Origin of the sequence: Synechococcus sp. CS-205 (assembly GCF_025128255.1) — a bacterium.
Classification (GTDB): Bacteria; Cyanobacteriota; Cyanobacteriia; order PCC-6307; family Cyanobiaceae; genus Regnicoccus_A.
On the sequence record NZ_JAHLZB010000033.1, the window covers coordinates 1 to 54,859 of the forward strand.

The following is a 54,859-nucleotide window of genomic DNA, read 5'->3' on the forward strand; positions in this document are numbered from 1 at the left end:
GAACTGACGCAGCATGAAGCCGATCAGGGCGAAGGCGCCGTGCAGGGCCACGAAGGGCCAGAGGCCACCGAGCTGGATCCAGCGCACGAAGTCGCCCTGGGCCTCGGGGCCCCAGAGCAGCAGCAGGCTGTGACCCATGGCATCAGCGGGTGTGCTGACGGCGGCGGTGAGGAAGTTGCAACCCTCCAGATAGGAGCTGGCAATGCCGTGGGTGTACCAGGAGGTGGCGAAGGTGGTGCCGGTCAGCCAGCCGCCCAGCGCCAGATAGGCGGTGGGGAACAGCAGCAGACCGGACCACCCGACAAAAACAAAGCGATCACGCTTCAGCCAGTCATCGAGGACGTCGAACCATCCCCGTGCGGCAGGCGCGCGCCCTAAAGCGATCGTCATGCAGGTACTTCATGAACCTTTACAACCAACATCCTACAAAAACCGGCAGCCCCCGGGAGCCCTCTCCCACGAGCACACCCCGAAATGAGTAAAAGCACTCAGCCAGCCCTGTCGGTGGCCGGCGGCGGTGCGGCAGACCGTTCGCCAGAGTGGGCCTTGGCCTTCAAACGCAGAACGTGTACGTCGTCGAGCTCGCCCTCAAGCTCAGTCCCATGCCCATCTCGGTGCAGCGTAAGGAGCTCAGTGACGCCCAGTCGCTCCACAGCGAGATCAGGGCAGCCATGGAAAGCGGCCAACCCCGGGTGCTCGAGCTCCACTGTGAGAAAGCCGAGGAGAAGCGCGTCAGCCTGCTCAGCGGCGAACTCCTGGCCGTTCAGCTCTATGAGAAGTCGGCGGTCGGCGGCGGCAGCAAGCGGCCCGGATTCAGCGTCGACGGTTGATGGCCTTGGGCAGCCCCTCAGGCGGTGCCTCGCCGCCGGGGTCGTCCCCCGCCCTGGTGGCGGAAGGTCTCTGTCTGACCTGGGCCAACGGCAGCCAGGCCCTGAATCACTGTGACCTGCGCCTGCCAGGATCCGGCCTCTGGATGCTGGTGGGCGGCAACGGCAGTGGCAAGAGCACTCTGCTGCGCCTGCTCGCGGGCCTGCTTGAGCCCAGCAGTGGCCGCGTCAGGTTGACCCTCAAGCCTGCCCTGGTCTTCCAGAACCCCGACCACCAGTTGCTGCTGCCCAGCTGCGGAACGGATCTGCAGCTCGGTCTGGCGCAGGACCTGGCCCCGGAACAGCGCCAGGGTCGCCTGGCCGCGGCCCTGGCCCAGGTGGGGCTTGGGGGATTTGAGGGGCGACCGATTCATACCCTCAGCGGCGGACAGAAACAGCGGCTGGCGATCGCCGGCGCCCTCGCCGGTGACGCGAGCCTTCTCCTGCTCGATGAGCCCACTGCCCTGCTCGACCCCGAAAGCCAGGGGGAGGTGCTGCAGCTGATCGATCGGCTCTGCCATCGCCCTGATCGGCCTCTCACCGCGTTGTGGATCACCCATCGCCTCGAAGAGCTCGACCACTGCGACGCGGCCGCCGAAATGGAGCGGGGCCTGATCGGCCCCTGGCAGCAGGGGCCAGCCCTGCGGCGGACCATCGAGAACCGGCTTCCCCCCTTGCCTGCCGGCAGGGCCGGCGGGTAAGTTCTCGTGATCCCATTCCTCGGTAGCTCAGCGGTAGAGCGGTCGGCTGTTAACCGATTGGTCGCAGGTTCGAATCCTGCCCGGGGAGTTTTTCACGATTCACCACGGCCTGACCAGGTCGACTGTTCTGGCACCTGCTCCGGCGAGCCCAGCCCGGGGCAAGCCTGATGGCACTCGTCACAACGGGACGCCGACGACAAGAGCGAAGACGGAAGAAAATCTGAAGATTCAATTCAGATGCTTCTCCGCTTGACTGTGGAGGAACCCAGGCCACGCCTGCTCTCTGGTTGTCAGGCCAGCCGAGGGAGCGATCAGGCAGTTCGCATCAATGCCAGAGATCAGGAGAAAATAAGGCTCACATTCTTGTGGTATCGGCCATCTGCGCCTTGCCGTCACGTGTCCTCCAGCCTCTGCCATGAAGCCCTGCATCTTGCTGATCGAGGACGACGGGGACATGCGCGAGCTGGTGGCCGGGCACCTCGAGCACGGTGGCTTCACCGTGGAGACGGCTGATGACGGAATCAAGGGGCAGGCCATGGCCCTGCAGGCCAATCCCGACCTGATCCTGCTCGACTTGATGCTGCCGAAGGTGGATGGCCTCACCCTCTGCCAGCGGCTGCGGCGCGATGAGCGCACCGCCGGCATCCCCATCCTGATGATCACGGCCCTTGGCGGCACCAAGGACAAGGTGAGCGGCTTCAACTCCGGCGCCGACGACTACCTCACCAAGCCTTTCGATCTCGAGGAGCTGATGGTGCGTGTCAAGGCCTTGCTGCGCCGCAGCGACCGGGCACCGCTCTCCACCAAGCACAGCGAAATCCTCAGCTATGGGCCACTCACACTGGTGCCCGAGCGGTTCGAGGCGATCTGGTTCGACGAACCGGTGCGCCTCACCCACCTGGAATTCGAATTGCTCCACTGCCTGCTGCAGCGCCATGGCCAGACCGTGGCGCCTTCCTTGATCCTCAAGGAGGTCTGGGGCTACGAACCCGACGACGACATCGAGACCATCCGGGTGCATGTGCGTCACCTGCGCACCAAGCTCGAACCAGATCCTCGCAAACCCCGTTTCATCAAGACCGTCTATGGAGCCGGCTACTGCCTGGAACTGCCGACCGGCGTCAAGCTGACCCAGCAGGAAGCCCTGATCCACAGCCTGCGGGAGGAGCAACTGGCCGCAGCCTCCCAGGCCCTGGAGAGTGCCTGAGCTCAGCTGGACTTGCGGGGTGCCGGCTCAGCTGATCACCCCGCTCAGCTCCAGCAGGGCCACTTCCCAGGCCAGGCGCGGCTGCACGAATCCACGCAGCTGTCCCCGCAGCCGCTCCAGCCGTTGCTGAGCTGCCAGCTGAGGGTTCTGGCGCCAGAGGCGCAGCTGCCACCAGTTCAGCAGCCACAACTGCTGATCCAGATCGAGCGCTTCGCTCAGGTCACGGGCCAGCCCCATGGCCTCCAGAGGGTCGGCCTCCAGAGCAGCCAGGCGTGAAGCCAGGCCGCTGGGCAGGGCCCACCACTGGCGGCGGTGCTCGAGCAGTGCCCCTGGAGACCCGGCCGCCAGCTCGATCAGCTCCGGAGGGTCGTCAGCGGCGGCACCTTCAGACTGCTTAGCCTGCGCTGCCAGCACCAGCGCCATGGCGCTGGGGTCGAGGGGACGGAAGGGGATCTGCTGGCAGCGGGAGCGGATCGTGCTGAGCAGCCGCTCCGGTGCGGCGCTGAGCAACAGCAACAGACCTGATCCTGGCTCCTCCAGGGTCTTGAGCAGACCGTTGGCCGCCCCTTCCGCCATCAGCTCCACCGCCTCGATCACCACCACCGGGCGGGGGCCAGCCACGGCGCGTCTGGCCAGGAAGGGGCCGACGGTGCGGATCTGCTCCAGCCGGATCTGCGGCAGGCCGCGTCTGCTCACCCCCTTCGCTGCCGCTTGGCTCACCGGCACGAGCTGTCCCTGGTGGGAGTAAGTGGGCTCCAGCCAGAGCAGGTCAGGGTGGTTGCCCTGGATCAGGCGTCGGCGCAGGGCGGTCGAACCCGCAGGCCCCGCGAGCACGCCCTCCAGGAAGCGCAGGCCCCCCAGGCGCCTGCCCACCCCTTCCGGCCCGGTGAGCAGATAGGCGGCCGCCAGCCGCTGGCGCTCCAGCGAGGCACGCATCAGCGCCACCGCCGTGGGCTGACCGATCAGGTCGGCGAAGAGATCAGCCATCGCGATGGCCGGGCCCCACGAGAAGGAAGCGCTCCAGCAGTACCGCGTGGATGGCCGCCTCCAGCTCACCTGGAGTTGCTGAGGCCTCCAGGCGCGTCCAGCCCCGCTCGGTGGCCAGACGGGCAAAACCGGCCGAGACCCGCTCCAGAAACGGCAGGCCGGCTGCCTCGATCCGATCGGCACCGCGGTGGCCGCGGCGCTCGGCGGAGAGGGCCAACGGCAGATCGAGCCAGAGGGTGAGATCAGGAGTGAGGCCGCCGGTGGCGATGGCCTCGAGCTGGTCGATCAGCGCCAGGGACAGACCCCGGCCATGGCCCTGGTAGGCGGCCGTTGAGCCGGCAAAGCGATCACTGAGCACCCAGTGTCCGGCCGCCAGGGCCGGCTGGATCAGGCTCTGCACGTGCTGAGCGCGATCGGCGGCGTAGAGCAGAAGCTCGGCGGTGGCCACCGGAGCCGCCTCCTCAGGGGGGTGCAGCAGCAGCTCCCTGAGGCCCTGACCGAGGGGGGTGCCACCGGGCTCCCGGGTGGTCACCAGCTGGGCGCCCGCCGGCATCAGGCCGCTGCTGGGAAGCCAGGCACGCAGTCGTTCCAGCTGACTCGATTTCCCCGAGCCATCGATGCCCTCCAGCACCAGAAAGCGGCCTCGTCGCTCAGGGACGGCCATGGAGCAGCAACGCGTTGACGACAACGGTGATCGAACTGAGGGCCATCAGCAGGGCGGCCAGCGGGGGCGAGAGCAGCACACCGAAGCCCGGCAGCAGCGCCCCCGCGGCGACCGGCAGCACGATCAGGTTGTAACCGAAGGCCCAGAACAGGTTCTGCCTGACCTTGGCCAGGGTGCGGCGAGCCAGGCGCAGGGCCTCCACCAGCGACTCCAGCCGGTCGCCGAGGATCACCAGACCGGCAGTGTCCTGGGCGATCTGGGTGCCGGTGCCCACGGCGATCCCCAGATCAGCGGCCGCCAGGGCCGGGGCGTCGTTGATGCCGTCACCCACCATCGCCACAGGCCCCTGCTGACGCCAGCGCAGGATGTGCTCCAGCTTCTGCTGGGGGTCCAGTTCCCAGGCCAGGCCGGAGCTGGAGAGTCCAAGGCGATCGCCCAGCTGCAAGACGGGCTCGCGGCGATCACCGCTGAGCACCCCAAGTTGCAAGCCCATGCCAGCAAGCTCCGCCAGGGCCTGGGAGGCATCGTTGCGGGGCTGGTCCTGCACCGCCACCAGCCCGAGGATGGCGCCAGGGGAGGCCACCGCCAGCACCGTGGTGCCTGCGGATTCCAGCTGGCTCAGGTGTTGCTCAAGATCAGAGTCCAGGGCGAGACCCTGCTGGCTCAACCAGCCAGGGCGGCCGACCCGCGCCAGTCCCTCCTGGCCGCCGACCCGGCCTTCCACACCGGATCCGACTTCCGTGCGGCTGTGACTCACTGTTTTCAGGGCCAGCCCGCGGCACTGGGCCTCCTGCAGCAGGGCATGAGCCAGGGGGTGACGCGTGTGCTGCTCGAGGCTGGCCGCGAGCTGGATCAGGGCATCCCCGGCCGCCCCGGAAGGGTCGCCGGCTCCTGCCGGGAGCACAGCCACCACCAGGGGGCGCCCGAGGGTGAGGGTTCCGGTCTTGTCGAAGAGCACGCTGTGCAGGCGTGCCGCCATCTCGATTGCGTCGCCACCTCGGAACAACAGGCCGGAGCGGGCCGCCTGGCCCGATCCCACCGTGATCGCCGTGGGCGTGGCCAGCCCGAGGGCACAGGGGCAGGCCACAACCAGCACAGCGATAGCCAGCTGCAGGGCCAGGGAGAAGGGACTGGTGGCCGACGTTCCAAGCACTCCGTGGCCACCATGGGGTGCTTGCTGGGCCACGCCCATCAGCACATGGGGCCAGAGCCTGGTGCCCCATTGCCACCAGAACAGAAATGTGGCCAGGGCCAGCAGCAGCACCGCCACGGTGAAGCGGCCGGCCACCCGATCGGCGAGGCTCTGGATCGGAGCCTTGCGGGCCTGGGCCTGTTCCACAAGGGCGATGATCCGGGCCAGGGTGGATTCAGGGCCCGTGCGCCGCACCTCCAGGGCCAGGGGAGCCTGCAGGTTGAGCATCCCGGCCATCAGCTCACTGCCGGGGCCGGCCTCCAGGGGAAGGGGTTCGCCCGTGAGACTGGACACATCCACCGCCGAGTGTCCCTCCACCACCTCGCCATCGACCGGAACACGATCGCCGGGGAGGAGGCGCACACGATCGCCGGGACGCAGGCCAGCAACGGGCACAGTCCGCGGGGGTCCTTCGCCCAGCAGCAGCAGGGCGGTGTCGGGTTGCAGGCGCACCAGCTGCTCGAGCGCCTGGCCCGTGCGGTTGCGGGCACGCTCCTCGAGGAAGCGCCCCAGCAGCACGAAGCCCAGCAGCATCACGGGCTCGTTGAAGAAGCAGGGCCAGCCTGAAGCGGGTCTCAGGTAGGCCACCAGGCTGGCCAGGTAGGCGCTGCCCATGCCCAGCCCCACCAGCGTGTCCATGCTGGGAGACCGCAGCCAGGCGTCGCGGACACCCCGGATCAGGATGGAGCGCCCCGGCCCCAGCAGGGCGAGGCTGGCCACGAGGGCGTGAAAGCCGAGATCCCCCAGCCGGTGGAAACCGGGCAGGGCCATCAGGGCGGCCGGCAGGTGGCCCCCTTCGGCCAGGTGGCCGAGCACCGACACCAGCATCAGGCAGAGAGCCACGATCAGCTGGCGCCATTCCTGACGCCAGCGGCGCTGCCGGTCCCGCTCGGCCTGGCTGGGGTCGCCGACCACCTGATCGCGCCTTTGGGCCTCAAAGCCCAGGGCCTGCAGGCTGGCGATCAGTGCCGGTGCCGGATCCTCCGTCGCCCCGACCCGGGCGGGATCCAGACCGATCCAGGCCGTGCGGGTCACCAGATTGACGCTCGCCTGATCGACGCCTGGTTGCTCCAGCAGTCGCCGCTCCACCGCGCGCACGCAGCCGCCGCACTTCATGCCCTCCACATCCAGGAGCAGGGGCTCGACGGATGAGCTGGGCGCTGCAGGGGGAGGCGTCAGTGTCACGGCGGATGCTCCGTCCCCAAGGGTAGGGAGTGTGGCGCCGGGTCCCTGGCCTGTCGGAGACCCGTCAGGATGGGAGCACTGATCACGCCAGCCGCGCCGTGCCCCGCAGCCAACGCAACGACAACTTCATCGACAAGAGTTTCACGGTGATGGCCGACCTGATCCTGAAGGTGCTGCCCACCAACCGCCGGGCGAAGGAGGCCTTCGCCTACTACCGCGATGGCATGAGCGCCCAGGGTGATGGGGAATACGCCGAGGCGCTCGAGAACTATGACGAGGCCCTCAAACTCGAGGACGACCCCCTGGATCGCGCGTTCATCCTCTACAACATGGCCCTTGTGTACACCAGCAATGGTGATCACCAGCGCGCGATCGAAACCTACGAGCAGGTGCTGGAGCTCAACAGCAAGATGCCCCAGGCCCTCAACAACATGGCCGTGATCCACCACCATCTGGGTTGCCTGGCTGAGGAGAGGGGCGACACCGACGAATCCGACCGACGCTTCGATCAGGCGGCCGACTACTGGACCAAGGCGATCCGGATGGCCCCCAACAATTACATCGAAGCCCAGAACTGGCTGAAGACCAGCGGCCGTGGTTCTGTCGACGTGTACTTCTGAGCGCGGGACCCGAACCGATCAGGCCCTGAGTCTCAGTCGGCGGCGGGATCCACCCCCAGGGCCGCCACCAGGGCCTCGGCCACACCACCGGCCTCCATCAGCTCGAGGCCCAGGGCCGCGGCCACCGGAGCCAGGCCGCTGCTGCGGGGCACAACGGCCCGGCGGAATCCAAGCCGGGCGGCCTCCTGCAACCGCAACTCCAGCTGGGCCACCGAGCGAATCTGCCCCCCCAGCCCCAGTTCCCCCACCAGCACCGTTCCGGCCGGCAGGATCAGGTCGCGGTAACTGGCCACCACGGCGGCGGCCACCCCCAGATCGGCGGCGGGCTCCTCCACCTCCAGCCCACCGGCCACGGCCAGGTAGCAGTCGAAGCGGGAGAGGGGAAGGCCCATGTGCTTCTCCAGCACGGCCAGGATCTGGTGGAGGCGGTTGATGCCGATCCCGGTGGCGGTTCGCCGGGGGCTGGCATAGCTGGTGGTGCTGACCAGGGCCTGCAGGTCGACCAGAAGAGGGCGGGTGCCCTCGCAGGCCACGATCGTGGCGGTTCCGGCGCAGGGACCTTCCCCCCCCAGGAAAAGCTCACTGGGATTGGTCACCTCCGCCAGGCCCCGATCACGCATCTCGAACACCCCCAGCTCGTGGGTGGCGCCGAAGCGATTCTTGACCGCCCGCAGCAGGCGGTGGCTGGCGAAACGATCGCCCTCGAAGGTGAGCACCGCATCCACCAGGTGTTCGAGCACCTTCGGCCCCGCCAGCATCCCCTCCTTGGTGACGTGGCCCACCAGCAGCAGGGCCATGTCCTGGCGCTTGGCCAGCCGCTGCAGCGCCGCCGCGCACTCCCGGACCTGGGAGACCGAGCCCGGGGCGCTGTTCAGCTCGGCGTCGTGAAGGGCCTGGATGCTGTCGATGATCGCCACGGCCGGGCGGAGGGCTTCCAGCTCCTGCAACACCAGCTCCAGATCGGTCTCAGCCAGAAGCTGCAGGCCTGCTTCGCCTGGTCCTCCCTCCGCCGGCTGCTGCAGGCGGCGCCAGCGCAGCTTCACCTGCTGGGCCGATTCCTCCGCACTCACGTAGAGCACCGAGCAGTCGGCGGCGAGGGCCCGCGCGCTCTGCAGGAGCAGCGTCGACTTTCCGATGCCCGGATCTCCCCCCACAAGCACGAGCGATCCGGGCACGAGTCCGCCGCCCAGAACGCGATCCAGCTCGGGGAAGCCGCTGGAGAGCCGCTGCAACGGGCGCTCGCCAACGGACTGGATCGGCTCGGACCGCCGGGCCCGGGGAACGGCGTGATCCCCAATGGCGGGAACGGGTGCGGCGCGACGACGGCGACCGTCAGCCGCGGGGTTGCTCTGCTCCACCAGGCTGTTCCAGCTGCCACAACCCGGACAGCGGCCGAAAAACTGACGGGACTGGGCTCCACAGCTCTGACAGGCGTAGAAAGGGGTGGAACGTCCCAAGGAGGTTTGTGAAGAATGGTGGCTTTGGGTGAACTGGCGGGTGCTCGCGCCTTTTCAGTAGGCGGAGATTTTGCAACCGTGCCGGCGACGCGATGACGGTTTCCAGCTCAGCGAAGGAGACCATCCTGGTCGTCGACGACGAAGCCAGCATCAGGCGCATCCTCGACACACGCCTGTCGATGATCGGCTACCAGGTGGTCACGGCTGCCGATGGGGTCGAGGCCCTCGAGGCGTTCCATCAGTCCAGTCCTGATCTGGTGGTGCTCGACGTGATGATGCCCAAGCTCGATGGGTATGGGGTCTGCCAGGAGCTGCGCAAGGAATCGGACGTGCCGATCGTGATGCTCACGGCCCTGGGTGATGTGGCTGACCGCATCACAGGTCTTGAACTGGGGGCCGACGACTACGTCGTCAAGCCCTTCAGCCCGAAGGAACTCGAGGCCCGCATCCGCTGCGTGCTTCGGAGGGTGGAGAAGGATCAGGTCGTGGGGATCCCGAACTCCGGGGTCATCCAGGTGGGGGAGCTGCGCATCGACACCAACAAGCGCCAGGTGTACAGGGGTGAGGAGCGCATTCGCCTCACAGGCATGGAATTCAGCCTGCTGGAGCTGCTGGTGAGCCGTTCGGGTGAGCCCTTCAGCCGTGGGGAGATTCTCAAGGAGGTCTGGGGCTATACCCCCGAGCGCCATGTGGACACCCGTGTGGTGGATGTCCACATCTCCCGGTTGCGCTCCAAATTGGAGGATGATCCTGCCAATCCCGAGCTGATCCTCACGGCCCGCGGCACGGGATATCTGTTCCAGCGCATCGTGGAAGCCGTTGCCTCCGAAGGAACCTGAGTTCGAGATTCGCCCCGGCAGGCGTGCCAGGCCCAGCCGGGCCATCCGGCGGCTGGTGATCTGGTACCGCCGCAACGCGGCGGTCACCACAATCGTGGGCACGGCCTCCTCCTCGGCCAGTTCGGCGGCCTCTGCAGCGGGTTCGGTGGCCGGGTCCGTGGCCGGCAGCATGGCCTCCGCCGCCGGATCAGTGGCCGGCAGCATGGCCTCCACGGCCGGGTCGGTCCTCAACCCTCTGGTGATCGATCCGCTGCGCAGGCTGCAGCAGAGCGGCGGGGAGGAGCTGGCCGCCATCAAGCGGGGAGATCGGCTCTGGGTGGCCGTTGACGGAATGGGAGGCGACCACGCCCCGGGGCCGATCCTCGAGGGATGCCTCAAGGCGGTGCAGATCCTGCCGGTGCGCATCCGCTTCGTGGCTGAAACCGCGGCCGTGGAGTCGGTGCTGGCTGAGCTGGGCCTGAGCGACGTGCTGCAGGAGGCCGTCCAGCAGGGCCTGATCGAGCTCGTGCCCAGTGGCCCCTCCGTGGGCATGGACGACGAGGCCACGGTGGTGCGGCGCAAGCGCGATGCCAGCATCAACCTGGCCATGGACCTGGTGAAGCGGGGTGAAGCCACCGCCATCTATTCAGCCGGCAACTCCGGGGCGGTGATGGCCTCCGCCATCTTTCGCCTGGGGCGCCTCAAGGGCATCGACAGGCCAGCGATCGGAGCCCTCTTCCCCACCAAGGATCCGTCCCAGCAGGTGCTGGTGCTGGATGTGGGGGCCAACATGGATTGCAAGCCGGGCTACCTGCACCAGTTCGCCCTCCTGGGGAGCATCTACAGCCGCGATGTGCTCGGCGTGTCCGAGCCGAGCGTCGGCCTGCTGAACATCGGTGAGGAGGAGTGCAAGGGCAATGAACTCACCCTCAGGGCCTTCCCACTGCTGGTGGCTGAACCCAGGATCCGCTTCAAGGGCAACTGCGAAGGCCGTGACGTGCTCTCCGGCACCTTCGACGTGGTCGTCTGCGATGGCTACACCGGCAACGTGCTGCTCAAGTTCCTTGAATCGGTGGGCAGCGTGCTGCTCGACGTGTTGCGGGCGGAGTTGCCCCGAGGTCGTCGTGGCAAGGTCGGCTCGGCCTTCCTGCGCAGCAACCTGGTCCGGATCAAGAAACGGCTCGACCACGCCGAGCACGGCGGCGCCCTGCTGCTGGGAGTGAACGGCGTCTGCGTGATCGGCCACGGCAGCAGCAAGGCGCTCTCGGTGGTCAGCGCCCTGCGCCTGGCCCACCTGGCCGCCAGCCACGGCGTGATGGACGACCTGCACCGGCTCAGCGCGCAGGAGGAGACCGTCACGGCCTGTGGTTGACTGAGCCCAACTGAGGACTGACACGGTGTCGCTCGGCCGGATGGGCGCAGGGATGGCCCTGGTGGGTAGCGGCAGCGCCCTTCCCAAGTTCAGTGTCAGCAATGAACAGCTGAGTCGTCGGGTCGACACCAACGACGCCTGGATCCGCAGCCGGACCGGCATCGAGGCCCGCCGGGTGGCCGGTCCCGGAGAAACCCTCACCAGCCTGGCCACCGCCGCCGCCCAGGCCGCCCTCGAGCATGCCGGCTGGGGCCCCGAAGACCTCGACCTGATTCTGCTGGCCACCTCAAGCCCGGATGATCTGTTCGGCACCGCCCCGAGAGTGCAGGGGGCCATCGGTGCCAGCGCGGCGGCGGCCTTTGATCTCACCGCCGCCTGCAGCGGTTTTCTCTTCGCGCTGATCACCGCCGGTCAGTACATCCGGGGAGGAACGGTGAGGCGGGCCCTGGTGATCGGCGCCGACCAGCTCAGCCGCTGGATCGACTGGGACGACCGCAGCACCTGCGTGCTCTTCGGTGACGGTGCCGCCGCCGTGGCTGTGGAAGCCTGCGAGGAGTCGTGCAATGGCCTGCTGGGCTTCAAGATGCATTCCGATGGTCGCCGGGCCGACTGCCTCTCCCTGCGCCAACGGGACGAGCACATGCCCCTGCTGGAGGGCCACTCGGCCCAGAAGGGCGGTTTCGAGACGATTCACATGAATGGCCAGGAGGTCTACAAGTTCGCCGTGCGGGAGGTGCCGGCGGTGCTGCAGGAGCTGCTGGAGAGCACCGGCACGGCGGCTGATCAACTCGACTGGCTGCTGCTGCACCAGGCCAACCAGCGCATCCTCGATGGGGTGGCTGACCGCTTCGCCATCCCGCATGAACGGGTGCTGAGCAACCTGGCCCACTACGGCAACACCTCCGCCGCCACCATTCCCCTGATGCTCGATGAGGCCGTGCGCGATGGACGGGTGCTCCCGGGGGATCTGATCGCCAGCAGCGGCTTCGGAGCAGGCCTCAGCTGGGGGGCCGCCCTGCTGCGCTGGGGTGGCCCCGACGGCGGCCAGACGCCCTTGAATCCCGGCTGAACGGCACCGCCGTAATCTCCAGCCGGTTGGAGTGCATGTCGCCATGGGAATTGCCTGGGTGTTTCCCGGTCAGGGCTCGCAGAAAGCCGGTATGGCCACAGGTGTGCTCGAGCTCCCAGGTGCCCGCGAGCGATTCGCCGCAGCCTCCGCGCTGCTGGGGCGCGATCTGCTGGCGATCTGTGCCGGCGAAGGGGCCGAGGCCCGGGCGGAGCCTGCTGATCTGGGCGACACCCGCAACACCCAGCCTGCCCTGTTCGTGCTCGAGAGTCTGCTGGTCGACGGCCTCAAGGCCCAGGGCCGCCAGGCCGATCTGGTGGCGGGCCACAGCCTCGGAGAACTGGTGGCCCTCTACGCCTCCGATGTCTTCGACTTCAGCACGGGTCTTGAACTGATGCACCGGCGCAGCGAACTGATGGCCGCGGCGGGTGGCGGGACGATGACCGCGCTGATCGGCTTCGAGCGCGGCGAACTCGACGCCCTGGTGGAAGCCAACGCGGGTGTGGTGATCGCCAACGACAACAGCTCGGCCCAGGTGGTGATCTCGGGGACGCCGGAGGCGGTGGCCGCCGTGGCCGGTCAGCTCCGCTGCAAGCGGGCCATCCCCCTGGCGGTTTCGGGGGCCTTCCACTCCCCGTTCATGGCCGACGCCGCTGCCGCCTTTGCCGCCCTGCTGGAAGACGTACCGTTCGCCGACGCCAGCATCCCGGTGCTGAGCAACACCGATCCGACCCCCACCAGCCGCGGGAGCGAACTCAAGGAGCGGCTGCGCCGCCAGATGGTCAGCGGCGTGCGCTGGCGCGAAACCATGGACCAGCTGACGGCCCAGGGGATCGACACCGTGGTGGAGATTGGTCCGGGCAACGTGCTCAGCGGCCTGATCAAGCGCAGCCTGCCGGGGGTGAGCACCGCCCAGAGCAGCGATGCTGCCGACCTGGGCCTGTGAGTGATACCGGCAAGGATCTCCCCGCCAGCGGACCGATCCCCCCCCGTCGCCGTGGTCTGCGCCGTCGCAGGCGCTCCACCGAGCCCCCGGCCCTGCTCACCCCAAGGCCGAGCCTCACCTACCGCCTGATCAGCTACCTGCTGGTGTTTCCGGTGTTCAGGCTGCTGTTCCGGGGACGCACCACCGGCAATGGCCATGTGCCCATGGAGGGGGCCCTGGTGGTGGTCGCCAACCACGGCTCCCATCTCGATCCGCCCCTGCTGGGGCATGCCCTGGGCCGTCCGGTGGCCTTCATGGCCAAGGCGGAACTGTTCCGTGTGCCCCTGCTGGGGCCCATCATCCGGGCCTGCGGCGCCTATCCCGTCTCCCGTGGTGCCAGCGACCGGGAGGCCATCCGCATCGCCACCGATCGCCTGCTCGAGGGCTGGGCCACCGGAGTGTTCATCGACGGCACCCGGCAGGCGGACGGGCGCGTCAACCAGCCACAGCCCGGGGCGGCGCTGCTGGCGGCGCGGGCGGGAGTTCCCCTCCTGCCCGTGGCCATCATCAACAGCCACCGGGCGCTGGGCACGCGCCAGGGCAAGCCGCGGCTGGTGCCGATCCACATCCGCATCGGCCGGATCATCCCGCCGCCCGCCTCCCGTCGCCGCATCGACCTGCAGGCCACCACGGCCGCCTGCCAGGAGCAGATCAACGGGCTCCTCGATCAGGGCCTGCTGTCCCCGGGGAAGGCCCCATCTGCTCTGCCGCCCACGCGCGCAGATCACGACCGGTGACCACCCAGGCGGCGGCCCTCAGGCCATCGCCCCAGACCTTGCGGCGCCCTTCCGGAAGGCAGCGGTCCCCGCAGGAGACCGGCACCGGCGTGAGCCGGATGCCGCGACTGCCGGCCACGATCCGGCCCACCAGCAGGGCCCGGTCCATGTGATCGCTGCTGGTGACCAGCAGCACATGGCGAATGCCGCGGCGCCTGAGGTCATCGACCACCGTGGTGAAGTTGCCGAGGGTGTCGCGGGCGCGGTAATCCAGACGGAACTGGCGGCGGTCGAGACCCTCCTGGCTGAACAGCCACTGGGCGTATTCCGGATTGCTGCCGCCGCTCACCAGCAGAGGGAGCCCGTCGCGATGGGCGAGCCGACCGGCCAGCTTCTCCCTGTCGATGTCGCCCCCCAGGACAAGGATCAACTGGGGCCGGACAAGACTGGGTGCCAGCAGGCCCCGGGCCACCAGCAGCAGCCCGCCGCCCAGAAGTGCGAGCAGCAACAGCCGTCGCATCAGCGTGGCCCCGCCGCCACCGGACCGGTGGGATAGATGGGCAGGACGGAGGCCCAGGGAGCCGCCGCTCCCGCCGCCGCCGCCAGGCCACTCAGGCGGAGCAGCTGGGCCACGTCGGCCTCTGGATCCACCAGGGCTTCCAACCGATCGCCGCCGGGCGGCAGATCGCCCAGCTGCCCGTACAGGCGTGGGGCCTCCCTCTCGGCCATCCCCCCCAGTGCCCACGCGTCCATGCCATAGCGACCCGCCACCATGCCGCGACGGGGAAGCTCCTGCAACAGCCAGAAGGGTTCCTCCCCCACCTCACCGCGCTGACTCAGACGGTGGGCCATCAGCAGAAAGCTGCTGAATCCATCCAGGGGCAGCGCCAGCTGCTGCGCCAGGGTGCGGGCGAAGACCACGGTCAGGCGGGTGCCGGTGAATCCCCCAGGGCCGGTGGCCACGGCCAGGCGCCCCAACTCCCGCCAGCGGCGGGCCGGCAGCAGTTGCTCAACGCAGCCGAGCAGGTCGTTGGAGAGCCTGCGGCCCAGGGGATGGCTGGTGATGCGGGGGGGCTGCTGGGGCGAGAGGGGATCGGGAGTCGCCAGGGAGGCCAGCCCCAGCCCAAGGACATCGCTGGAACTGTGCAGCGCCAGGAGCAGGGGCGCGGCAACGCTCATGCCGGCACCACCTCCCCCGGGCGCAGGCGACTCCAGCGGCCGGGGTCGGACTGGAAGCTTGCGCAGGCCCGCACGTCCCACTCCACCCCCACCTGATCACCCGCGAGGCTGATCACCTGGACATGAATGCGGGGGGCCTTGGGGGTCAGATCCGGCTCCATGCTGAGATGCTCCACACCGTGCTGCCGCTCCACCGCGTGATAGGCCTGACAGCGCTCCACCCAGTGGCAGTCGACGCAGATGCACATGCCGCCGGAGCCCTCGACTTCCCCCATTCTGGAGTGGGCCTGCTCCAGGCTGGGACGGAAAGCCGCAGCCAGTGGGGTGCTGCACCGGGCCCTGGCTGTTGAAGACTGGCCCTTGCCGCCGAAAGCCTTCCCCAGCGGCACCGCTCTGGTGGGGGGGGCCGTGCGCGATGGTCTGCTGGGGCGGCTCGGTCCAAAGCCGGACCTGGATCTGGTGGTGCCCGAGGACGCGATCGCCCTCTGCCGGGTCCTGGGCCGCCGCCACGGTGGCACTGTCGTGGTCCTGGATGCAGAGCGCTCCATCGCCAGGCTGGTGCTCCACGGCTGGAGCCTTGACCTGGCCCGCCGGGTGGGGGAGAGCCTGGAGTGCGATCTGTGGCGACGGGATTTCAGGCTGAATGCCCTGGCCCTGCCGCTCGAGCCAGGGGCTGAGCTGCTCGATCCCACCGGCGGCCTGGAGGATCTGATACAGGGGGAGCTGGTGGCGGTGCGGGAAGCGAATCTGCTCGACGATCCACTGCGGATGCTGCGGGGGGTGCGCCTGGCCGCCGAGCTCGGCTTTCGGCTGGAACCACGTACCCAAGCCTGGATCGCCTGTCACCACGACCGCATCAGCCAGGTGGCTCCGGAGCGTGTCCTGCAGGAACTGGAACGACTGGCCGACGCCCCCGGCGGGGGAGCGGGTCTGGAGGAGGCCCTGGCCCTTGGCCTGCTCGATCCGTGGCGGCCGATCGTCCCTGGGCCGCTCTGGGGACCAGGGGTGAATCCGGGTGCCGGGGCCCGGAACCTTGACCATCCCCAGGTCCGAGAGCTGGGTCTGAGCCCGACGGAAGCCGCACGGGCCCTGCCCCTGGCGCGGCTGGCCTGGCTGCTCGATGCGCCAGCTCTGGAGCGGCTGCGCAGCAGCCGCCAGTTGCAGCAACGCTGCGGGCGCCTGCGCCAGTGGCTGCTGCGCCTGCTCGGCAGCACTGGGGACATCCCCGTAGGACTGGAGAATCTGAGTGAAGCCCAGCGGTTGACGCTGCACCAGCAACTGGAGACAGATCTACCAGCCCTGCTGCTGTTTTTTCCCGGCAACCTGGCGGCTGAATGGTTAGCGCGATGGCGCAATCCCCAGGATCCGTTGTTCCATCCCCGCGCCCCGATCGATGGCCACACGCTCCAGGTCAGCCTTGGCCTGAGTCCGTCTCCGCAGCTGGGAGAACTGCTGGCCCACCTGACCCTGGAGGCTGCCTGCGGCCGCCTGCGGGGCCGGGATGCAGCCCTCCGTCAGGCACGTCTCTGGCTGACGAGGACCATGGCGTGATTTACTTAAAGATGAAAAGGCATCCATCCACAGCCTGACCCCGCCCGAAAGCATCGGCTGATCGTCAGAGGTTTTGTCCAGGGATTTCCGAGCCACTGGCTCTCCAGACCAACCTGCTCATCGATCAACACACCGCCATCGGTCCAAAACCTTCCTTTCCTCCCCTCGTTTCATGAGCGTTCGTCTTTACGTCGGTAACCTGCCGCAGAGCTTCGATGACAAGGAGCTCACCGCCCTGTTCACCTCCGTGGGCGAAGGCGTGCGCTTCAAGACCGTTCAGGACCGGGAAACCGGCGCCTGCCGTGGCTTCGGCTTCGCCAACGTCGACGACGAGAAGCTCGCTGATCTGGTGATCGAGCAGCTCAACGGGCGTGATTTCGGAGGCAACAGCCTGCGCATCGAGCGCTCCGAGCGTCGCGATTCCCGCGCCGGTGCCTCCACCGACCGCCGCCCCGGTGCCTCCACCGCCACCGTGTCCCGCAAGGCCGTCAACAAGGTGGTCCACAGCGACACCATCAGCGAAGGCGCTCCCGACCCCCGCTGGGCCGGCGAACTGGCCAAGCTCAAGTCTCTGCTGGCCAACCAGACGGCTGCTGTCTGATCGAACCTGCTGACCCGGATCTCACCGTCCGCTCCCCCACTGGTCTGGTGCGTGGCTGAATCCACCGGCAAGGATCCCAGCGGCATCCAGCACTGGTGCTGGCAGGGTCGCTCGATCGGTTTCAGAGCCCAGGGCCCCGAACTGGGCGGCTCGGATTCAGGTTCAGTGGTGCTGCTGATCCATGGCTTCGGTGCCTCCAGCGCGCACTGGCGGCACAACCTGCCGGCCCTCGGGGAGCACTTCTCCACCTTCGCCATTGACCTGCTCGGTTTCGGCTGCAGCGACAAGCCCCGATCCCTGTTGAAGGGGGAAGCCGAATCCGGCGGGGCTGTCGGCTATGGCTTTGATCTCTGGGCGGAGCAGGTGGCCGACTTCGCGGCCTGGGTTCTGGCCAGTGCCAGCGCAGACCCGACGACCCCGGCCCCCAGCCTGCAGTTGGTGGGCAACTCGATCGGTGGTGTGGTGGCCCTGCGGGCCAGTGAATTGCTGTGTGCCCGCGGCCTGGCACCCCGCCAGGTGATCCTGATCGATTGCGCCCAGCGCACCCTCGACGAGAAACGGCTGGCGCTGCTGCCGTGGCCCCAGCGCGTCAGCCGTCCGCTGATCAAGCAGCTGGTGCGCCAGCGCTGGCTGATCGCCCCGTTGTTCCGCACCCTGGCCCGGCCCGGCTTCATCCGACGGGTGCTGGCCATGGCCTACCCCAGTGGCGCCAACGTGGATGACGCCCTGGTTGAGCTGCTCTTCCGGCCCAGCACTGATCCCGGGGCCCCGGAGAGCTTCAGAGGGTTCGTCAACCTGTTCGACGATCACCTGGCACCGGACATCCTCCCCCGCCTTGGCAGCCTGCCGGTGCGCATGATCTGGGGCGAGCTGGACCCCTGGGAGAACCCTGCCGAAGCCCGGCAATGGTCCGACCGGTTCGCCTGCATCCGTGAGCTGCGGGTGCTGCCGGGGCTGGGGCATTGCCCCCACGACGAAGCCCCGGAGCTGGTGAATCCGATTCTGATCGACTGGCTCAGCGCGACTGGGCCATCACATAGGAACAGGGGAGATCAAGCAGTTTGAGAGGGCGGGGGACAAAGGCCCGTTGACTGAACACGTCGTAGTCGAGCTGCTCAATCACATCGAGGATTCCCCGGTAGAGCCTCAGGGAGGCCCAGACCGGCCAGCGGGCATCGGCCGAGAGCCAGCGAACCCCCGCCTCTGAGCGGGCGAACCACTGGCGAGCCCGCCGCAGCTGAAAGGCCATCAGGGCGCGCCAGTTGTCGTTGAGAGTGCCGGCGAGCAGATCGGCCTCGGAGTAACCGAAGCGCCTGAGATCCTCCTGGGGCAGATAGATCCGCCCGCGGCCGCGGTCTTCACCCACATCCCGAAGGATGTTGGTGAGCTGATTGGCGATGCCCAGGGCCACCGCCGCACTGGAGGTGTCCGGAGGCTCGCTCCAGGGGGCTGAGGTGTAGGCCGGATCCAGCCCCATCACCTCCTGGGTCATCAGGCCCACCGTGCCCGCCACCCGATAGCAATAGAGCTGCAGATCCTCGAAGCGGGCGTAGCGGTGCCGCTGCAGGTCCATGCGCTGACCCTCGATCATGTCGAGGTAGGGCTGCAGGGGCTGGGGGTAGCGCCTGAGGGTGTCGGCCATCACCAGATCCAGTGCGTCGCGCACCTCTCCACCGAACAGGGCCCGGGTGCGCCCCTCCCAGCGATCGAGCCGTTCGGCCAGACGATCGACCGGCAGGGCCTGGGCCTGGGGACTGTCCATCAGCTCGTCGGTGCGGCGGCACCAGACGTAGATGGCCCAGATCGCCCGCCGCTTTGCCGGCGGCATCAGCAGGGTGCCGAGATAGAAGGTTTTGGCCCACTGGGCGGTTTCCTGGCGGCAGGCCTCGTAAGCCTCCTCCAGCGTCGGCAGGGAAGGTCGGGGCACCGTGGGGGAGGCGGCCAGCACCGTCACACCGCCAGGGGAGCCTTGGCCCGGCTGTGGCTCACGGCCTCAGCGCAGAGCTTGCCGCTCAGCACAGCCCCCTCCATCGAAGCGAGGTAGCGCTGCATGGTGTAGTCACCGGCCATGAAGAAATTGGCGATCGGCGTGTCCTGCGTCGGTCGCAGTTGCTGGCAGCCTGGCACCGTCTTGTAGACGGAGAGCGGTGTCTTCACAACCCGTGCCTTGCGCAGCTGAGCCTGGTCCTCGCCGCTGAAGTGCTCAGGGAACAACCGCTGGAGTTCCCCCATGGTGGCCTCCACGATCGCCTCGTCGCTGCGCCCGATCCACTCGGCGGCCGGCGCAAAGACCAGCTCCAGCATCGAGCGCTCCGGATCGGCGTACTCCCGGCAGGTGTTGCTCATGTCGGCATAGACGCTGAGCAGATCGGAGCGGCTGAACAGCAGGTGATCGATCGCGGTCAGCTTGCGGTCGAACCAGAGGTGGATGTTGATCACGGGCACCCCCCTCAGCCCATCCAGTTTCTGGAAGAAGGGCAGCTGCTTCCAGGGCTCGGGCAGCAGCAGCTTGAACGGATCCACCGGCAGGGCGCTCACATAGGCGTCGGCCTGCAGAAGGCGGGGCTCCTGGCCCTGGACGCCGGCCAGACGGAAACCGGAGACGGTGCCGTCATCAGCCAGCTCGATCTGGCGCAGGGGACTGTTGAGATGCACCTCACCACCACGCTCCTTGATCCAGGCCACGATCGGCTCGCACAGCCGCTGGGGTGGATTGCCGTCGAGGAACGCCATCTTGGAGCCGTTCTTCTCCTGCAGGAACCTGTTCAAAGCCGTGAGAATCACCGTGCTGGAGATTTCATCAGGATTGATGAAGTTCAAGGCCTTGCTCATGGCAATGAACACTTCATCATTCACACGCTTGGGAATCTGATGAAGCTCAAGCCACTCCGACCACGAATACTTGTCGCAGTCCTCGACGTAGTCTTGGCCCCGCAGCATCGCCGGCACAAGCCCAAGGCCGAAGCGGATCTTCTCCGGCCAGCTCAGCATGTCGTTGTTGCCCAGGATCGCCACCACACCATTGAGTGGGGCGGGAAGGTCGGGGAAATCGAAGCGGCTGTAGTTTCCTGGCGACTCCTTCTGATTGAAGATCATCGCGTGATCTTTCCACTGCAGACGATCTTCGATGCCCAGCTCGGCGAAGAGCTGCAGCATGTTCGGATAAGCCCCGAAGAAGATGTGCAGACCGGTTTCGTACCAGTCACCGTCCTCGTCCTGCCAGGCGGCCACCTTGCCGCCGAGCACGTCGCGCGCCTCCACGACCACGGGCGTGTGCCCCGCATCGCTGAGGTATTTGGCGCAGGAGAGACCTGCCAGGCCTGCTCCGGCGATGGCGACGCGCATGGGGATTTGAGAAGTCAACTGCAACCATAAAAGGGCTGCTGCTGGCAACGAGCCCTCGGGAGCAGCTGAGGGGTCGCCAGGGTTCCTAAAGTCGATCACCGTGAGGCTTCCCGCCTGCCCACGATCCCCAGCCATGGTCGATGCCAGCCTGCTCAAGTCCACCACCCGCCACGTGAGGGTGTTCACGGCCCGCGTGGAGGACGGTCAGTTGATCGCTGATCCCAGCCAGCTGACTCTGGATCTCGATCCCGACAATGAATTCCTCTGGGAGGCACCAGTTCTCGAGAAAGTCCAGCAGCGCTTCCGCGAGCTGGTCGCCGCCAGTGCCGGCCACGACCTGAGCGAGTACAACCTGCGCCGGATCGGGTCCGATCTCGAGGGCTTCATCCGCCAGCTGCTCCAGGCCGGCGAGCTGCGCTACAACCCCGAAGCCCGGGTCCTGAACTACTCCATGGGCCTGCCCCAAACGCCGGAGGCGTCTTGACCCGCTCCCGCTACGACCGTGGAGACTCCCCGCGCGGCCGTGCGGGTTCGAGCGGCAATGGCCGTGGCGGCAACGGCCGTGGCACGCCTGCTCCTGAGGGCCGTGATCCCTACGAGAACTACGAGCGATCCAGCCGGGGACGGAGAACGATGGATCGCGGTGGCCCCGATCCCTACAACGCCGCCGGCAGGCCCAAGGGCGGCGCGAGCAGCCCGGGCGGCGGTTCTGGAGGCAGTCCGATTCAGCTGAATGTGGGCACGATCGCCGTGCTCGCCGGTGTGCTGGTCGTTGGCATCGGCATCGGCACGGCCCTCTCGACGAACACCCCAGGGGACCAGGGCAACATTGCCAGCAGCCAGCAGCTGGATCTGGCGGTGCCCGATCCCGAGTTCTGCAAGCAATGGGGGGCCAGCGCCTTCGTGATGGACGTGGAGCTCTACACCACCATGAATCCCAGCAGCAGCTTCGTGACTCAGCCCACCCTTCAACCCGGCTGCGTGATCCGAAGGGAGAACTGGAGCGTGCTGCAGAAGGAGGGCGCCGTGACTTCCGAGCAGATGCGCCAATGCAAGCAGCGCATGAACACGTTCGCCTACATCGGTTCGATTCGCGACAAACCCATCGTCCGCTGCGTTTACCAGACCGACATCAGCGGCAACAAGTTCCAGACCAGGGGCATCGCCGGTGCCGCCGACGACTCCGTGGGCATCACCCCCGAAGCCAACCAGTTCTGATCGGGTCAGGCCCTCAGGAGGCCGCCGCCTGGGCCACCACCTCCTGGGGAGGAGGAACCGCAGGGCGCGCCAGAGGCTGGCGCAGCGGGCTGTCGGGGCTGGCGAACACCGGCAGGACCTCGCGCCGAAAGGCTTCGGAGGCCCGCGAGCAGTAGCGGGCTGGGTGGGTGATCAGCTTGAGCTGGCGGCGCACCAGCAGATCAGAGACCACCGGGCGGTGCAGGCTGCCGCTGGCCAGTTCGCGCTCGATCGAGACCACCGGCAGGAAGGCGGCCCCAAGCCCCGACTGCACAGCGTTCTTGATCGCCTCGAAGGAATTGAGCTCCATTTCGATCTTGAGACGCTGGACCTCGAGACCGGAGCGGGCCAGCAGCTGATCCACCATCTTGCGCGTGGTCGACTGGGCATCAAGGCAGACGAACCCCAGACGGTAGAGGTCGTCTTTGTGCAGCTCAGGCAGGCGCGCCAGCGGGTGTTTCACCGGCAGGACAAGCGCCAGTTCATCGTTGGCATAGGGCACCACCTGGAGCAGATCGGCCAGCTCGCTGGGCAGCTCGCCGCCGATGATCGCCAGATCGATCTGACCGTTGGCCACACTCCAGCTGGTGCGGCGCGTGCTGTGCACCTGGAGCTGCACCGAGACGTCGGGATACTTCTGGCGGAACAACCCGATCATCCGGGGCATCAGGTAGGTGCCGGTGGTCTGGCTGGCCCCCACGATCAGGGAGCCGCCGCGCAGATTGTGGAGATCGTCGAGGGCACGGCAGGCCTCCTGACACTGGCTCAGGATCCGGTCGCAGTAGCTGAGCAGCAGGTGGCCGGCTTCGGTGAGCTGGGCCTTGCGCCCCCCCCTGTCGAACAGCGAGACATCCAGCTGCTTCTCCAGGTTCTGAATCTGCAGACTCACCGCCGGCTGGGTGACGTAGAGACTGTCGGCAGCCTTCTTGAAGCTGCCCTCGCTGGCGATGGCGCGCAGGATGCGCAGCTGATCAAGGGTGAAGGGCAGGTCAGCCATGGGATGGGCTCTGGGCCTGGCTCCGGCTGGAAGGTTGAACTCTAAAGGGGAAACCCTTGAACACCCGGGCCTGCGGTCCCGGGCCGGGATGGAATGACACCTCCGCCAGAATCGCCTCTTCCGCTGCGGCTTCTTGGCCCCGTCACCGCCCTGCTTCGCCCTCCTCCCCGGCCTTGGCGCCTTCCCGCCGGAGCACCGCTCCAGCCTGGTGATGCTCGCCCTGCTGCTGGGGTTCGCGCTGCTGCACAGTGGAGGTGCGGCGCTGCGCGTCTCGGCTGAGCAGCGCGTCGGAGCCAGGGTGTGGCGGCTGCTGTTCGCCTCAGTGAGCATCCCAGCAGCCGTTGTGGTGGTGGGCTATTTCATCGCTCACCGCTACGAGGGGCTGCGGCTCTGGAACCTGCAGGGCACCCCCGGGCTGATTCCCCTCGTGTGGGTGGGCACAGCCATCAGCTTCTTCTTTCTGTACCCAGCCACCTACAACCTGCTGGAGATCCCGGCGCTGCTGAAACCCCAGGTGCGGCTTTACGCCACCGGCATCATCCGCATCAGCCGCCACCCACAGGCCGTGGGCCAGGTGCTGTGGTGCGCCACCCATCTGCTCTGGATCGGCAGCAGTTTCATGCTGGTCACCTGTGCGGGCCTGATCGGCCACCACCTGTTCGCGGTCTGGCATGGCGACCGGCGGCTACGGGCCCGCTTCGGGGAGGCGTTCGAGGACCTGCGCGCCAGCACGTCTGTGATCCCCTTCCGGGCGGTGCTTGATGGCCGCCAGCACCTGGTCTGGGGGGAATTCCTGCGGCCGGCCCAGCTGGGCATCGCCGTCGCCATCGGTCTGTTCTGGTGGAGCCATCGCTTCCTGGGGCTGGCGGCACGCACGTTTCTGGCCGGCCCCCTGGGCCAGTGGCTGGGCTGAGCGTGCGCCATTCGCTGGACCGGGGCAGCTGATCGCGGTCCAACACACAGCCCGAACCCGGCGGAGGAGGCTGCTTACACTCCGTTGGCCCGCACCCCGAGCTGGATGACGTCGGCTGCCGAACTTGCCTGGTTGATCCCCGTGCTGCCCCTGGCGGGAGCGGCCATCACCGGCCTCGGCCTGATCAGTTTCAATCGAACCGTCAACCGGTTGCGCAAACCGGTGGCGATCCTGCTGCTCAGCTGCGTCGGAGCGGCGGCTGTGCTGAGTTTTGCCATCCTGGCGGAGCAGCTGGCGGGGGCTCCCGCCACCGAAGTGCTGTTCAACTGGGCCAGCGCCGGCACTTTCAACCTGCAGATGGGCTTCCGGGTGGATGCCCTCGGGGCTGTGATGCTCTCGCTGGTCACCACCATCGCCCTGCTGGTGATGGTGTATTCCGATGGCTACATGGCCCATGACAAGGGCTACGTGCGCTTTTTCACCTACCTGGCCCTGTTCAGCAGTTCGATGCTGGGCCTGGTGATCAGCCCGAACCTGCTCGAGATCTACGTGTTCTGGGAGCTGGTGGGGATGTGCTCCTACCTGCTGGTGGGCTTCTGGTACGACCGCGACGGTGCCGCCAACGCGGCCCAGAAGGCCTTTGTGGTCAACCGGGTGGGCGATTTCGGCCTGCTGCTGGGCATTCTCGGCCTGTTCTGGGCCACCGGAAGTTTCGGTTTCGAGGAGATCGGCGCCAGGCTCAGCGAGGCCGTGGCCAGCGGCAGCCTCTCCAACGCAGCAGCGGTGCTGCTCTGCCTGCTGGTCTTCATGGGACCGATGGCCAAATCAGCCCAGTTTCCCCTGCATGTGTGGCTGCCCGACGCCATGGAGGGCCCTACACCCATCTCCGCCCTGATTCATGCCGCGACGATGGTGGCGGCCGGTGTTTTTCTGGTGGCCCGGCTGCAGCCGGTCTATGCCCCTTTCCCTCAGGTGCAGCTGGTGATCGCCGTCGTGGGCACGATCACCTGCTTCCTCGGGGCCTCGATCGCCCTCACCCAGATGGATCTCAAGAAGGGTCTGGCGTACAGCACCGTGAGCCAGCTGGGTTACATGATGCTGGCCATGGGCTGCGGCGCTCCGGTGGCCGGCATGTTCCACTTGGTCACCCACGCCTTCTTCAAGGCGATGCTCTTCCTGGGATCCGGCTCGGTGATCCACGCCATGGAGGACGTGGTGGGCCATGAGCCAGTCCTGGCCCAGGACATGCGCCTGATGGGCGGCCTGCGCAAGTTCATGCCGGTCACCAGCAGCACCTTTCTGGTCGGATGTGTGGCGATCAGCGGCATCCCACCCATGGCGGGCTTCTGGAGCAAAGACGAAATTCTCGGACAGGCCTTCAACACCTACCCGCTGCTCTGGGTGGTGGGCTTTCTCACCGCCGGCATGACCGCGTTCTACATGTTCCGGCTCTACTTCCTCACCTTTGAAGGCGACTTCCGCGGCAACGATGCCGCCCTCCAGTCCCAGCTGCTGCAGGAAGCGGGCAAGCCAGTTCAGGGGGCCGAGGGCCACGACGGAGGGGGCCATGGCCACCACGCCGCCCACCCCCATGAGTCCAGCTGGCAGATGGCTCTGCCCCTGGCCGTTCTGGCGGTGCCGTCGGCCTTGATCGGCCTGCTGGGGACCCCCTGGCACAGCCGTTTCGCCGGCCTGCTCGACCCCCAGGAAGCCGCCGAGATGGCGGAGCACTTCAGCTGGTCTGAATTCCTTCCCCTGGCCGGGGCCTCGGTGGCCGTCTCGATCACGGGAATCGCCATCGCAGGGCTGGCCTACGCGCTCCACAAACTGGATCTGGCCACCGCGGTGGCTGCGCGATTCCCCAGTCTCAACGCCTTCCTGGCCAACAAATGGTACCTCGACGACCTCAACGACAGGATTTTCGTCAAAGGCAGCCGCAAACTGGCCCGTCAGGTGCTCGAGGTGGACGCCAAGGTGGTGGATGGGGTGGTAAACCTCACCGGCCTCCTGACCCTGGGCAGTGGTGAGGGCCTCAAGTATTTCGAAACCGGCCGGGCCCAGTTCTATGCCCTGATCGTGTTCGGCGGGGTGATCGCCCTGGTTGTGCTGTTCAGCAGCTTCTGAGCCAGGCTTCAGCCGGTGCCACTGTGTGTGTCATCCCTTATCTGGGAGCGGTTGGGGCGGCAGGTATTTCTACACTCCGCCCTGAACTGCTCCCTGCCCCGTGCCGCTCGACCCTGCCGTTGCCACGGGCGCCCTCGGTGCCGTGAGCGTGGGATCCGCCACCGTGTTCCCCTGGCTGAGCGTTTCGATCCTGCTGCCGATCGCCGCGGCTCTGCTGATTCCGTTCATCCCGGATCAGGGAGATGGCAAGACGATCCGCTGGTACGCCCTGGGAGTGGCCCTGATCACCTTCCTGGTCACCGCCGGCGCCTACCTCAACGGCTACGACCCCTCAGTGGCCGGTCTGCAGTTGATCGAGCGGGTGGAGTGGGTGCCCGATCTGGGGCTGGCCTGGTCGGTGGGGGCCGATGGGCTCTCGATGCCTCTGATTCTGCTCACCAGCTTCATCACGGCCCTGGCAGTGCTCGCAGCCTGGCCGGTCACCTTCAAACCGCGCCTGTTCTATTTCCTGATCCTGGCGATGGACGGTGGCCAGATCGCCGTCTTCGCCGTGCAGGACATGCTCCTGTTCTTCCTCTCCTGGGAGCTGGAGCTGCTGCCGGTGTATCTGTTGCTGGCGATCTGGGGCGCGAAAAAACGGCAGTACGCCGCCACCAAGTTCATCCTCTACACCGCGGGCGGCTCGGTGTTCATCCTGCTGGCCGCCCTGGCCATGGGTTTTCAAGGCGGGGGCACCCCCAGCTTTGAGTACACCACCCTGGCGGCCAAGGAGTTCGGCACCCGCTTCCAGCTGCTGGCCTACGCCGGCCTGCTGATCGCCTTCGGCGTCAAGCTGCCGATCGTGCCGCTTCACACCTGGCTGCCCGACGCCCACGGCGAAGCCACGGCTCCGGTGCACATGCTGCTCGCCGGCATCCTGCTGAAGATGGGGGGCTACGCCCTGCTGCGCTTCAACGTGCAGCTGCTGCCCGATGCCCACGCCCAGTTCGCGCCGCTGCTGGTGGTGCTGGGGGTGGTGAACATCATCTACGCCGCGCTCACCTCCTTCGCCCAGCGCAACCTCAAGCGCAAGATCGCCTACAGCTCGATCAGCCACATGGGCTTTGTGCTGATCGGCATCGGCAGCTTCAGCGCCCTGGGCACCAGCGGAGCCATGCTGCAGATGGTCAGCCATGGCCTGATCGGCGCCAGCCTCTTCTTCCTGGTCGGCGCCACCTACGACCGCACCCACACGCTCCAGCTCGATGAAATGGGCGGTGTGGGCCAGAAGATGCGCAAGATGTTCGCCCTCTGGACCGTCTGCTCGCTGGCCTCCCTCGCCCTGCCGGGCATGAGTGGCTTCGTGTCGGAGCTGATGGTGTTCGTGGGCTTCGTCACCAGCGAGGCCTATTCACTCAGCTTCCGCATCGTGATGGCGGCCCTGGCGGCGGTGGGGGTGATCCTCACGCCGATCTATCTGCTGTCGATGCTGCGCGAGATCTTCTTCGGCAAGGAGAACACCGAGCTGGTCTCCCACACCAAGCTGGTGGATGCCGAGCCCCGTGAGATCTATGTGATCTCCTGCCTGCTGGTGCCGATCATCGGCATCGGCCTCTACCCCCGCCTGATGACCGACAGCTACCGGGCCTCGATCGAGGCCCTGGTCCAACGCGAGGAGGCCTCGATGGCCCGGATGATTCCAGCCGGGCGCCAGGGCCTGATTCGTCAGAACCCTCCCCTGGCCTGGATCAGCCCCGGACTGGAAGCGCAGCAGCCCCGCCTGGTCGCCCCACTCTTGCCCTGAGCGAAGGGATTACGAAACCCTGCGGTTGCAGCAGTCACCCTCCCCCACCCCAAGGGGATGCCTACGCTCCCAGCCAGTCGGGATTTGGAGGGGACTTCCCTCACGTCCAAGCGTTTCATACAACCGCCTCTCCCACTCGCCTCGCCCCAAGCGCCCTCAACCATGCGTCAGCTGAACTTCCTGCTGATCTTCAGCTTCGGCCTGGCCACCGTGATGTTCACCCTGGAGAACACCACCCCCACCACAGTGCGCTTCCTGCCAGGGGTGAGTGCCACCCTGCCCCTCGCCGCCATGATGCTGGTGGTTGGTGGCATCGGTGCCACCGCCGCCTGGGTGTTCGCCGTCTGGACCGGCGTGGTCAAGAAGGTGGAGCAACTGCAGGAGCAAACTGAGCTGGAAGCCCAGCAGGTGCGGATCCGCGAACTGGAGGAAGACGTTCAGCGTTACCGGGCCACGGTCGATGCCCAGCTGAGCCTGCTGCCCGCAGCAGGTGAGAGTTCAGCCCCCACCCCAGAGCCTCAGCTCGAGCAGACCTGAAGCTCCGTCCGGCTTTCGCTGGCCGTCGCCCTCCAGGCGGGGTACGTTTCCGGTAGTAGTTGAAGCACCGTGGCTGAAGCAGGCGCCAGGCTGGCGATCCGCCTGCTGCAGGATGCCGCCGAGCGTGGCGAGATCGACCCCTGGGACGTCGATGTGATTGCCGTGGTCGATGGCTTCCTCGACCAGCTGCGCCAGCGGATCGGGGCCCCGCGCCTGGTGGGCAGGCCCGGCGACGGCGGCAGTTATGAGAGCGACCTGGCCGCCACCAGCGAGGCATTCCTGGCCGCCTCGGTGCTCGTGAGCCTCAAGGCGGAGATCCTCGAGCAGCAGACCCTGCCCCCCGAACCGGAGCTGGAACCGGATGGCTTCGCCGGCGACGATGACGCGGGGGAAGCCTTCGAGCTGCTCTCCTTTCAGCTGCCGCGCAGGCCCGAGCAGCATCTGCTGCGTCGGGCCGTGGCTCCACCACCCCTGCAGCGTCCCGTCACCCTGGGCGAACTGATCCGCCAGCTGGAGGACATCGCCGAGCGGCTGGAGCAGGGTGAAGGCAGCGGGCGGGCCAAGTCCCGGGGACGGCGCTACAGCGAACGGGCCGCCATCGAACAGGTGGCCGCCCTGGCCCACCGCGAGAAACTGCCGGAGACCACCGCAGCCCTCAGCCACTTCCTGCTGGAGTGGCAAGCCGCCAGCGACTGGGTGAACTTCGAGGTGCTGGTGGACGCCTGGGCCGAGGCCGCCCCACCGGATCTGGACCGGGATCGGGTGGGGGTGTTCTGGGCCCTGCTCTTCCTCTGCTCCCAGGGCAGGGTCGACCTGCAGCAGGACGGCGATCTGTTCGGGCCCCTGCACCTCAGAGGCTGCCAGGAGGGCGTTGGCACTCTGCCGTCAGCATTGCCTCACAGACTGGTGCCAGCTCCCTCTCCGGCTCGGGAAGTCCAGGCCGCCTGAGGGTCTTCATTAAGCTGCCCAGATTCAGATCAGAAGCGGACAGGTGCCCATGAAGGCCATGATTCTCGCGGCCGGCAGGGGGACACGGGTGAGGCCAATCACCCACACGATCCCCAAGCCGATGATCCCGATCCTGCAGAAACCCGTCATGGAGTTTTTGCTGGAGCTGCTCCGTCAGCACGGGTTCACCGAGGTCATGGTGAATGTTTCACACCTGGCCGAAGAGATTGAGAACTACTTCAGAGACGGCCAGCGCTTCGGTGTGGAGATCGCCTACAGCTTCGAAGGACGCATCGAAGATGGTGAACTGATCGGCGCCGCCCTGGGTTCCGCCGGTGGCATCAAGAAGATTCAGACGTTTCAGCCGTTTTTTGACGACACCTTCGTGGTGCTTTGCGGCGACGCGTTGATCGATCTCGATCTCACCGAGGCCGTCCGGCGCCACAAGGAGAAAAAGGCGATGGCCTCCCTGGTCACCAAGCGGGTGCCCAGGGACCAGGTGAGCAGCTACGGGGTGGTGGTCACCGATCAGGACAGCCGGGTGCTGAGCTTCCAGGAGAAGCCTTCCCTGGAAGAGGCCGCCAGCGACATGATCAACACCGGCATCTACATCTTCGAGCCGGAGGTTCTCGATCACATCCCCGAGGGCATCCCCTTCGACATCGGCTCCGACCTCTTCCCGCGGCTTGTGGCAGCAGGAGCCCCCTTCTACGCCCTGCCGATGGACTTCGAATGGGTGGACATCGGCAAGGTGCCTGATTACTGGCAGGCGATCCGCAGCGTGCTGGAAGGCAACGTACGTCAGGTGCAGGTGCCGGGCCGGGAAGTCCGGCCAGGGATCTTCACAGGCCTGAACGTCGCCGCCGACTGGGACAAGATCACCGTTAAGGGTCCCATCTACGTGGGAGGAATGACCCGCATTGATCCTGGCGTGACCATCGTGGGCCCGGCCATGATCGGGCCGAGCTGCCACATCTGTGAAGGCGCCACGATCGACAACTCGATCATCTTCGAATACTCGCGCATCGGTGCGGGCGTGCGCCTGGTCGAGAAGCTGGTGTTCGGCCGCTACTGCGTCGATCGCAACGGTGATCACTTCGACCTGCAGGAAGCCTCTCTGGATTGGCTGATCACCGATGTGCGCCGCCAGGACGTGGTGCAGCCATCGCCCCAGCAGAAGGCCATGGCCGATCTCCTGGGAACGGATCTGGCCCTGAGCGGGGGCGACAGCTGATCATCTGCAGCAGCGATCCGCCGCTTCAGCAGCGGTCCGCCGGGGGCAGAGGCCGACGTTCGGCCTGCCAGTTGCGTGGTGTGGCCGACACACCAGCCTCAGCCAGGATCAAGGGAATGCGCTCCTCGGCCTTCACGGCCATCAGGTGAACCCCCTGGGCAATCCCCCTGTAGGCACGCACCTGTTCAGCGGCGATCGCCACACCCTCAGCCGCTGGGTCTGATGAAGCGGCCAGGCGGTCGATGATCGGCTGGGGGATCGAGGCCCCAGGCACCACGCGGTTGATGAAGGCCGCGTTTCGCGCCGACTTGAGCAGGAACACCCCGGCCAGCACCGGCAGGCCCAGGGGCTCGCTGATCTCGCCACAGAAGCGGCGCAGGGCCTCGCTGTCCATCACCATCTGGGTCTGCAGAAAGCGGGCACCAGCCACGTGCTTGCGCCGGACCCTGGCCCGCAGACCACTCCAGCTGGCCGACTGAGGATCAGCCGCTGCCCCGGGGAACAGGGCTGTGGGACCATCCGGGAGCTGACCCTCCACGGGATCAAGGCCTCCATTGAGCTGGCCCACCAACTGAAGCAGGCGCACCGCCTCCAGCTCGTTGACGGCCCGGGCGCTCGGCTGATCTCCGGCACGCACGGGATCACCGGTCAGGCAGAGCACATTGCGGATGCCCAGGGCATGGGCCCCGAGCAGATCGGCCTGGAGAGCAATTCGATTGCGGTCGCGGCAGGCCAGCTGCAACACCGGCTCAAGCCCTGCCTCCAGCAGCAGCCGGCAGAGGGCCAGGCTGCTCATGCGCATCACAGCCCTGCTGCCATCGGTGACATTGACGGCATGGACCAGCCCACGCAGCTTGGAGGCCACCGCCAGGGTGCGCTGCGGATTCCCTCCCCGCGGTGGGGTCACTTCGGCCGTGATGGCGAACTGACCGGTCTCCAGGGCCTGGCGCAGAAGCAACGGACGGGGGATCGCTCAGGCCCCATCATGCGCCAACGGCCACTGCTTACAGTGGGGTATGGAGGCCTGGGGTATGGATGTCCGATCGAGACGATCATGTCCAGCTGCGCTCCAGTCTTTCGGAACGTGAACTGGAGATCATCGAGCGCGTGGCCACAGGCCTGACCAATCAGGAAATCGCCCTCGAGCTGATGATCAGCAAGCGCACCGTGGACAACCACGTCAGCAACATCTTCACCAAGACCGGCGCTAAGAACAGGGTGGCCCTGCTGAACTGGGCGATGGACAACGGCAAGATCTGCCGTGACGGCTTTAACTGCTGCAATCTGCCCAGCCCAGAGGGCTGACCCCAGGCTGCAATGCCCCCAGGGCCGGATCAGGCAGGCGTGGCAGCTGAAGCCGTCTTCGGGAAACTGGGCCTCTCCACCGTGGTGGTGAGGGATTGGAGGCTGTAGCGGTCTGGACCAAGCCCGAAGAGGTCGGCGTAGTCAAGACAATCATCGGCATCGCGCCCTGCGAAGCGAAGCACGCCTTGGTGGTCGTAGAGACCGATCACGAGCAAAACTGCGGCTGAACGGAATTAAGGAGAAATCCTTAACGAAATCCTAGTCGATGTCGCCGTCGTTACAAAGCCCTCCATCCAGCAAGGCCTGCCGTTCTGCCAGGGGCCTGTGGCTCCAGGCGCAGCGTGCCAAGGCGGCGTTGCTGAGATCTCCCCGTCCCGTGATCTCCTTCAAACACCAGGGCGGCACGGTCAACGGCTGGTCCTCCCGCTCCAGTTCCACCTCCGCCAGAACCAGGGGCGCGTTCTCCCCCTCGAACACGTCGAGGACCCAGTCGCCGCCGGGCAGATCCAGGCCGTAGCGCTGCTTGCTCAGGCTGTCGGTCGTCAGAGCCAGGAGCTGCCTGGCATCGTCAGCGGGAATCGCGTACTCAAACTCCGCACGGGTGATCCTTGTGACGGCGGCCTTGAGCGTCAGCCAGGCCCTGCTCCCCTGCCCGGCCGATGTCTCCATCGGCTCGTCGTCCTCCAGGCGAACCCGCACGGTGACGCCATCGGCTGAGGCCTGCAGATACCCCTGGCGCAGACGCTGCCCCCAGAGGATGTGATCCCTCCAGCCGGATCCCCGCACCAGAAAACGTCTCTCGATCTCCAGAGCCACCGCTGAACCTGCTCACCCGGACTGGTTCATCCTGACCCGTGCGCCAAGAGCACTCAGTTGGCCGATGGTTCAGCCGCCGTGAGATCGCCGGCCCAGTGCAGCTTGTGGCTGAGGGTGCGGTAGTAGGAGGGGCTCTGCTGGAGCACCACCATCAGCGCACAGTGGCCCGAGCGCTGCACAACGCAGCGATCTCCGGGCTCCATGACCGTGGCATGGGCTCCATCCTTCCAGAGCTTCACCCGCCGGCTCGGTTCACCGAGAGGCCAGATCGCCAGCTGGGAGCGGGGCGGCACCACCACCGGGCGGCTGGAGAGACTCATCGGGCAGATCGGGTTGACCACGATCGCGTCGATCCCGGGATGAAGGATCGGACCTCCTGCAGCCATGGCATAGCCGGTGGAGCCCGTGGAGGTGGCGATGATCAGGCCGTCGCCGCGAAACTGGTCCACCACTTCCCCATCGATCTCCAGCTCCAGCACACAGGTGGGGGAGAACTCATCGAGGCATGGACGGAAATAGAAGTCATTGAGGGCCCGATGCAGCGAACCAGGCCCAGAGCCGGCAGGATCCTCCGCCTCCTCCCCTTCGGGAACCCCGTCGCCACGATCGACAAAGGCCTCGAGCATCATCCGACGCTCGAGCGCAAAGCGGTCATCACGCAACCGCTGCCAGAGGTTGTCTTCGGAGGAGGTGGTGCTGAGCACCAGCAACTTGCGCTCATGGGTGAGGAAACCGAGATGCCCACCCACGTTGAAGCTCAGGATCGGCACTTCCAGGGGGCCGAGATGACGGGCCGCCCCCAGCACGGTGCCATCTCCACCCAGGACGACGGTGAGATCGGGAAGACAGGGCTCGGTGGCCAGCAGCCCCGGAAAAGGATTGGAGGTGGCTCCACAGGTGGCCACCGTGACATCGACCCCCTGCGAACGCAGATCTTCAGCGCAGCGCCTTGCCTGGCGCTGGGCAGCCTGACTGCCGCTGCGCACAATCAACCAGACCCGTTGAAGCTCCATCAGATCAGGCGCAACACCCGAACCGCCGAAGCAGCAGGCCCTCTCACCAGCGCAACAGGTTGAAGCGTTCCATGTCGACGGTTTCGCGGTTGCGGTAGAGGGAGAGCAGGATGGCAAGACCAACGGCGGCTTCGGCCGCGGCCACGGTGATCACGAAAATGGCAAAAACCTGGCCACGGATCTGCTGACCATCGATGTAACTGGAGAAGGCCATCAGGTTGATGTTGACGGCATTCAGCATCAGCTCGATGCTCATCAGCACCCTCACGGCGTTGCGGCTGTTGATCAGACCCCAGACCCCGGTGCAGAACAGGATGGCCGCCAACACCAGGTAGGCCTCGAGCGGAATGTCGATGGAGGAGGCGGGCATGGTCAGACTTTCTCCAGCAGAGTGGTGTCGCGAGGGGGGCTCTCCAGCAGAAGGGGTGTGCGTTCCTTCTCGATCAGCCCCTGATCGGCGGCTTCACCGGTGATCACATCGCTGCTGAACACGTCGCGGCGGGCCAGCACAATCGCCCCGATCATGGCCATCAGCAGCAGCACCGAAGCCAGCTCGAAGGGCAGCAGGTAGTCGCTGAAGAGGTGAATGCCGATCAACGTGGTGGCGTCTTCGCCAAGAGGGGTGGGGCCTGGTACTGCCCAGGGGGTGGTGAGGTCGACCCGCAGCAGCAGCAGGAACAAACCCAGGCAGACGGCGCCGGAGAGCACCCGGCGCAGCAGCAGGCCGGGAATCTCAGCCATCGCTTCCTTCTTGTTCACGAGCATGATCGCGAACAGGATCAACACATTCACGGCGCCGACATAGACGAGCACCTGGGCCGCGGCGACGAAGCTGGCATTGAGCAGCAGGTAAAGACCAGCCACAGAGAGAAACACACCAGCCAGCAGGAAGGCTGAATAGACGATGTTGGGCAGAAGCACCACCCCCAGGGCCCCCAGCACCAGGGTGAGGGAGAGGGCGACGAAGCAGATCAGCTGGGTGACGGAGGCGATCGTCATCAGGCGTTCTCCACGGGCTTGGAGGCTTCGGCAGCCAGCTCAGCCTGCAGCTGCTCAGGCAGCTGGCCAGCCCTTGGCCTGGTGGGGTCGACGCCGTGGGGGTCGATCTCGCCCTTGGGCAGGTAGCCCAGCTCACGCAGGGGCACCACGGCAGGATCACTGGTGACACTGGTGGGAAGGCGGCCAAGGGCCACGTTGTCGTAGTTGAGGCTATGGCGATCAAAGGCCGCCAGCTCATACTCTTCGGTCATCGAGAGGCAGTTGGTGGGGCAATACTCCACACAGTTGCCGCAGAAGATGCACACTCCGAAGTCAATGGAGTAATTGCGGAGCTCCTTCTTTTTGGTCTCCTTGTTCATCACCCAATCAACCACGGGCAAATTGATGGGGCAAACCCGGACGCAGACCTCACAGGAGATGCACTTGTCGAATTCGTAGTGAATTCTGCCGCGGTAACGCTCCGACGGAATCAGCTTCTCGTAGGGATACTGAACCGTGATCGGCCGGCGGCGCAGGTGATCGAAGGTGACCGAGAGGCCCTGGGTGATGTAATTGGCCGCACCGACGGCATCCTTGGTGTAGTCACCGACCTTTTGCAGGAATCCGAACATGGTGTGGGGAGTCGGAACGGAACGAAAACAGGAGCTGGAGGAGGGGCCTGGAGCTGTTGGCTGGCCCCATGATGACCGGCTGAATGCTCAACCGCCGAAAAAAGCCGGGAAGGCCAGTTTGAGGCCGGCGGTGACCAGCAGATTGACCAGGGCGATCGGCAGCAGGAACTTCCAACCAAAATCCAGGAGCTGGTCGATCCGCACCCGGGGCAGGGTCCAGCGCAGCAGGATCGCGATGAACACCAGCAGGTAGGCCTTCAGCACGGTCATCACGATGCCGAGGGAGCCGGTGATCACCTGCACCAGGGGTGCATCCACCGACTGACCGAGGGCTCCGGCCAGCCATTCCACCGGCAGGGGGAAACCCCAGCCGCCGAGATAGAGCACCGCCACCAGCAGGGCCGAGAGCACCAGGTTGATGTAGCTGCCCAGGTAGAAGAGGGCGAACTTCATGCCGGCGTACTCGGTCTGGTAACCGGCCACCAGCTCCTCTTCAGCCTCGGGGAGGTCGAAGGGGAGGCGTTCGCATTCGGCCAGGGCACAGATCCAGAAGATCAGGAAGCCCACTGGCTGACGCCAGATGTTCCAGCTGAGAATCCCGGCACCGCTCTGCTGGTTGACGATGTCGACGGTGCTCAGCGAGTTGCTCATCATCACCACCGCCAGCACTGCCAGAGCCAGAGGAATCTCGTAGCTGATCGACTGGGCAGCGGCCCTGAGGCCCCCGAGCAGGGAGTACTTGTTGTTGCTGGCATAGCCGCTCATCAGCAGGCCGATCGGCTGGATGCTGCTCAGGGCGATCCAGAGGAACACGCCGATGCCCACATCACTGATCAGCAGGTTCTGGCCGAAGGGCACCACCAGCCAGGAGAGGATCACCGGCACCAGCACCAGCACCGGGCCGAGGGTGAAGAGCAGGCCATCGGCCCGCTTGGGGATCACGTCTTCCTTGAACAGCAGCTTGAGACCGTCGGCCATCGGCTGCAGCACCCCGAGGGCGCCGGCGTACTCCGGTCCGATCCGCTGCTGGACGGCCGCCGAGATCTTGCGTTCCAGCCAGACATTGACCAGCACACCGACGACGGCCGCCACCAGCACCAGCAGCATGGGCAGGGGCAGCCAGAGCAGATGGGCTGCGGCCTGGCTCAGGCCGAACTCCTCGAGGGTGCTGGTGAAACTGGACTGAAGGTCAAGGCCTGGGCCCACCAGGGCCAGGCCAGGCCAGGCGGTGGTCAGAAGGGCTGGTGCCGGGTCGATCAACACCGTGACAACTCCATCTCGAGCTGAGGTGAGGGCAACCTAAACGCCTGGCAGGGCCTTGCGGGCATCCTGAGGCAACCAACTCCTGCGCCCTTCCCCGGTGTAGATCTGCGTGGGGCGGTAGATGCGGTTCGCCCCCAGCTGCTCCTTCCAGTGGGCCAACCAGCCAGCCACCCGGGCAATCGCGAAGATCGGCGTGAACAGATCCCTCGGGATACCCAGCTTGCGGTACACGAGCCCGGAGTAGAAATCGACGTTGGGGTAGATGCCCTTGGGGCCGAGCCGATCGGCGGCCACCTCCTCCACCCTCCTGGCCACGTCGTACATGGCGTCGTGACCGAAGCGATCGAACAACTGCTCGGCCAGACCCTGGAGAATCACGGCCCGGGGATCCTTGACCTTGTATTCCCGGTGCCCGAAGCCCATGATCTTCTGCTTCTCGGCGATGGCCCGATCCAGCCAGGGCTCCACCCGGTCCTCGGTGCCGATCTGCTCGAGCATGGCCAGCACGTCTTCATTGGCGCCACCGTGCAGGGGGCCGGCGAGGGTGCCCACCGCCGAGGCCACCACGGCATAGGGGTCGGTCAACGTGCTGGCGGTGACCCGGGCGCTGAAGGTGCTGGCGTTGAGGCTGTGCTCGGCGTGCAGGATCAGGCAGGCATCGAAGATCCGTGCCGCCAGGGGATCGGGCTCCCGCTCGGTGAGCATGTACAGGAAGTTGGCGGAGTAGGGCAGGTCGTCGCGGGGCTGGATCGGATCCTGTCCCAGGCGGATCAGCTGGAAGGCGGCCACCATGGTGGGGATCTTGGCGATCAGACGCACCACCGCCGCCTCGATGTAAGCGGGATCATCCAGGGCCCGGCGGGAATAAAACAATCCCAGGGAGGCCGCGCTCGACTGCAGCGCATCCATCGGGTGCCCATCGGCGGGGAAGCACTTCATCATGTCCCGGATGCGGAAGCTCACCCGCCGGTGCATCTGCACGTCGTGCTTGAAGGCCTGCAACCGCTCGACGGTGGGCAACTCACCCCAGATCAGCAGGTGGGTGGTTTCGAGGAACGTGCTGTGGGCCGCCAGTTCCTCGAGGGGATACCCGCGGTAGGTGAGCAGGCCCTGGAGGCCGTCGATGTCGCAGATGGCCGACTGGGTCGCTGGAACACCCTCGAGCCCAGGACGGAAGACGGGCGCTGCCTGGGCGGCAACCCGGTTTGCATCCATCACCATCGGCGTCGTCCGTTCAGCAGCTCAGAAGCTAGGGCCAGGTCCTGGCCCCTGCCGTAGCCCTGCCGACAGCCCCTGGCACACCCCTCCAACCGCTCAGTGGCCCGTGAGCAGAGAACGGGGCGTGAGCAACAGCTGCAGGCTGGCCCCTCCCAGCAGTGGCTGCCCGTCAACTGAGCTGGGGGAGGGCAGCTCGAGCAGGGCCACGCCGGCTTTCTTCAGGCGCAGGGCCCCGGGAGGAGCACCGCAGAGCCTGGCGGCCAGAACGCTGAGGTCGGGTTCATGGCCCACCAGCCCGAGGCGACCACCGCCTGCCAGAGGACCATCCGCCGCCAGCCAGTGCCCCAGCAGGGGCAAGGGGTCGGCGTCAGGGGAGAGTTCTGCCGCGATCGCCAGGGCCCCGCAGAGGCCCTCCTCCCGGGCAATCCGGGCGGTCTGGAACGCCCGCAACAGGGGGCTGCTCAGCAGCTGATCACAGCCCAGATTCAGCCCGAGCAGCCGCCGCACCACCGCGGCCGTGCGGCGGCGGCCCCGCGTCGTCAGCGGGCGCTCCCGATCCGGGCGGCCAGGCGGCTCAGGCTCCTGGCGCTCCTCGGCGAGGCCATGGCGCAGCAACAACAGCGACAGGGGGGCCATGGCTCACTCCAGCTGCAGATGCGCCCGCAGGGCGAGAAGCGAGGACGGACTCAGGGGGGGGGGTGGATCCTCCAGCAGGGGCGACTCGATCGCCAGGCTGAAGGCCAGGCCGTCGATGCCGCCCACCAGGGGACGGCCCACCAGGTTGGAGAGCAGCTGCCAGGGGGGCCAGGGGGCCAGCAGATCCTTGGCGGGTTCGGCGGCCAGAGCCACCTGCAGGGGGGCCTCCCGGGTTCCGAGGGTCTGCAGCTGCTGGATCCGCTCCTTCGGGGCCTGTCGACCCTGGAGCTGATCGTCAAGGGCGGCCAGGCCATCCCCCCACCAGGCCGTCTGGTCTTGATCGAAACGGACACCGGCCACCGTGGCCTGCAGACGGTCGGGATCGCCCTTTCCGGGCCGGGCTTCCAGGCGGCTCCAGACCTGCAGGGTCTGGCCATCACGCTTCAGGGGCGCCGGGCTGTAGCCCTGGGCGTTCAGCGCAGGGCGCAAGCCATCCGTGTCCAGGGCCGTCGCGGCGGTGGCGAGCATCCAACCCTGCTTCCGGCGCAGGCCCAGCAAGGGGCCATGGTCGGCGGCCGCCACCAGCGATGGCAGCGGTCCTCTCAGATCAGCGAGGATGCGACGCAGCTGTGGAGCCAACAGGGAGCTCCAGAGGTCAGCGCTGGCCGGCTCGCCGGAATCCTCCAGCAGGGAGGCGGGATCCTGCAGCAGCGCCAGGCTCGCCACCGGGCCGCGCAGCTCACCGAGCAGGTCGGGGATCGGATCCAGCTGCAGACGAGGGAGGGGCAGAAGGGAGGAGAGCAGCGCCTGGAGCTGGAGGCCCCGTCCATCGGGCACCAGGGCCGCCACCAGGTCTCCAACCCCATCAGCAGACGCGAGAGTGGGAGGCAGGCCGAGCCAGTCGCTGAAGGCCTGAGGGCGTGCCGTGAGCAGCGCCACCCCCCCCTCCAGCCGGCCGACGGCAGCCTGAAGCGAGTCCTGCCCAGCCTGGTTGAGCTCGGCGATCTGCGACACATCAAGCGCCTGCTCGAGCACCCCACGGCCGGAGGCGATCAACACCAGCTGGTCATCGATCAGGGCTGTGGCCAGAGCCTGGCTGGGCTCCCCCACCAGAGCGCCGCGGCCGCTGATCAGCCCCATCCCGCGGTAGCTGCTGATCTGCAGGGCCGTGCCCGCCAGGCTGCGGGACTGCCAGAAGCGCTGCAGGAAGCGGCGGGCGCCCTCCGGTTCGCGACAACGGAGAGCGAGCAACCAGCCGGTGGGCCCTGCGCTCCCCTCAGGAGCGATCACCGCCAGGCTGGTGTCGGGGCCCAGCCAGCCGGCCAGTTCGCTGCTGTACTCCAGGCCAGCGGTGGCGAAGGCGCCATCCCGCAGGTTGGCCACCAGCTCAGCCGCCTCCCGGCGCCGGGGCGGAGGAGCTACAGCCCTGGCATAGGCCACCAGCTGGTCGGGCTCCACCAGCAGGTGAAGACTGAGCAGTGCGTTGCGCGGCACGAAGCGGGCCGCCAGGGGCAGCTCGAGCGTGTGCTGCTGCAGGCGCAGCGGACTCTGACGGAGGGCCAGCCACCAGAACCCTCCCCCCAGGGAGAGCAGGAGCAGGGCTGCCGTCAGCACAGCCGCCAGGAAGGGGCGAGCCTTCATGCGCCGGACGCAGGGGTTGCTGTCATCTTCATCCATGACCACGCCGGATGACAGCCCCACAGCCCCAGGGCGCCGGCACGGCCCCGACTCCTTCAGCATCTGTCTCATGACCCCCCCGACCCCGAAGACCATCCGTGCCGGCGACCTGCAGCAACGTCTGCTCGCCGGCGAACCGCTGCTGCTGGTGGACGTGCGGGAACCGGCCGAACTGGCGATGGCTTCCCTGCAGCACCCGGTGCTGCATCTGCCCCTGAGCAGCTCCAGCGAATGGGTCGGGCGGCTCGATGAGCTGATCGAGCGGGACCGCACCGTGGTGGTGCTCTGCCATGCGGGGATTCGCAGCTGGCAGTTCGCCTGCTGGTTGATGGAGGCCCAGGGCTACGCCGACGTGCTCAACCTGCAGGGGGGCATCGAGGCCTGGAGCGTGGAGGTGGATCCCTCGGTTCCCCGCTACTGAGGCTGAGCTCCAGCAATCCGACTGAACGAGGGGGGTTTTTCCTTACCATCGACTCCACACACTGCACACCCGCATGTGATCGCCCTGCCCCACCGCCAGCAGCAGGTGTTGAAGGCCACGGTGCATCACTACGTCGACACCGTGGAGCCAGTGGGCAGCAGCACCTTGATCCGTCGGTTCGGCTTGCCGGCCAGCCCCGCCACCGTGCGCTCCACCATGGGGGCGCTCGAGCAGCGGGGCCTGTTGCTGCAGCCCCACACCTCGGCCGGACGCATCCCCAGTCAGCAGGGCTACCGCCTCTACGTGGATGCTCTGTTGCCCCCTCCCGGGGCCGGGGCGCTGCAGCTCCAGCGGGAATTGCTGGGTCTGAGCCTGCAGTGGGCGGCTCTGGATGATCTGCTGCTGCATCTGGCCCGTCGGCTGGCCGATCTCACCGGCCTGATGAGCCTGATCAGCCGACCTCAGCGGGCCGAGTCCCGCCTGCAGGCGGTTCGCCTGGTGCCCAACGGTGAGCGGCTGCTGGTGCTGCTGGTGGAGAACGCCCTGGTGGCCAGCAGCCTCAATCTGCGTCTCCCCCCTGGAGCCAGCCTGGAGCTGCCGGCCCTGGAGGGATGGCTGCAGTCGGAACTGGAACGGTCACCAGGTGGGCTGATCCGCTGGGAGTGCCTCCCCTCCCAGCTGCGCACCAGTGGCGGCCTCCTGCGTCAGGCCCTGCGCAGCCATCGCCAGGCCCGCGGCGTGGATGGGGATGGAACCGTGGTGGTGGGCATGGGCGGGCTGCTGGCCCAGCCCGAATTCAGCCGCAGCTCCGATCTGAGGCCGCTGCTGCAGCTGGTGGAGGAGGAGCCGCTCTGCCTGCTCCGCCCCGCGCGGGAGCAGGAGGCGGAAGGGATCTGGATCGGGGCGGAGCATCCCCATCCCGCCCTGCTCCACTGCGCTGTGGTCAGGGCCACCTACCGCGCCGGAGACGGCAGTGAAGGCCAGGTGGCTCTGCTGGGGCCGATGCGCATGGCCTATGCCACGGCGCTCTCAGCGGTGCGCTCGGTGGCCTCTAGCCTGCAGCGTCTTCTCAGCTGAGGCCCCTGGGTCATGACCTATTGCGTCGGGTTCTGGCTGGAGGACGGCCTGGTGATGGCGTCCGACTCCCGGACCAACGCCGGTGTCGACTACATCTCGTCTTACCGGAAGCTGCACATCTTCGAGCCGGCTCCCGACCGGCTGTTCATGCTCCTGGCCGCCGGCAACCTGGCCACGACCCAGGCTGTGATCAACCAGATCCAGCGCGACCTGAACCGGGCCCGTCGACCCACGATGGGACTGGGGAGACCCAGCCCTGACCCGGGCCCCAGGCACCATGACCTGCTCAGCGCCAGCTACCTGTTCGAGGTGGCCGCCTACATCGGCCGGCTGAGCGTGGAGGTGCAGACCGAGAACCACTCGGCCCTGCACCAGGTGGGCGCCAGCGGCGAGGCCAGCTTCATCCTCGGCGGCCAGATCCTCGGCCAGCCCCATGCCCTCTACCTGATCTATCCCCAGGGCAACGCGATCATGGCCACGCCGGAAACACCTTTTCTGCAGATCGGCGAGAGCAAGTACGGCAAGCCACCGCTCGATTCCGTGGGGCACTGCCGGATGTCGCTGGAGGACGCGGCACGGCTCTGCCTGGTGTCGCAGGTGATCACCCGCCGCTCCAACCTCACCGTGGGCCCGCCCTTCGAGGTGGCGCTCTACCCCCGCGACAGCCTGGCGGTGTCGCATCACCAGAGGCTGGAGCGGGGTGCCCGCGAAATCTCTGAGATCAACCGAATCTGGATCGAGAGCCAGCGCCAGGCGATGCAGAGCCTTCCCCGCTTCCCCTGGGAGCAGGCCAGGGAACCCGTGGTCTGATTGCCCCCACGATCAACCGCCGGCCAGCTGATCCCCCAGGCGCTCAGCCACGGTGGTCACATCCTTGTCGCCGCGGCCGGAGAGGTTGATCACCAGCTCGGTGCCCGGCGCCAGGGTGGGACAGAGCTGTTCGAGCCAGGCGAAGGCGTGGGCCGTCTCCAGGGCCGGGATGATCCCTTCGAGCAGGCTGAGCCGTTGCAGGGCCTCGAGGGCCTCCTGGTCAGTGACGGCGGCATACTCGGCCCGGCCCAGCTCCTGCAGGTAACTGTGCTCGGGCCCCACTCCCGGGTAGTCGAGACCGGCGCTGATCGAGTGGGCCTCCTGCACCTGCCCCTGTTCGTCCTGCAGCAGCAGGCTCATGGCGCCGTGCAGCACTCCGAGGCGGCCCTCGGTGATCGTGGCCGCGTGACGGCCCGTGGCCACACCGTCGCCGGCGGCCTCGACACCGATCAGGCGGACGGAAGTGTCGCTGACAAAGGGGTGGAACAACCCCATGGCATTGGAGCCCCCACCCACGCAGGCCAGCAGCACATCGGGAAGGCGATTGAAGGCCGCCTGGCACTGGACCTTGGTTTCCTCGCCGATCACCGCGTGAAAATCCCTCACCAGCATCGGGTAGGGGTGGGGTCCGGCCACTGACCCCAGGATGTAATGGGTGGTCTCCACGTTGGTGACCCAGTCGCGGATCGCCTCGCTGGTGGCGTCCTTGAGGGTGGCGGTGCCGGCGGTGACCGGTTGCACCGTGGCCCCCAGCAGACGCATGCGGAACACGTTCAGGGCCTGACGGCGCATGTCCTCGGCGCCCATGTAGATCACGCACTCCAGACCGAAGCGGGCACAGACGGTGGCGGTGGCCACGCCGTGCTGGCCGGCGCCGGTTTCGGCGATGATCCGCTGCTTACCCATGCGCAGGGCCAGCAGGGCCTGCCCGAGCGCGTTGTTGATCTTGTGGGCACCGGTGTGGTTGAGGTCCTCGCGCTTCAGCCAGATGCGGGGACCCCCTTCGGGGCGGCGGTAGTGGGCGCTCAGCCGCTCCGCCTCGTAAAGCGGGGAGGGGCGACCCACATAGGTTTTGAGCAGGTGATCGAGGCGACTGGTGAAGGCGGGATCCTTCCAGGCCTCAGCAGCAGCCGCCTCCAGTTCCGCCAGGGCCGGCATCAGGGTTTCCGGCACGTACTGACCGCCGTAGCGCCCGAATCGACCGAGCGCATTGGGACGAGCCTCCTTTTCCAGGGCAGCAGCGCCTGGGAGAGCAGCGGAATCCTGCGGGATCGGGGGGAGGGTGCTCGTCACCGGTGGTCGATCGGGGTGCCTCAGCCTAGGAAGCGGGCCGCGGCGGCACCGGCGGTGGCGGCAGGGTCCAGAGGTCCCCTTCAGCGGAGCGGGCCGGCAGCGGCGGCCAACCCTGGGGCTCGTCGATGCGCGGACGCGCTGCAGGATCGCGGCAGGGGGGGGCCTCCACCATCGAGAAACTGAGGGACTGGGCGTCGGGACCCGGCACCGGAATGCAGGCGGGCGCTTCCGGGCGGGGGTTCAGGTCCAGGCGCAGCATCTCGAAGCGGAGGGGCGGCAGATCCATCGGTTCATGGGTGCGCTGTGATGGGAGGCGTAGCGGCAACGGGCGCCATGGGCAAGGGTGGCTGGCAGGAATTCAGCAGCGCGGCGAGCACCGCCCGGCCGCAGGACCCGGCGGCAGCGGCCAGCCCGCGTCCGCAGCAACGGGTGCGGGTGCAGCGCACCAAGGCGGGCAAGGGCGGCAAGACCGTGACGGCCATCACCGGTCTGGAGCTCAGCGAGGCGGAGGGCCGGGCGCTGCTCAAGCGCCTCAAGGCCACCGCGGGCAGCGGCGGCACCCTGAAAAATGGGGTGATCCAGCTCCAGGGCGATCAGGTGGCCCCCTGCCTGGAGACCCTCACGGCGGAGGGCTTCCGGCCGAAGCAGGCCGGCGGTTAAGCCACCGGCCGCTGGAGGGTGAGAACATCCCCTCAGCAACGTCCCTGTGTCCGCTCCGTCGATGACCAGCTCCCCCACCGACAACAAAGCCACCAACGTCGTCTGGCATGAGGCCTCGGTGAACCGAGACTCCCGCGCCCACCAGCGGGGCCACCGCAGCGCCATCCTCTGGTTCACGGGACTCTCCGGCGCGGGGAAGAGCACCCTGGCCAATGCCGTGAACGAGCAGCTGTTCCAGCGCGGTCTCGCCACCTATGTTCTCGACGGCGACAACGTGCGCCATGGCCTCTGCAAGGACCTGGGCTTCTCTGATGCCGACCGGGAGGAGAACATCCGGCGCATCGGTGAAGTGGCCAAGCTCTTCCTTGATGCCGGCGTGATCACCCTCACGGCCTTCGTGTCGCCGTTCCGGGCCGATCGCGAACGGGCCCGGGCCCTGGTGGAGCCTGGCGACTTCATCGAGATCCACTGCGCCGCCGAGCTGGCGGTCTGTGAACAGCGGGATCCCAAGGGGCTCTACGCCAAGGCCCGCGCCGGTGTGATCAAGGAGTTCACCGGCATCTCCAGCCCCTATGAAGCGCCTGAGTCGCCCGAGCTGCGGGTGGATACCGGCGGCAGCCTTGAGGAGAACGTGGCTCAGGTGATCAGCCACCTGGAGGGTCAGGGGCTGATCGCTGCGGGATGAGCGCCGGGGCGCTGGCTCCCAGCAGGGGCGCTGGTTCCGGATCCGGCAGGCCCAGGCGACGGGCCACCTCATCGAGGAAGGCCTTCAGACAGCTGGCCACCGGGACCGCCAGCAGCAGACCCAGCAGATCACCGAACCCCAGCAGACTGCCAACCCTGGCTCCGACAGGCAGGCTGAGCAACAGCCAGGCGGGCTGGAGGCCCACGATCTGACCCATCAGCCGGGGCTGGATCACCTGGTCCACCACCTGACCCACGGTGATCGCCGCCGCCAGCACCTCCAGGGCGGTGCGGAGATCCTCCAGGCCCAGCAGCAGACTCACCAGCACGATCGTGATGGCGCTGGCGTAGGGAATCAGGGTGGTGAACCCGATCGCCACCGCGAACAGCACGCCATAGGGGATCCCCAGCAGGGTGAAGACCACGATCTGGGCCGCGCTCAGGATCAGCGCCAGGATCACCTGACCGCCGAAATACCCCCTGAAGGTGCGGTTCACGGTGCCGAGCACCATCTCCCTCCAGCTCGCCGGCAACCAGCGGGCCAGCCCCCGGCTGATCGACTCGCCGCCGAGGAGCAGGAAGATGGCCAGCACGATCACGATCAGGGTGTTGATCGTGAGGGTGAGCGTGGCTCCGAGCAGCCCCAGCAGCTTCTGGCTCAGCTGCGAGGCGAACTGGGTGGAGCGGGTGAGCAGGGCACTGCTCAGATCACCGAAATCCGCCGGCAGGCCATGCTCCACCGCCCAGGCCTGGGCCTGGTTGAGCAGGGTTTCCGCCTCCACCAGCCAACCCGGCAGCGCCGTGATCAGATCAGCCAGTTGCTCCACCAGCAGGGGGATGATCCAGAGGGCCACCAGCACAAGCGCCAGCAGGCCGAGGCCAAGCACCAGCGCAAGAGCCAGCGGCCGGGGCAGACCACGGCCCGTCAGCCAGCGGCTGGGCAGGTCGAGCAAAAATGCGATCAGCGCGGCACTGAGGAACAGCGCCGGAAACGGGGCCAGCGGCAACAGCAGCTGACGCAGCACCCAGAAATTGAGCACCAGCAGGGGCAAGGCCAGGCCAAGCCGCTGCCAGCGGGTGAATGGAGCCGGGCGGATCATGGCGAGGGAGCCTCACCCGCCGGGTTCGGGGCTGCTTGGTCCAGGGGCTTCACCTGCCGGCGGAACACCTCCAGGCCGGAGTCGGGCACCGGCACCTCGATCAACTGCAGCCACCCCGGGATCAGGGCCTCGACCCGCCCACCGGGCACATCACCGGGCTGCACCGAGAGGCCGCGATCGATCATCACCACGCGCCGCAGGGGTGGACGCACCTCAATGCTGTCCTTGTGCTGATCGAGCATCAGATCAGCCTCGCCATGGTCGTAGGCGGGGAGGTGCACCGAGGGCAGTCGGTAGGGACGGCGGTTGGAGCGGCCGGTGACCACCACCAGGGTGGTGGCGGGATCGAAGCGTTTCGCGGCCCGGATGGCCAGGCTCCAGTCGTGATCGTAGGAGCGCAGATTCTCCAGAAAGCGATCGCCTGGCACCAGCAGGAAAAGGGCGCATTGGAGCACCATCACCAGCAGCAGAGGCCTGGGCCAGCGCAGGGCGCCCCTCCCGTCGGCCCGTTCGGCCAGGCGGGCCGCCACCAGCAGCAGCAGCGCCGGCAGGAACGTGGTGGCATGACCCATGCGGGTGAAATGCACCAGCAGCAGATAGAACGCCGAGGGGAGCACCCAGAGGGCGATGAACCAGCGCCGCCAGAGCCGCTCCTCCCGGGGGAGCGGCCCGGGGCTCTTCGCGGCCGGTCCGGCCCAGCTGGTTCCAAGGGCCAGGCCCAGACCTGCCGGAGCCGTGAGCGCCACGGTGCGGATCAGCAGCCAGCCATTGCCCAGCACCCCGCGGTCGGAAGCCTGCTGGGTATGGGCCCGCTTCCAGGCCATCAACTGCGACCAGTAGAGCTCCAGGCCTCCTGCCTCCTCGAGAAAGGCCTGCCCCCACCACACCAGCACACCGAGACCGAGCGCCACGCCCAGCTGCAACCTCCAGGCCTCGAGGCCTCCTCGTCGCCAGCCCCTGAGGCAGCACACCAGCACCAGAGGCAGGAGGAACAGGGGGGTGTTGGGTCGGATGCCTCCGGCGGTGGCCATCAGCAAGGCGAGGGGAAGCACGAAACGCCGGTCGCCCTCGGCCACGAACCAGGCGCAGCAGGCGATCGCCATCACCCAGCCCAGTTCGGTCCCGTAGCTCAGGGGTTGGCTGGCATAGAACCAGAGCAGGGGGCTGCTGAACAGCAGCCCCACCATCCACCAGGCGGCCCGCTGGCCTGCCCAGCGCCGGGCCAGGATCCAGCCGAAGGGCAGCGCCGCGGCCGACACCAGCGCGTTCACCAGCTCCAGGGCCGCCACCCCGTTGCCTCCGGTGAGCGGCAGGCTCAGCCGTCCGAGGCTGATCAACCACCAGAAACAACCGGGCAGGTGGGGTTGGTGGCGATTGAGGTCAAAGTCGGTGAGGGCCAGCACGAAATTGCCCGCATCCCAGGCCTGCACCAGCTCCGTGCGGGTGAGCCAGCGGCTCAGGGCTCCGGCGACAAACAGCAGCAGCCACCAGATCCAGGGGGCCGCCGGCGGCCGTCTTTGCGCCAGCGGTGCCGCTGTCGAACTTGACTCCACCATCCTTCAGACCTCCATGGCGTGCAGGTAAGCCGCGCTGCCAAGTTCCTGGAGGCGGGCATCCTTGGCGCGAACCTGGTCGTGGAGCCCAAGGCGATGCTGCCTGAGTCGCTCTGCCAGGGCCGGATCCGCCGTGGCCAGGATCTGGGCCGCCAGCAGACCGGCATTGGTGCCATTGCCGATCGCCACCGTGGCCACGGGGATTCCGGCCGGCATCTGCACGATCGAATGGAGTGAATCCACCCCCGAGAGAGCTCGGCTGACCACCGGCACGCCGATCACCGGCAGGATGGTGAGCGCTGCCACCATCCCGGGGAGATGGGCGGCACCGCCGGCCCCCGCCACGATCACCTTGATCCCACGGCTGGCGGCCGATTCGGCGAACTCCACCATTTCCTTGGGAGTGCGGTGGGCCGAGAGCACCCGCACCTCCACGCTCACCCCGAAGCCCTCAAGCACGTCCACCGTGGGCTGCATCGTGGGCAGGTCGGAATCGCTGCCCATCACCACCGCCACGCGCCCTCCCCCAGCGGGAGGTCCCGCAGCCGGGGAGGCTTCAGCAACGGCATGGGGGATGGGTTCGCGGGTCAATTCAGGGAGCGCCGGTGGCCATGCGGCGAGGATGGCATCCTCTTCGCCCGTTCGCACCCGGAGCCGATGCCCGTGCGCTGGATCAGCAACGTCCGTCTGCCCCACGCGTCGCGCTGCAGCCACGGGTCCGGGCGGCGCTGGCGCCTGGGGGTGGACGCACAGGGCCTGATCACGCGGGTGCTGCCGCTGGAGCCGGGCAGCTGCGCCGCCGGCGACGACTGGGGCGGAGACTGGCTCAGCCCCGCCGGCGTGGACCTGCAGATCAATGGAGGTCTGGGGCTGGCCTTTCCTGAGCTGGAGCCTGCCGACCTGCCACGGCTGCTGGAGCTGCTTGATCTGCTCTGGGCCGATGGTGTGGAGGCGATCAGCCCCACCCTGGTGACCTGCGGCGTGGAGCCCCTGCGCCAGGCCCTTGCCGTCCTGCGCCAGGCCCGGCTGCAGCACAGGCCAGGGCGCTGCCAGCTGCTGGGTGCCCACCTGGAGGGTCCGTTCCTGGCCGCCGCGCGGCGCGGTGCTCACCCAGCCCACCACCTGGCGGCCCCCAGCCTCGAGGCCCTGAACGAGCGAATCAAGGGTTTCGAAGCGGAGATCGCCCTGGTGACCCTGGCCCCCGAACTGGAGGGGGCCGAAGCGGTGATCGACGCCTTGCGGCAACAGGGAATCGTGGTGAGCCTGGGTCACAGCGCTGCAACGGAGGCCCAGGCCGAATGGGCCTTCTCCAAGGGGGTCGGCATGCTCACCCATGCCTTCAATGCCATGGCCGACCTGCACCGTCGCGCCCCGGGTCCGGTGGCGGCGGCGGTGCTGCGCGGTGATGTGGCCCTGGGACTGATCGCCGATGGGGTGCATGTGGCCCCGTCGATGGCGGTGCTGCTGCAACGGCTGGCCCCCGAGCAGGTGCTGCTGGTGAGCGATGCGCTTGGGCCCTACGGCCTCAAGGAGGGTCGCCACAGCTGGGATGAGCGGGTGCTGCTGGTGGAGGACGGCAGTTGCCGGCTGGAGGACGGCACCCTGGCGGGCGTGACCCTGCCCCTGCTGGAGGGGGTGACGCGGCTGGCCCGCTGGAGCGGCGAACCGGGGCGAGCGATCGCGGCGGCCACCCTGGTGCCCCGGCGGGTGCTCGGGGAGCGGCGCACGCTGCAGCAGCTGCTGCTGGGACGCCCCCTGGCCGGGACCCTGCGCTGGTCTGCGGGGCCGGACGGAGACCTGCGCTGGCGTCGTTGGCCCGAAGCGGCTCCTTAAGATCCGCCCACTCGTATCACCGCCATCATGGCCACCTCTCCAGCGCCCCACACCGGCGCCAAGCTGGCCGAGAAAGCCGAGGTGCGCGACTACTTCAACAGCACGGGCTTCGAGCGCTGGAAGCGGATCTACAGCGACAGCGACGACGTCAACAAGGTGCAGCGCAACATTCGCCTGGGCCACCAGAAGACCGTGGATCAGGTGCTCGAGTGGCTGCAGGAGGAGGGCGACCTGCCGCAGCGCAGCTTCTGTGATGCCGGCTGCGGTGTGGGCAGCCTCAGCCTGCCCCTGGCCCAGCTCGGGGCAGGCAGCATCGCCGCCAGTGATCTGTCCGAAGCCATGGTGGAGGAGGCCAGGCGGCGTCTGGAGGCCAGCGGGCTCGCCTGCGAGCGGGTGGAGTTCACCGCCTCCGACCTCGAGAGCCTTCAGGGTCGCTACGACACGGTGATCTGCCTGGACGTGTTCATCCACTACCCCCAGGCTGCGGCCGAGGAGATGGTGCAGCATCTGGGCGGGCTTGCCGAACGGCGCCTGATCGTCAGTTTTGCCCCCTACACCCCCCTGCTGGCCCTGCTCAAGTCAATCGGGCAGCTGTTCCCGGGTCCGAGCAGGACCACCCGGGCCTACACCCTGCGGGAGGAAGGGATCGTGGCCGCCGCCGCCGAGGCCGGCTTCAGGCCCAAACGGCGCAGCCTCAACCAGGCACCCTTCTACTTCTCGCGCCTGATCGAATTCGAGCGCAGCTGAGTCGAATCCTGGCCTGGCTCAGGTGGCCATGGCCAGCTTCTCCCGCTCCAGCAGACCCACCGTGGCCAACTCGCTGGGGGGCACCAGCACCTTGAAGCGTGGGCGCCACTGGGGCCAGTTCGCCAGGATCTCGGCCGCCTTGCGGCTGCCGGTGATCTCCAGATGGGCCTCCAGCAGCGGCTTGATCAGCTGCTCCTGCTCAGGGGTCTGCAGGGGATGGACCGACACGATCTCGGGGTTGAGCAGACCTCCCAGCGCGTCCTCCTCATCGAGAAGGAAGGCCACACCGCCGGTCATGCCGGCGGCCACGTTGCGGCCGGTGCTGCCGAGCACCACGACCACACCACCGGTCATGTACTCGCAGCCGTGGTCGCCGCAACCTTCCACCACAGTGCGCGCGCCGCTGTTGCGCACAGCAAAGCGCTCACCGGCACGGCCGAGGGCGAACAGCTCGCCACCGGTGGCGCCGTAGAGGCAGGTGTTGCCCATGATGACCTGGTTGCCGGGATCCTGGGTGTCAGCGGAAGGCACAACCGTGATGCGGCCGCCGTTGATTCCCTTGCCGACGTAGTCGTTGGCATCCCCCTCAAGGCGCAGGTTCATGCCCTGCAGCGTGAAGGCGCCGAAACTCTGGCCGGCGGCACCCTCGAAGCAGAGATCGAGCCACCCATTGAAGCCTTTGTTGCCATGGCGGGCAGCCACCTCGCCAGCGAGGCGGGCTCCCACACTGCGGTCGGTGTTGACGATCGGCAGGCGGCGGGTCACCTGCCCGTGCTGCTCGATGGCCGCGAGCACCTCGGAATCAGCCAGGAGCTGATCCTCGAGGATCACTCCATTGCCATGGGCCTGGCTGTCATGGTGCAGCCAGCTGCGGTCGTCGGAGCCGGGCAGCGGGGCCAACAGGCAGGTGAGATCAAGGGCGCTGGTCTTGGCCAGGGCCACATGCCGGGGGTGAAGAAGCTCCACCCGACCGATCAGGTCTTCCAGCCGGGCCACCCCCAGCACACTCAGCAACTGGCGCACTTCCTCAGCCACGTAGAGGAAGAAATTGACCACGTGCTCCGGCAGGCCGGTGAAGCGCTTGCGCAGGGCCTCCTTCTGGGTGGCCACCCCCACCGGACAATTGTTGGTGTGGCAGACGCGAGCCATGATGCAGCCCTCGGCGATCATGGCCACCGAGCCGAATCCGTATTCCTCGGCGCCGAGCAGGGCCGCCATCAGCACATCCCAGCCGGTTTTGAGGCCGCCATCAGCCCGCAGCACTACCCGACTGCGCAGACCGTTCTCCAGGAGGCTGCGGTGCACCTCGGAGAGGCCCAGTTCCCAGGGGCTGCCCGCGTGCTTGATCGAGCTCAGGGGTGAGGCTCCGGTGCCGCCGTCGTGGCCGGAGATCTGAATCACATCGGCATTGGCCTTGGCCACACCGGCAGCGATGGTGCCGATGCCGATCTCGGCCACCAGCTTCACGGACACCTTGGCGGCGGGATTCACCTGGTGCAGATCGTGGATCAGCTGAGCCAGATCCTCAATGGAATAGATGTCGTGGTGGGGCGGGGGTGAGATCAGCGCCACCCCGGGCTTGCTGTTGCGCAGCCAGCCGATGTAGGCATCCACCTTGGGGCCTGGCAACTGGCCCCCTTCACCGGGCTTGGCCCCCTGGGCCACCTTGATCTCCAGCTGCTGGCCACTGCGCAGGTACTCCGGCGTCACGCCGAAACGCCCCGAGGCCACCTGCTTGATGGCTGAGCAGGCGCTGTCGCCAGGCACCAGGCCCCTCAGGGTGGGCAGGGTGGCTGAGCGGCCGTCCGCGTCGACGTCGGGCAGCGGGTGGTAACGGGCCGGATCCTCTCCCCCCTCACCGCTGTTGCTCTTGCCGCCGAGGCGATTCATGGCCACCGCCAGCACCTCGTGGGCTTCGCGGGAGAGGGCGCCCAGGCTCATGCCACCGGTGCAGAACCGGCTGCAGATGCTCTCCACACTCTCCACCTGCTCGATCGGAAGCGGGGTGGGGGCGGGGCGCAGCTCCAGCAGGTCGCGCAGGCCCGTGACCGGGCGGTGCTCCAGCAGGGTGCGGTAGGTGGCGAAATGGTCGTAGCCGGGGCCGGCGGCGACCGCCGCATGCAGGGCCTTGGCCATCTCGGGGCTGTTGAGGTGGAACTCGCCACCGGAGCGGAATTGCACGAAGCCCATGAACTCGAGCTTGGTGCGGTTGAGCTCGGGGAAGGCCTTGGCGTGGAACGTCAGGGTTTCGTTGGCCAGATCACGGAGGCTGAGGCCCGCCACCCGGCTGGTGGTGCCGCGGAAGGCCAGCTCGATCAGATCGGCGCCGATGCCGATCGCCTCGAAGATCTGAGCGCCGTGGTAGCTGGCAAGCAGCGAGATGCCGATCTTCGAGAGGATCTTGCGCAGGCCGGCCTCCAGGGCCTTGCGCACGTTGGCCTGGGCCTTGGCGGCATCGATCGCCGGCAGCTTGCCCCGCTCCATCAGGGAGCGGGTCTTGGGGTGGGCCAGCCAGTGGCGGGTGGTTTCCCAGGTGAGCCAGGGGCAGACGGCGCTGGCGCCGAAGCCGATCAGGCAGGCCAGGTGGTGGGTGCTCCAGCACTGAGCCGTGTCGATCACCAGGGAGCAGTGCAGGCGCACCCCCAGCCTGAGCAGATGCTGGTGGACCGCGCCCACCGCCAGCAGGGCCGGGATGAAGGTGGTGGTGGCTGTGAGGCCCTCGGCGGTGCGGTCGGAGAGCACCAGGATCTGACTGCCGTTTTTCACGGCCTGCTCGGCGGCCTGACAGAGACGCTGCACAGCGGTCTCCAGGCCAGCTGGTCCCTGATCAAGCCCGTAAAGGGTGGTGAGGGTGGTGGTGACCAGGCCCTGGTGGGGCAGAGCCTCCAGGTCGGATTCGTTGAGAACGGGCGTGGCGAGGTGGAGCACCGAGGCGGCTGAGGGCTCTGGCCGCAGGGCCGATCCGCGCCGTCCCAGGTGCATCTCCAGGCTCATCACCAACTCCTCGCGGAGCGGGTCGATCGGAGGATTGGTGACCTGGGCGAAGCGCTGCTTGAAGTAGTCGTAGAGGAGGTGGGGCTTGCCGGAGAGCACCGCCAGGGGGATGTCGTCGCCCATGCAGTAGGTGGGTTCCTTACCCTGGCCGGCCATGTCCTCGATCACCAGATCCAGATCCTCGGACGTGAACCCGAAGGCGGTCTGGTGGCGCAGCAGGTCGAGATCGCCGAGCTGCTGCTCCGTGCACCAGGGCTGGGGCTCCAGGCTGCGGCGGTACTCCTGCAGCCAGGCGGAGTAGGGGTAGCGGGAGGCCACCTCCTCCTTCACCTGCCAGTTCTTGAGCAGACGCCCCTGCTCGAGATCCACGGCGAGCATCTGGCCGGGGCCGAGGCGGCCCTTCTCGACGATGCGGCTCTCCTCGATCTCCACCACCCCGGTTTCCGAACCCATCACCACCAGGCCATCGCTGGTGATGCAGTAGCGGGCGGGGCGCAGTCCGTTGCGGTCGAGGGTGGCGCCGACGCTGCGGCCATCACTGAACACCAGCAGGGCCGGGCCGTCCCAGGGCTCCTGCAGGCAGGCGGAATATTCGTAGAAGGCCTGAACATCGGGTCGTGACTCCAGCTCAGGCTGCTGATGAAACGCTTCCGGCACCAGCGTGAGCAGGCTGTCGGTGATCGGCCGGCCACTGCGCACCATCAGCTCGAGCATGGCGTCGAGGTTGGCCGAATCACTGAAGGCGGCGTTGACCACCGGCTTGAGGTCGGAGGCGGCATCGCCCCAGACCGCATCGAGATGGGACTCGGCCGCCTGGGCCCAGTTGATGTTGCCCAGCAGGGTGTTGATCTCGCCGTTGTGACCCAGCAGCCGCATCGGCTGAGCCAGGGGCCAGCGGGGCAGGGTGTTGGTGCTGAAGCGGCGGTGATAGACGGCGAAACTCACCGCGAAGCGCGGATCGCGCAGATCGGCGTAGAACCCCGCGAGCACTTCGGAGCGCACCATGCCCTTGTAGACGATGGTGCGCCCGCTGAAGGAGGCGAAATAGAGGTCGCTGGGATCACCCCCCGGGGCGGCCCGCACCATGTCGACCGCCCGGCGACGGCAGCGGAAGAGCAGGGATTCGAGCGCATCACCAGGCTCAGGGCCCTCCACCAGCCACTGCTCGATGCGTGGCACGGTCTGAAGCGCCAGGGGGCCCAGCACGGAAGGCTCCACCGGCACCTCGCGCCAGCTGAGACTGCGCAGGCCCACCTGGGCGGCCGCCTGCTCGCACAAACGCTTGACCTCCTGGCGTTTCGGCTCCGACACGGGCAGGAAGACCATCGCCAGGCCTCGGCGCTCTGCCGGTGCCAGGGAGGATTCGGGCCAGACCTCGCCCAGGTAGCTCCAGGGAATGCCGCAGAGCACGCCGGCACCGTCGCCGGAATCACCGTCCCCGCCACAGCCGCCGCGGTGCTCCATGCAGCTAAGGCCGCGCAGGGCCTGCTCAAGCAACCAGTGGCTGGGCTCACCGCTGAGCTGAGCCAGAAAGCCGACGCCACAGGCGTCTTTCTCGCCCGCAACCTCCGCAGGTGCCGGACTGTCGCAATGGGGCCAAACAGAGCGGCGAGGAAGAGGCATAGCCCGGCAACAACCTGTCAGGAAACCGCAGAAGCCTGACGCAAGGCGGCTCCCGCACGGGTGTGAATTGTGATCCTAGGAAAGTGCGATCAGCGTTAGCGTTCACCACCAACGGATGCGGGTCCAATCCTGATGCGGTGCCGATCCCTTCGAAGCGGCCTGATCGGCCTGGCGTTGGTGGCCATGCTGCCGGCTGCCGACACTGCCCTCGCCGGGGCCGAAGCCCAGGCCCAGGGCCTGCT

General features: G+C 67.4%; 56 protein-coding genes, 1 tRNA gene and 1 pseudogene (1 of these 58 cut by a window edge). 30 read left to right on the top strand and 28 right to left on the bottom strand.

All coding sequences use genetic code 11. The annotated features are described in order from the left end of the window. Window positions 1–390, bottom strand: a pseudogene (locus tag KQ297_RS08445) (photosystem II D2 protein (photosystem q(a) protein)); the annotation flags it as partial. A gap of 176 nt (window positions 391–566) precedes the next feature. On the opposite strand from KQ297_RS08445, the gene KQ297_RS08450 reads away from it, so the two are divergent. The 4 genes from KQ297_RS08450 to KQ297_RS08465 all read left to right on the top strand — a co-directional run bounded on the left by KQ297_RS08450 (window position 567) and on the right by KQ297_RS08465 (window position 2,774). Further along, on the top strand, window positions 567–830 hold the full coding sequence (locus KQ297_RS08450) for a hypothetical protein (RefSeq protein WP_185466643.1): 264 nt from the start codon (window positions 567–569) through the stop codon (window positions 828–830). Then, the gene (locus KQ297_RS08455; RefSeq protein ID WP_185466644.1) at window positions 830–1,567 is read left to right on the top strand and encodes an ABC transporter ATP-binding protein; all 738 of its coding nucleotides are present in this window, start codon (window positions 830–832) and stop codon (window positions 1,565–1,567) included. The genes KQ297_RS08450 and KQ297_RS08455 overlap by 1 nt, the downstream gene beginning before the upstream one ends. 16 nt (window positions 1,568–1,583) lie before the next feature. Beyond that, window positions 1,584–1,655, top strand: a tRNA-Asn gene (locus KQ297_RS08460). 327 nt (window positions 1,656–1,982) lie between these two features. Next, window positions 1,983–2,774, top strand: coding sequence for a response regulator transcription factor (locus tag KQ297_RS08465; protein WP_259739032.1), 792 nt, complete (start codon window positions 1,983–1,985; stop codon window positions 2,772–2,774). A gap of 27 nt (window positions 2,775–2,801) precedes the next feature. On the opposite strand, the gene KQ297_RS08470 is transcribed toward KQ297_RS08465, so the two are convergent. Genes KQ297_RS08470 through KQ297_RS08480 form a run of 3 tightly spaced genes read right to left on the bottom strand, consistent with a single transcriptional unit; the run spans window position 2,802 to window position 6,802 of the window. Beyond that, window positions 2,802–3,761, bottom strand: coding sequence for a DNA polymerase III subunit delta' (locus KQ297_RS08470; RefSeq protein ID WP_259739033.1), 960 nt, complete (start codon window positions 3,759–3,761; stop codon window positions 2,802–2,804). Further along, window positions 3,754–4,425 (bottom strand): dTMP kinase, encoded by a 672-nt coding sequence (tmk, locus tag KQ297_RS08475; RefSeq protein WP_259739034.1) that lies wholly within the window; start codon window positions 4,423–4,425, stop codon window positions 3,754–3,756. Before tmk ends, KQ297_RS08470 begins: the two co-directional genes overlap by 8 nt. After that, window positions 4,412–6,802 carry a cation-translocating P-type ATPase gene (locus tag KQ297_RS08480; protein WP_259739035.1) on the bottom strand — a complete coding sequence of 797 codons (2,391 nt, stop codon included), beginning with the start codon at window positions 6,800–6,802 and terminating at the stop codon, window positions 4,412–4,414. Before KQ297_RS08480 ends, tmk begins: the two co-directional genes overlap by 14 nt. A gap of 98 nt (window positions 6,803–6,900) precedes the next feature. On the opposite strand from KQ297_RS08480, the gene KQ297_RS08485 reads away from it, so the two are divergent. After that, window positions 6,901–7,422 carry a photosystem I assembly protein Ycf3 gene (locus KQ297_RS08485; RefSeq protein WP_185466648.1) on the top strand — a complete coding sequence of 174 codons (522 nt, stop codon included), beginning with the start codon at window positions 6,901–6,903 and terminating at the stop codon, window positions 7,420–7,422. A gap of 32 nt (window positions 7,423–7,454) precedes the next feature. Here the strand turns inward: KQ297_RS08485 and radA are convergent, their stop codons facing one another. Then, entirely contained in the window at window positions 7,455–8,879 is a 1,425-nt protein-coding gene (radA, locus tag KQ297_RS08490) for a DNA repair protein RadA (RefSeq protein WP_259739036.1), read from the bottom strand. Between the two features lie 92 nt (window positions 8,880–8,971). Here radA and rpaB point away from each other — a divergent pair, with 92 nt between their 5' ends. The 5 genes from rpaB to KQ297_RS08515 are packed head-to-tail and all read left to right on the top strand — an operon-like array spanning window position 8,972 to window position 13,857. Then, window positions 8,972–9,718 carry a response regulator transcription factor RpaB gene (rpaB, locus tag KQ297_RS08495; protein ID WP_185466650.1) on the top strand — a complete coding sequence of 249 codons (747 nt, stop codon included), beginning with the start codon at window positions 8,972–8,974 and terminating at the stop codon, window positions 9,716–9,718. Further along, window positions 9,699–11,069: a phosphate acyltransferase PlsX gene (gene plsX, locus KQ297_RS08500; RefSeq protein WP_259739037.1), complete on the top strand. Its 1,371-nt coding sequence runs from the start codon at window positions 9,699–9,701 to the stop codon at window positions 11,067–11,069. The genes rpaB and plsX overlap by 20 nt, the downstream gene beginning before the upstream one ends. Window positions 11,070–11,121: 52 nt before the next feature. Beyond that, on the top strand, window positions 11,122–12,138 hold the full coding sequence (locus KQ297_RS08505) for a beta-ketoacyl-ACP synthase III (protein WP_185466711.1): 1,017 nt from the start codon (window positions 11,122–11,124) through the stop codon (window positions 12,136–12,138). A 43-nt stretch (window positions 12,139–12,181) separates the two neighbouring features. Beyond that, window positions 12,182–13,081: an ACP S-malonyltransferase gene (gene fabD / locus KQ297_RS08510; RefSeq protein WP_259739038.1), complete on the top strand. Its 900-nt coding sequence runs from the start codon at window positions 12,182–12,184 to the stop codon at window positions 13,079–13,081. Between the two features lie 56 nt (window positions 13,082–13,137). Then, the gene (locus KQ297_RS08515) at window positions 13,138–13,857 is read left to right on the top strand and encodes a 1-acyl-sn-glycerol-3-phosphate acyltransferase (RefSeq protein WP_185466712.1); all 720 of its coding nucleotides are present in this window, start codon (window positions 13,138–13,140) and stop codon (window positions 13,855–13,857) included. Here KQ297_RS08515 and KQ297_RS08520 read toward each other — a convergent pair. From KQ297_RS08520 to KQ297_RS08530, 3 genes are read right to left on the bottom strand one after another with little or no spacing between them, the layout of a single operon-like run. Further along, window positions 13,772–14,356, bottom strand: coding sequence for a YdcF family protein (locus KQ297_RS08520; RefSeq protein WP_185466653.1), 585 nt, complete (start codon window positions 14,354–14,356; stop codon window positions 13,772–13,774). The genes KQ297_RS08515 and KQ297_RS08520 overlap by 86 nt on opposite strands. Beyond that, window positions 14,356–15,015 carry a tRNA (adenosine(37)-N6)-threonylcarbamoyltransferase complex dimerization subunit type 1 TsaB gene (gene tsaB, locus KQ297_RS08525; protein ID WP_259739039.1) on the bottom strand — a complete coding sequence of 220 codons (660 nt, stop codon included), beginning with the start codon at window positions 15,013–15,015 and terminating at the stop codon, window positions 14,356–14,358. The genes KQ297_RS08520 and tsaB overlap by 1 nt, the downstream gene beginning before the upstream one ends. Continuing rightward, window positions 15,012–15,263 carry a Ycf34 family protein gene (locus KQ297_RS08530; RefSeq protein WP_185466713.1) on the bottom strand — a complete coding sequence of 84 codons (252 nt, stop codon included), beginning with the start codon at window positions 15,261–15,263 and terminating at the stop codon, window positions 15,012–15,014. Before KQ297_RS08530 ends, tsaB begins: the two co-directional genes overlap by 4 nt. Window positions 15,264–15,339: 76 nt before the next feature. On the opposite strand from KQ297_RS08530, the gene KQ297_RS08535 reads away from it, so the two are divergent. The 3 genes from KQ297_RS08535 (at window position 15,340) to KQ297_RS08545 (ending at window position 18,232) form a co-directional block, all read left to right on the top strand. Next, window positions 15,340–16,566, top strand: a complete 1,227-nt coding sequence (locus KQ297_RS08535) for a CCA tRNA nucleotidyltransferase (RefSeq protein ID WP_311133994.1) — start codon at window positions 15,340–15,342, stop codon at window positions 16,564–16,566. A 172-nt stretch (window positions 16,567–16,738) separates the two neighbouring features. Further along, window positions 16,739–17,167, top strand: a complete 429-nt coding sequence (locus KQ297_RS08540; RefSeq protein WP_185466656.1) for an RNA-binding protein — start codon at window positions 16,739–16,741, stop codon at window positions 17,165–17,167. Window positions 17,168–17,218: 51 nt separating this feature from the next. Then, the gene (locus KQ297_RS08545; protein ID WP_311133995.1) at window positions 17,219–18,232 is read left to right on the top strand and encodes an alpha/beta fold hydrolase; all 1,014 of its coding nucleotides are present in this window, start codon (window positions 17,219–17,221) and stop codon (window positions 18,230–18,232) included. On the opposite strand, the gene KQ297_RS08550 is transcribed toward KQ297_RS08545, so the two are convergent. Both KQ297_RS08550 and pds read right to left on the bottom strand, forming a co-directional pair. Beyond that, complete coding sequence (locus KQ297_RS08550) at window positions 18,183–19,121, bottom strand: phytoene synthase (RefSeq protein ID WP_259739041.1); 939 nt, start codon at window positions 19,119–19,121, stop codon at window positions 18,183–18,185. The two genes, KQ297_RS08545 and KQ297_RS08550, sit on opposite strands and share 50 nt — an antisense overlap. Beyond that, window positions 19,118–20,512 (bottom strand): 15-cis-phytoene desaturase, encoded by a 1,395-nt coding sequence (gene pds / locus KQ297_RS08555; protein ID WP_259739042.1) that lies wholly within the window; start codon window positions 20,510–20,512, stop codon window positions 19,118–19,120. The genes KQ297_RS08550 and pds overlap by 4 nt, the downstream gene beginning before the upstream one ends. A gap of 133 nt (window positions 20,513–20,645) precedes the next feature. Between pds and KQ297_RS08560 the strand changes: the two genes are divergently transcribed. Both KQ297_RS08560 and KQ297_RS08565 read left to right on the top strand, forming a co-directional pair. Next, window positions 20,646–20,996, top strand: coding sequence for an NAD(P)H-quinone oxidoreductase subunit M (locus tag KQ297_RS08560; protein WP_259739043.1), 351 nt, complete (start codon window positions 20,646–20,648; stop codon window positions 20,994–20,996). After that, window positions 20,993–21,730, top strand: a complete 738-nt coding sequence (locus KQ297_RS08565; protein ID WP_259739044.1) for a DUF3172 domain-containing protein — start codon at window positions 20,993–20,995, stop codon at window positions 21,728–21,730. Before KQ297_RS08560 ends, KQ297_RS08565 begins: the two co-directional genes overlap by 4 nt. Window positions 21,731–21,743: 13 nt before the next feature. Here KQ297_RS08565 and KQ297_RS08570 read toward each other — a convergent pair whose 3' ends face one another. Continuing rightward, on the bottom strand, window positions 21,744–22,745 hold the full coding sequence (locus KQ297_RS08570; protein WP_259739045.1) for a LysR family transcriptional regulator: 1,002 nt from the start codon (window positions 22,743–22,745) through the stop codon (window positions 21,744–21,746). A gap of 211 nt (window positions 22,746–22,956) precedes the next feature. Here KQ297_RS08570 and KQ297_RS08575 point away from each other — a divergent pair, with 211 nt between their 5' ends. From KQ297_RS08575 to KQ297_RS08600, 6 genes are all read left to right on the top strand, one after another. Further along, window positions 22,957–23,658, top strand: coding sequence for an NnrU family protein (locus KQ297_RS08575; RefSeq protein WP_259739077.1), 702 nt, complete (start codon window positions 22,957–22,959; stop codon window positions 23,656–23,658). A gap of 105 nt (window positions 23,659–23,763) precedes the next feature. Next, entirely contained in the window at window positions 23,764–25,782 is a 2,019-nt protein-coding gene (locus tag KQ297_RS08580) for an NAD(P)H-quinone oxidoreductase subunit 5 (protein ID WP_259739046.1), read from the top strand. A 142-nt stretch (window positions 25,783–25,924) separates the two neighbouring features. Continuing rightward, a complete protein-coding gene (locus tag KQ297_RS08585) occupies window positions 25,925–27,565 on the top strand; it encodes an NAD(P)H-quinone oxidoreductase subunit 4 (protein ID WP_259739078.1) in 1,641 nt (546 codons plus the stop codon). 162 nt (window positions 27,566–27,727) lie between these two features. Continuing rightward, window positions 27,728–28,102: a LapA family protein gene (locus KQ297_RS08590; protein ID WP_259739047.1), complete on the top strand. Its 375-nt coding sequence runs from the start codon at window positions 27,728–27,730 to the stop codon at window positions 28,100–28,102. Between the two features lie 69 nt (window positions 28,103–28,171). Beyond that, a complete protein-coding gene (locus KQ297_RS08595) occupies window positions 28,172–29,050 on the top strand; it encodes a segregation/condensation protein A (RefSeq protein WP_259739048.1) in 879 nt (292 codons plus the stop codon). 49 nt (window positions 29,051–29,099) lie between these two features. Further along, a complete protein-coding gene (locus KQ297_RS08600) occupies window positions 29,100–30,284 on the top strand; it encodes an NDP-sugar synthase (protein ID WP_259739049.1) in 1,185 nt (394 codons plus the stop codon). A gap of 25 nt (window positions 30,285–30,309) precedes the next feature. On the opposite strand, the gene KQ297_RS08605 is transcribed toward KQ297_RS08600, so the two are convergent. Further along, complete coding sequence (locus tag KQ297_RS08605; protein WP_259739050.1) at window positions 30,310–31,242, bottom strand: methylenetetrahydrofolate reductase; 933 nt, start codon at window positions 31,240–31,242, stop codon at window positions 30,310–30,312. 77 nt (window positions 31,243–31,319) lie between these two features. Between KQ297_RS08605 and KQ297_RS08610 the strand changes: the two genes are divergently transcribed. Continuing rightward, the gene (locus KQ297_RS08610; protein ID WP_185466666.1) at window positions 31,320–31,589 is read left to right on the top strand and encodes a LuxR C-terminal-related transcriptional regulator; all 270 of its coding nucleotides are present in this window, start codon (window positions 31,320–31,322) and stop codon (window positions 31,587–31,589) included. 29 nt (window positions 31,590–31,618) lie between these two features. Here KQ297_RS08610 and KQ297_RS08615 read toward each other — a convergent pair whose 3' ends face one another. The 10 genes from KQ297_RS08615 to KQ297_RS08660 form a co-directional block, all read right to left on the bottom strand. Continuing rightward, window positions 31,619–31,798, bottom strand: coding sequence for a hypothetical protein (locus tag KQ297_RS08615; RefSeq protein ID WP_185466718.1), 180 nt, complete (start codon window positions 31,796–31,798; stop codon window positions 31,619–31,621). Between the two features lie 49 nt (window positions 31,799–31,847). Beyond that, on the bottom strand, window positions 31,848–32,405 hold the full coding sequence (locus tag KQ297_RS08620) for a CYTH domain-containing protein (RefSeq protein ID WP_259739051.1): 558 nt from the start codon (window positions 32,403–32,405) through the stop codon (window positions 31,848–31,850). Window positions 32,406–32,458: 53 nt separating this feature from the next. Further along, window positions 32,459–33,418 carry an NAD(+) kinase gene (locus tag KQ297_RS08625; RefSeq protein WP_259739052.1) on the bottom strand — a complete coding sequence of 320 codons (960 nt, stop codon included), beginning with the start codon at window positions 33,416–33,418 and terminating at the stop codon, window positions 32,459–32,461. A gap of 43 nt (window positions 33,419–33,461) precedes the next feature. Further along, window positions 33,462–33,788: an NADH-quinone oxidoreductase subunit NuoK gene (gene nuoK, locus KQ297_RS08630; protein ID WP_185466669.1), complete on the bottom strand. Its 327-nt coding sequence runs from the start codon at window positions 33,786–33,788 to the stop codon at window positions 33,462–33,464. Between the two features lie 2 nt (window positions 33,789–33,790). Then, complete coding sequence (locus KQ297_RS08635) at window positions 33,791–34,417, bottom strand: NADH-quinone oxidoreductase subunit J (RefSeq protein WP_259739053.1); 627 nt, start codon at window positions 34,415–34,417, stop codon at window positions 33,791–33,793. Continuing rightward, the gene (gene ndhI / locus KQ297_RS08640) at window positions 34,417–35,028 is read right to left on the bottom strand and encodes an NAD(P)H-quinone oxidoreductase subunit I (protein ID WP_259739054.1); all 612 of its coding nucleotides are present in this window, start codon (window positions 35,026–35,028) and stop codon (window positions 34,417–34,419) included. Before ndhI ends, KQ297_RS08635 begins: the two co-directional genes overlap by 1 nt. An 87-nt stretch (window positions 35,029–35,115) precedes the next feature. Next, window positions 35,116–36,234 (bottom strand): NADH-quinone oxidoreductase subunit NuoH, encoded by a 1,119-nt coding sequence (gene nuoH, locus KQ297_RS08645; RefSeq protein ID WP_259739079.1) that lies wholly within the window; start codon window positions 36,232–36,234, stop codon window positions 35,116–35,118. Window positions 36,235–36,327: 93 nt separating this feature from the next. Further along, complete coding sequence (locus KQ297_RS08650) at window positions 36,328–37,512, bottom strand: citrate synthase (protein ID WP_259739055.1); 1,185 nt, start codon at window positions 37,510–37,512, stop codon at window positions 36,328–36,330. A 93-nt stretch (window positions 37,513–37,605) separates the two neighbouring features. Continuing rightward, a complete protein-coding gene (locus KQ297_RS08655; protein WP_259739056.1) occupies window positions 37,606–38,145 on the bottom strand; it encodes a histidine phosphatase family protein in 540 nt (179 codons plus the stop codon). A gap of 3 nt (window positions 38,146–38,148) precedes the next feature. Next, a complete protein-coding gene (locus KQ297_RS08660) occupies window positions 38,149–39,786 on the bottom strand; it encodes a DUF3352 domain-containing protein (protein ID WP_259739057.1) in 1,638 nt (545 codons plus the stop codon). A 106-nt stretch (window positions 39,787–39,892) separates the two neighbouring features. On the opposite strand from KQ297_RS08660, the gene KQ297_RS08665 reads away from it, so the two are divergent. The 3 genes from KQ297_RS08665 to KQ297_RS08675 all read left to right on the top strand — a co-directional run bounded on the left by KQ297_RS08665 (window position 39,893) and on the right by KQ297_RS08675 (window position 42,130). Beyond that, a complete protein-coding gene (locus tag KQ297_RS08665; protein ID WP_259739058.1) occupies window positions 39,893–40,243 on the top strand; it encodes a rhodanese-like domain-containing protein in 351 nt (116 codons plus the stop codon). Window positions 40,244–40,318: 75 nt separating this feature from the next. Beyond that, a complete protein-coding gene (locus KQ297_RS08670) occupies window positions 40,319–41,320 on the top strand; it encodes a heat-inducible transcriptional repressor HrcA (RefSeq protein ID WP_259739059.1) in 1,002 nt (333 codons plus the stop codon). Between the two features lie 12 nt (window positions 41,321–41,332). Next, the gene (locus KQ297_RS08675; protein WP_259739060.1) at window positions 41,333–42,130 is read left to right on the top strand and encodes a 20S proteasome subunit A/B; all 798 of its coding nucleotides are present in this window, start codon (window positions 41,333–41,335) and stop codon (window positions 42,128–42,130) included. A gap of 12 nt (window positions 42,131–42,142) precedes the next feature. Here KQ297_RS08675 and trpB read toward each other — a convergent pair whose 3' ends face one another. Together trpB and KQ297_RS08685 are read right to left on the bottom strand one after the other, a co-directional pair. Next, complete coding sequence (trpB, locus tag KQ297_RS08680) at window positions 42,143–43,423, bottom strand: tryptophan synthase subunit beta (RefSeq protein ID WP_259739061.1); 1,281 nt, start codon at window positions 43,421–43,423, stop codon at window positions 42,143–42,145. Between the two features lie 25 nt (window positions 43,424–43,448). Further along, window positions 43,449–43,709 (bottom strand): hypothetical protein, encoded by a 261-nt coding sequence (locus KQ297_RS08685; RefSeq protein ID WP_185474829.1) that lies wholly within the window; start codon window positions 43,707–43,709, stop codon window positions 43,449–43,451. A gap of 47 nt (window positions 43,710–43,756) precedes the next feature. Between KQ297_RS08685 and KQ297_RS08690 the strand changes: the two genes are divergently transcribed. Then, window positions 43,757–44,083: a translation initiation factor gene (locus KQ297_RS08690; protein WP_259739080.1), complete on the top strand. Its 327-nt coding sequence runs from the start codon at window positions 43,757–43,759 to the stop codon at window positions 44,081–44,083. 61 nt (window positions 44,084–44,144) lie between these two features. Then, entirely contained in the window at window positions 44,145–44,768 is a 624-nt protein-coding gene (cysC, locus tag KQ297_RS08695; protein ID WP_259739062.1) for an adenylyl-sulfate kinase, read from the top strand. On the opposite strand, the gene KQ297_RS08700 is transcribed toward cysC, so the two are convergent. From KQ297_RS08700 to purE, 3 genes are read right to left on the bottom strand one after another with little or no spacing between them, the layout of a single operon-like run. Next, window positions 44,728–45,867 carry an AI-2E family transporter gene (locus KQ297_RS08700; protein ID WP_259739063.1) on the bottom strand — a complete coding sequence of 380 codons (1,140 nt, stop codon included), beginning with the start codon at window positions 45,865–45,867 and terminating at the stop codon, window positions 44,728–44,730. The genes cysC and KQ297_RS08700 overlap by 41 nt on opposite strands. Beyond that, window positions 45,864–47,423: a hypothetical protein gene (locus KQ297_RS08705; RefSeq protein ID WP_259739064.1), complete on the bottom strand. Its 1,560-nt coding sequence runs from the start codon at window positions 47,421–47,423 to the stop codon at window positions 45,864–45,866. The genes KQ297_RS08700 and KQ297_RS08705 overlap by 4 nt, the downstream gene beginning before the upstream one ends. Before the next feature lie 3 nt (window positions 47,424–47,426). Next, window positions 47,427–47,924: a 5-(carboxyamino)imidazole ribonucleotide mutase gene (purE, locus tag KQ297_RS08710; RefSeq protein WP_259739081.1), complete on the bottom strand. Its 498-nt coding sequence runs from the start codon at window positions 47,922–47,924 to the stop codon at window positions 47,427–47,429. Between the two features lie 153 nt (window positions 47,925–48,077). On the opposite strand from purE, the gene KQ297_RS08715 reads away from it, so the two are divergent. Further along, window positions 48,078–49,253 (top strand): N-acetylglucosamine-6-phosphate deacetylase, encoded by a 1,176-nt coding sequence (locus KQ297_RS08715; protein ID WP_259739065.1) that lies wholly within the window; start codon window positions 48,078–48,080, stop codon window positions 49,251–49,253. A 27-nt stretch (window positions 49,254–49,280) separates the two neighbouring features. Beyond that, window positions 49,281–50,000, top strand: coding sequence for a magnesium protoporphyrin IX methyltransferase (bchM, locus tag KQ297_RS08720; protein ID WP_185466683.1), 720 nt, complete (start codon window positions 49,281–49,283; stop codon window positions 49,998–50,000). 18 nt (window positions 50,001–50,018) lie between these two features. On the opposite strand, the gene gltB is transcribed toward bchM, so the two are convergent. Further along, window positions 50,019–54,617, bottom strand: coding sequence for a glutamate synthase large subunit (gene gltB / locus KQ297_RS08725; RefSeq protein ID WP_259739066.1), 4,599 nt, complete (start codon window positions 54,615–54,617; stop codon window positions 50,019–50,021). A gap of 132 nt (window positions 54,618–54,749) precedes the next feature. Here gltB and KQ297_RS08730 point away from each other — a divergent pair, with 132 nt between their 5' ends. Then, window positions 54,750–54,859 carry the beginning of a phosphodiester glycosidase family protein gene (locus KQ297_RS08730; RefSeq protein WP_259739067.1) on the top strand. It continues 1,696 nt past the right edge of the window, so only the first 110 of its 1,806 coding nucleotides appear in the window; its start codon is at window positions 54,750–54,752; the stop codon falls past the right edge of the window.

What these genes read in the sequence shown, in the direction of transcription:
- rpaB (WP_185466650.1), top strand. Translation starts at nt 8,972, where the DNA reads ATGACGGTTTCCAGCTCAGCGAAGGAGACCATCCTGGTCGTCGACGAC.
- KQ297_RS08610 (WP_185466666.1), top strand. Translation starts at nt 31,320, where the DNA reads ATGTCCGATCGAGACGATCATGTCCAGCTGCGCTCCAGTCTTTCGGAA.
- KQ297_RS08690 (WP_259739080.1), top strand. Translation starts at nt 43,757, where the DNA reads ATGGGCAAGGGTGGCTGGCAGGAATTCAGCAGCGCGGCGAGCACCGCC.
- purE (WP_259739081.1), bottom strand. Translation starts at nt 47,924, where the DNA reads ATGGGCAGCGATTCCGACCTGCCCACGATGCAGCCCACGGTGGACGTG.
- KQ297_RS08570 (WP_259739045.1), bottom strand. Translation starts at nt 22,745, where the DNA reads ATGGCTGACCTGCCCTTCACCCTTGATCAGCTGCGCATCCTGCGCGCC.
- KQ297_RS08580 (WP_259739046.1), top strand. Translation starts at nt 23,764, where the DNA reads ATGACGTCGGCTGCCGAACTTGCCTGGTTGATCCCCGTGCTGCCCCTG.
- KQ297_RS08590 (WP_259739047.1), top strand. Translation starts at nt 27,728, where the DNA reads ATGCGTCAGCTGAACTTCCTGCTGATCTTCAGCTTCGGCCTGGCCACC.
- ndhI (WP_259739054.1), bottom strand. Translation starts at nt 35,028, where the DNA reads ATGTTCGGATTCCTGCAAAAGGTCGGTGACTACACCAAGGATGCCGTC.
- bchM (WP_185466683.1), top strand. Translation starts at nt 49,281, where the DNA reads ATGGCCACCTCTCCAGCGCCCCACACCGGCGCCAAGCTGGCCGAGAAA.
- KQ297_RS08600 (WP_259739049.1), top strand. Translation starts at nt 29,100, where the DNA reads ATGAAGGCCATGATTCTCGCGGCCGGCAGGGGGACACGGGTGAGGCCA.
- KQ297_RS08540 (WP_185466656.1), top strand. Translation starts at nt 16,739, where the DNA reads ATGAGCGTTCGTCTTTACGTCGGTAACCTGCCGCAGAGCTTCGATGAC.
- tsaB (WP_259739039.1), bottom strand. Translation starts at nt 15,015, where the DNA reads ATGAGCGTTGCCGCGCCCCTGCTCCTGGCGCTGCACAGTTCCAGCGAT.
- gltB (WP_259739066.1), bottom strand. Translation starts at nt 54,617, where the DNA reads ATGCCTCTTCCTCGCCGCTCTGTTTGGCCCCATTGCGACAGTCCGGCA.
- KQ297_RS08715 (WP_259739065.1), top strand. Translation starts at nt 48,078, where the DNA reads ATGCCCGTGCGCTGGATCAGCAACGTCCGTCTGCCCCACGCGTCGCGC.
- KQ297_RS08455 (WP_185466644.1), top strand. Translation starts at nt 830, where the DNA reads ATGGCCTTGGGCAGCCCCTCAGGCGGTGCCTCGCCGCCGGGGTCGTCC.
- pds (WP_259739042.1), bottom strand. Translation starts at nt 20,512, where the DNA reads ATGCGCGTCGCCATCGCCGGAGCAGGCCTGGCAGGTCTCTCCTGCGCC.
- KQ297_RS08675 (WP_259739060.1), top strand. Translation starts at nt 41,333, where the DNA reads ATGACCTATTGCGTCGGGTTCTGGCTGGAGGACGGCCTGGTGATGGCG.
- nuoK (WP_185466669.1), bottom strand. Translation starts at nt 33,788, where the DNA reads ATGCCCGCCTCCTCCATCGACATTCCGCTCGAGGCCTACCTGGTGTTG.
- fabD (WP_259739038.1), top strand. Translation starts at nt 12,182, where the DNA reads ATGGGAATTGCCTGGGTGTTTCCCGGTCAGGGCTCGCAGAAAGCCGGT.
- KQ297_RS08560 (WP_259739043.1), top strand. Translation starts at nt 20,646, where the DNA reads ATGGTCGATGCCAGCCTGCTCAAGTCCACCACCCGCCACGTGAGGGTG.
- KQ297_RS08625 (WP_259739052.1), bottom strand. Translation starts at nt 33,418, where the DNA reads ATGGAGCTTCAACGGGTCTGGTTGATTGTGCGCAGCGGCAGTCAGGCT.
- KQ297_RS08465 (WP_259739032.1), top strand. Translation starts at nt 1,983, where the DNA reads ATGAAGCCCTGCATCTTGCTGATCGAGGACGACGGGGACATGCGCGAG.
- KQ297_RS08650 (WP_259739055.1), bottom strand. Translation starts at nt 37,512, where the DNA reads ATGGTGATGGATGCAAACCGGGTTGCCGCCCAGGCAGCGCCCGTCTTC.
- KQ297_RS08470 (WP_259739033.1), bottom strand. Translation starts at nt 3,761, where the DNA reads ATGGCTGATCTCTTCGCCGACCTGATCGGTCAGCCCACGGCGGTGGCG.
- KQ297_RS08635 (WP_259739053.1), bottom strand. Translation starts at nt 34,417, where the DNA reads ATGACGATCGCCTCCGTCACCCAGCTGATCTGCTTCGTCGCCCTCTCC.
- cysC (WP_259739062.1), top strand. Translation starts at nt 44,145, where the DNA reads ATGACCAGCTCCCCCACCGACAACAAAGCCACCAACGTCGTCTGGCAT.
- KQ297_RS08705 (WP_259739064.1), bottom strand. Translation starts at nt 47,423, where the DNA reads ATGGTGGAGTCAAGTTCGACAGCGGCACCGCTGGCGCAAAGACGGCCG.
- KQ297_RS08520 (WP_185466653.1), bottom strand. Translation starts at nt 14,356, where the DNA reads ATGCGACGGCTGTTGCTGCTCGCACTTCTGGGCGGCGGGCTGCTGCTG.
- KQ297_RS08575 (WP_259739077.1), top strand. Translation starts at nt 22,957, where the DNA reads ATGCTCGCCCTGCTGCTGGGGTTCGCGCTGCTGCACAGTGGAGGTGCG.
- KQ297_RS08700 (WP_259739063.1), bottom strand. Translation starts at nt 45,867, where the DNA reads ATGATCCGCCCGGCTCCATTCACCCGCTGGCAGCGGCTTGGCCTGGCC.
- KQ297_RS08505 (WP_185466711.1), top strand. Translation starts at nt 11,122, where the DNA reads ATGGCCCTGGTGGGTAGCGGCAGCGCCCTTCCCAAGTTCAGTGTCAGC.
- KQ297_RS08530 (WP_185466713.1), bottom strand. Translation starts at nt 15,263, where the DNA reads ATGTGCATCTGCGTCGACTGCCACTGGGTGGAGCGCTGTCAGGCCTAT.
- KQ297_RS08655 (WP_259739056.1), bottom strand. Translation starts at nt 38,145, where the DNA reads ATGGCCCCCCTGTCGCTGTTGTTGCTGCGCCATGGCCTCGCCGAGGAG.
- tmk (WP_259739034.1), bottom strand. Translation starts at nt 4,425, where the DNA reads ATGGCCGTCCCTGAGCGACGAGGCCGCTTTCTGGTGCTGGAGGGCATC.
- KQ297_RS08685 (WP_185474829.1), bottom strand. Translation starts at nt 43,709, where the DNA reads ATGGATCTGCCGCCCCTCCGCTTCGAGATGCTGCGCCTGGACCTGAAC.
- KQ297_RS08665 (WP_259739058.1), top strand. Translation starts at nt 39,893, where the DNA reads ATGACCCCCCCGACCCCGAAGACCATCCGTGCCGGCGACCTGCAGCAA.
- KQ297_RS08660 (WP_259739057.1), bottom strand. Translation starts at nt 39,786, where the DNA reads ATGAAGGCTCGCCCCTTCCTGGCGGCTGTGCTGACGGCAGCCCTGCTC.